This window comes from Pseudomonas sessilinigenes (assembly GCF_003850565.1).
Classification (GTDB): Bacteria; Pseudomonadota; Gammaproteobacteria; order Pseudomonadales; family Pseudomonadaceae; genus Aquipseudomonas; species Aquipseudomonas sessilinigenes.
Genome location: NZ_CP027706.1, coordinates 1699096 through 1754807, shown reverse-complemented (window position 1 = coordinate 1754807; position 55712 = coordinate 1699096). Strand labels below are relative to the sequence as shown.

The 55712-nt window shown below is 62.7% G+C and carries 58 protein-coding genes (2 of these 58 only partly in view); 29 read left to right on the top strand and 29 right to left on the bottom strand.

Going from position 1 to position 55712, the window contains the following annotated elements; all coding sequences use genetic code 11:
- The 9 genes from C4K39_RS08275 to C4K39_RS08235 form a co-directional block, all read right to left on the bottom strand.
- Positions 1-3155, bottom strand: partial view of a glycosyltransferase gene (locus C4K39_RS08275; protein ID WP_124346096.1) — the 5' portion only. 415 nt of this gene lie to the left of the window's left edge; 3155 of the gene's 3570 nt are visible here — the first part of the coding sequence; it begins with the start codon at positions 3153-3155; its stop codon lies beyond the left edge, outside the window.
- A 121-nt stretch (positions 3156-3276) separates the two neighbouring features.
- The gene (locus tag C4K39_RS08270) at positions 3277-4839 is read right to left on the bottom strand and encodes a flagellar hook-associated protein 3 (RefSeq protein ID WP_124346095.1); all 1563 of its coding nucleotides are present in this window, start codon (positions 4837-4839) and stop codon (positions 3277-3279) included.
- Between the two features lie 13 nt (positions 4840-4852).
- On the bottom strand, positions 4853-6910 hold the full coding sequence (gene flgK, locus C4K39_RS08265; RefSeq protein WP_124346094.1) for a flagellar hook-associated protein FlgK: 2058 nt from the start codon (positions 6908-6910) through the stop codon (positions 4853-4855).
- A 10-nt stretch (positions 6911-6920) separates the two neighbouring features.
- The gene (gene flgJ, locus C4K39_RS08260; protein ID WP_124346093.1) at positions 6921-8195 is read right to left on the bottom strand and encodes a flagellar assembly peptidoglycan hydrolase FlgJ; all 1275 of its coding nucleotides are present in this window, start codon (positions 8193-8195) and stop codon (positions 6921-6923) included.
- A gap of 10 nt (positions 8196-8205) precedes the next feature.
- Positions 8206-9315 (bottom strand): flagellar basal body P-ring protein FlgI, encoded by a 1110-nt coding sequence (locus C4K39_RS08255; protein ID WP_068586169.1) that lies wholly within the window; start codon positions 9313-9315, stop codon positions 8206-8208.
- A 7-nt stretch (positions 9316-9322) separates the two neighbouring features.
- Entirely contained in the window at positions 9323-10018 is a 696-nt protein-coding gene (gene flgH, locus C4K39_RS08250) for a flagellar basal body L-ring protein FlgH (RefSeq protein ID WP_124346092.1), read from the bottom strand.
- A gap of 56 nt (positions 10019-10074) precedes the next feature.
- On the bottom strand, positions 10075-10860 hold the full coding sequence (gene flgG, locus C4K39_RS08245; RefSeq protein WP_124346091.1) for a flagellar basal-body rod protein FlgG: 786 nt from the start codon (positions 10858-10860) through the stop codon (positions 10075-10077).
- Between the two features lie 45 nt (positions 10861-10905).
- The gene (gene flgF / locus C4K39_RS08240; protein ID WP_068586177.1) at positions 10906-11646 is read right to left on the bottom strand and encodes a flagellar basal-body rod protein FlgF; all 741 of its coding nucleotides are present in this window, start codon (positions 11644-11646) and stop codon (positions 10906-10908) included.
- Positions 11647-11871: 225 nt separating this feature from the next.
- Positions 11872-13440, bottom strand: a complete 1569-nt coding sequence (locus C4K39_RS08235; protein WP_068586180.1) for a sigma-54-dependent transcriptional regulator — start codon at positions 13438-13440, stop codon at positions 11872-11874.
- Positions 13441-13591: 151 nt separating this feature from the next.
- On the opposite strand from C4K39_RS08235, the gene phhA reads away from it, so the two are divergent.
- The 3 genes from phhA to C4K39_RS08220 all read left to right on the top strand — a co-directional run bounded on the left by phhA (position 13592) and on the right by C4K39_RS08220 (position 16298).
- On the top strand, positions 13592-14536 hold the full coding sequence (phhA, locus tag C4K39_RS08230; RefSeq protein WP_225926567.1) for a phenylalanine 4-monooxygenase: 945 nt from the start codon (positions 13592-13594) through the stop codon (positions 14534-14536).
- A 209-nt stretch (positions 14537-14745) separates the two neighbouring features.
- Positions 14746-15102 carry a 4a-hydroxytetrahydrobiopterin dehydratase gene (locus C4K39_RS08225; RefSeq protein WP_007930096.1) on the top strand — a complete coding sequence of 119 codons (357 nt, stop codon included), beginning with the start codon at positions 14746-14748 and terminating at the stop codon, positions 15100-15102.
- Entirely contained in the window at positions 15102-16298 is a 1197-nt protein-coding gene (locus tag C4K39_RS08220; RefSeq protein ID WP_124346090.1) for an amino acid aminotransferase, read from the top strand. The genes C4K39_RS08225 and C4K39_RS08220 overlap by 1 nt, the downstream gene beginning before the upstream one ends.
- 70 nt (positions 16299-16368) lie before the next feature.
- On the opposite strand, the gene C4K39_RS08215 is transcribed toward C4K39_RS08220, so the two are convergent.
- Together C4K39_RS08215 and C4K39_RS08210 are read right to left on the bottom strand one after the other, a co-directional pair.
- Positions 16369-17136, bottom strand: a complete 768-nt coding sequence (locus C4K39_RS08215) for an anti-sigma factor family protein (protein ID WP_124346089.1) — start codon at positions 17134-17136, stop codon at positions 16369-16371.
- Positions 17129-17638 carry a sigma-70 family RNA polymerase sigma factor gene (locus C4K39_RS08210; protein ID WP_068586192.1) on the bottom strand — a complete coding sequence of 170 codons (510 nt, stop codon included), beginning with the start codon at positions 17636-17638 and terminating at the stop codon, positions 17129-17131. The genes C4K39_RS08215 and C4K39_RS08210 overlap by 8 nt, the downstream gene beginning before the upstream one ends.
- Before the next feature lie 150 nt (positions 17639-17788).
- On the opposite strand from C4K39_RS08210, the gene C4K39_RS08205 reads away from it, so the two are divergent.
- The 5 genes from C4K39_RS08205 to C4K39_RS08190 all read left to right on the top strand — a co-directional run bounded on the left by C4K39_RS08205 (position 17789) and on the right by C4K39_RS08190 (position 20995).
- Complete coding sequence (locus tag C4K39_RS08205; RefSeq protein ID WP_124346088.1) at positions 17789-18760, top strand: metallophosphoesterase family protein; 972 nt, start codon at positions 17789-17791, stop codon at positions 18758-18760.
- Between the two features lie 11 nt (positions 18761-18771).
- The gene (locus tag C4K39_RS08200) at positions 18772-19089 is read left to right on the top strand and encodes a cupredoxin domain-containing protein (protein ID WP_068586198.1); all 318 of its coding nucleotides are present in this window, start codon (positions 18772-18774) and stop codon (positions 19087-19089) included.
- A 195-nt stretch (positions 19090-19284) separates the two neighbouring features.
- Positions 19285-19416, top strand: coding sequence for a hypothetical protein (locus C4K39_RS31960; protein ID WP_263986922.1), 132 nt, complete (start codon positions 19285-19287; stop codon positions 19414-19416).
- A gap of 74 nt (positions 19417-19490) precedes the next feature.
- The gene (locus C4K39_RS08195; RefSeq protein ID WP_124346087.1) at positions 19491-19673 is read left to right on the top strand and encodes a hypothetical protein; all 183 of its coding nucleotides are present in this window, start codon (positions 19491-19493) and stop codon (positions 19671-19673) included.
- A gap of 122 nt (positions 19674-19795) precedes the next feature.
- Complete coding sequence (locus C4K39_RS08190) at positions 19796-20995, top strand: MFS transporter (RefSeq protein WP_124346086.1); 1200 nt, start codon at positions 19796-19798, stop codon at positions 20993-20995.
- Here C4K39_RS08190 and arfB read toward each other — a convergent pair.
- Together arfB and C4K39_RS08180 are read right to left on the bottom strand one after the other, a co-directional pair.
- Positions 20992-21405, bottom strand: a complete 414-nt coding sequence (gene arfB / locus C4K39_RS08185) for an alternative ribosome rescue aminoacyl-tRNA hydrolase ArfB (protein WP_068586206.1) — start codon at positions 21403-21405, stop codon at positions 20992-20994. The genes C4K39_RS08190 and arfB overlap by 4 nt on opposite strands.
- Before the next feature lie 117 nt (positions 21406-21522).
- Positions 21523-22944 (bottom strand): amino acid permease, encoded by a 1422-nt coding sequence (locus tag C4K39_RS08180; protein ID WP_124346085.1) that lies wholly within the window; start codon positions 22942-22944, stop codon positions 21523-21525.
- A 1024-nt stretch (positions 22945-23968) separates the two neighbouring features.
- Here C4K39_RS08180 and C4K39_RS31490 point away from each other — a divergent pair.
- Positions 23969-24106 (top strand): hypothetical protein, encoded by a 138-nt coding sequence (locus C4K39_RS31490; RefSeq protein WP_164487269.1) that lies wholly within the window; start codon positions 23969-23971, stop codon positions 24104-24106.
- Positions 24107-24168: 62 nt separating this feature from the next.
- Positions 24169-25134, top strand: coding sequence for a CgnE/CgnB domain-containing protein (locus tag C4K39_RS08175; RefSeq protein ID WP_124346084.1), 966 nt, complete (start codon positions 24169-24171; stop codon positions 25132-25134).
- Positions 25135-25213: 79 nt separating this feature from the next.
- Here the strand turns inward: C4K39_RS08175 and rluB are convergent, their stop codons facing one another.
- The 5 genes from rluB to C4K39_RS08150 form a co-directional block, all read right to left on the bottom strand.
- The gene (gene rluB / locus C4K39_RS08170) at positions 25214-26371 is read right to left on the bottom strand and encodes a 23S rRNA pseudouridine(2605) synthase RluB (protein WP_124346083.1); all 1158 of its coding nucleotides are present in this window, start codon (positions 26369-26371) and stop codon (positions 25214-25216) included.
- A gap of 176 nt (positions 26372-26547) precedes the next feature.
- Entirely contained in the window at positions 26548-27552 is a 1005-nt protein-coding gene (gene scpB, locus C4K39_RS08165) for an SMC-Scp complex subunit ScpB (RefSeq protein ID WP_124348325.1), read from the bottom strand.
- Positions 27553-27564: 12 nt separating this feature from the next.
- A complete protein-coding gene (locus C4K39_RS08160; protein WP_068586223.1) occupies positions 27565-28383 on the bottom strand; it encodes a segregation and condensation protein A in 819 nt (272 codons plus the stop codon).
- Positions 28384-29013 carry an L-threonylcarbamoyladenylate synthase gene (locus C4K39_RS08155; RefSeq protein WP_068586229.1) on the bottom strand — a complete coding sequence of 210 codons (630 nt, stop codon included), beginning with the start codon at positions 29011-29013 and terminating at the stop codon, positions 28384-28386. It abuts the gene before it with no gap.
- Positions 29014-29026: 13 nt separating this feature from the next.
- Entirely contained in the window at positions 29027-29887 is an 861-nt protein-coding gene (locus tag C4K39_RS08150; RefSeq protein WP_124346082.1) for a PHP domain-containing protein, read from the bottom strand.
- Positions 29888-29974: 87 nt separating this feature from the next.
- On the opposite strand from C4K39_RS08150, the gene C4K39_RS08145 reads away from it, so the two are divergent.
- The 6 genes from C4K39_RS08145 to C4K39_RS08120 all read left to right on the top strand — a co-directional run bounded on the left by C4K39_RS08145 (position 29975) and on the right by C4K39_RS08120 (position 34116).
- Positions 29975-30571, top strand: coding sequence for a septation protein A (locus C4K39_RS08145; RefSeq protein ID WP_068585866.1), 597 nt, complete (start codon positions 29975-29977; stop codon positions 30569-30571).
- A 1-nt stretch (position 30572) separates the two neighbouring features.
- Complete coding sequence (locus C4K39_RS08140) at positions 30573-30872, top strand: YciI family protein (protein ID WP_124346081.1); 300 nt, start codon at positions 30573-30575, stop codon at positions 30870-30872.
- 111 nt (positions 30873-30983) lie between these two features.
- On the top strand, positions 30984-31400 hold the full coding sequence (locus tag C4K39_RS08135; protein ID WP_124346080.1) for an SH3 domain-containing protein: 417 nt from the start codon (positions 30984-30986) through the stop codon (positions 31398-31400).
- A 7-nt stretch (positions 31401-31407) separates the two neighbouring features.
- Positions 31408-32085 (top strand): response regulator transcription factor, encoded by a 678-nt coding sequence (locus C4K39_RS08130; protein ID WP_124346079.1) that lies wholly within the window; start codon positions 31408-31410, stop codon positions 32083-32085.
- Positions 32086-32272: 187 nt separating this feature from the next.
- Positions 32273-32710, top strand: a complete 438-nt coding sequence (locus tag C4K39_RS08125) for an LTXXQ domain protein (RefSeq protein ID WP_068585876.1) — start codon at positions 32273-32275, stop codon at positions 32708-32710.
- Positions 32711-32775: 65 nt separating this feature from the next.
- A complete protein-coding gene (locus C4K39_RS08120; protein WP_124346078.1) occupies positions 32776-34116 on the top strand; it encodes a sensor histidine kinase in 1341 nt (446 codons plus the stop codon).
- A 75-nt stretch (positions 34117-34191) separates the two neighbouring features.
- Here the strand turns inward: C4K39_RS08120 and C4K39_RS08115 are convergent, their stop codons facing one another.
- Positions 34192-34758 (bottom strand): NAD(P)H nitroreductase, encoded by a 567-nt coding sequence (locus tag C4K39_RS08115; RefSeq protein WP_124346077.1) that lies wholly within the window; start codon positions 34756-34758, stop codon positions 34192-34194.
- 120 nt (positions 34759-34878) lie between these two features.
- On the opposite strand from C4K39_RS08115, the gene C4K39_RS08110 reads away from it, so the two are divergent.
- The gene (locus C4K39_RS08110; protein WP_068585886.1) at positions 34879-36333 is read left to right on the top strand and encodes a TrkH family potassium uptake protein; all 1455 of its coding nucleotides are present in this window, start codon (positions 34879-34881) and stop codon (positions 36331-36333) included.
- Here C4K39_RS08110 and C4K39_RS08105 read toward each other — a convergent pair.
- Positions 36290-37351: an AraC family transcriptional regulator gene (locus C4K39_RS08105; protein ID WP_068585889.1), complete on the bottom strand. Its 1062-nt coding sequence runs from the start codon at positions 37349-37351 to the stop codon at positions 36290-36292. The two genes, C4K39_RS08110 and C4K39_RS08105, sit on opposite strands and share 44 nt — an antisense overlap.
- Positions 37352-37512: 161 nt before the next feature.
- Here C4K39_RS08105 and C4K39_RS08100 point away from each other — a divergent pair, with 161 nt between their 5' ends.
- The gene (locus C4K39_RS08100) at positions 37513-37824 is read left to right on the top strand and encodes an Mpo1-like protein (protein WP_068585892.1); all 312 of its coding nucleotides are present in this window, start codon (positions 37513-37515) and stop codon (positions 37822-37824) included.
- 57 nt (positions 37825-37881) lie between these two features.
- On the opposite strand, the gene C4K39_RS08095 is transcribed toward C4K39_RS08100, so the two are convergent.
- Positions 37882-38703 (bottom strand): UDP-2,3-diacylglucosamine diphosphatase, encoded by an 822-nt coding sequence (locus tag C4K39_RS08095; protein ID WP_068585895.1) that lies wholly within the window; start codon positions 38701-38703, stop codon positions 37882-37884.
- A 132-nt stretch (positions 38704-38835) separates the two neighbouring features.
- Between C4K39_RS08095 and C4K39_RS08090 the strand changes: the two genes are divergently transcribed.
- Positions 38836-39651 (top strand): AraC family transcriptional regulator, encoded by an 816-nt coding sequence (locus tag C4K39_RS08090; protein WP_124346076.1) that lies wholly within the window; start codon positions 38836-38838, stop codon positions 39649-39651.
- Between the two features lie 51 nt (positions 39652-39702).
- Positions 39703-40596, top strand: coding sequence for a DMT family transporter (locus C4K39_RS08085; protein WP_068585902.1), 894 nt, complete (start codon positions 39703-39705; stop codon positions 40594-40596).
- On the opposite strand, the gene C4K39_RS08080 is transcribed toward C4K39_RS08085, so the two are convergent.
- On the bottom strand, positions 40590-40877 hold the full coding sequence (locus C4K39_RS08080) for an Rdx family protein (RefSeq protein WP_068585905.1): 288 nt from the start codon (positions 40875-40877) through the stop codon (positions 40590-40592). The two genes, C4K39_RS08085 and C4K39_RS08080, sit on opposite strands and share 7 nt — an antisense overlap.
- Positions 40878-40960: 83 nt before the next feature.
- Between C4K39_RS08080 and C4K39_RS08075 the strand changes: the two genes are divergently transcribed.
- Positions 40961-43150 (top strand): patatin-like phospholipase family protein, encoded by a 2190-nt coding sequence (locus C4K39_RS08075; RefSeq protein ID WP_124348324.1) that lies wholly within the window; start codon positions 40961-40963, stop codon positions 43148-43150.
- A 96-nt stretch (positions 43151-43246) separates the two neighbouring features.
- Here the strand turns inward: C4K39_RS08075 and C4K39_RS08070 are convergent, their stop codons facing one another.
- The gene (locus C4K39_RS08070) at positions 43247-43681 is read right to left on the bottom strand and encodes a MarR family transcriptional regulator (RefSeq protein ID WP_068585911.1); all 435 of its coding nucleotides are present in this window, start codon (positions 43679-43681) and stop codon (positions 43247-43249) included.
- 121 nt (positions 43682-43802) lie between these two features.
- Positions 43803-45929, bottom strand: a complete 2127-nt coding sequence (gene recQ / locus C4K39_RS08065) for a DNA helicase RecQ (RefSeq protein ID WP_124346075.1) — start codon at positions 45927-45929, stop codon at positions 43803-43805.
- A gap of 355 nt (positions 45930-46284) precedes the next feature.
- On the opposite strand from recQ, the gene C4K39_RS08060 reads away from it, so the two are divergent.
- Together C4K39_RS08060 and C4K39_RS08055 are read left to right on the top strand one after the other, a co-directional pair.
- Complete coding sequence (locus tag C4K39_RS08060) at positions 46285-46872, top strand: UPF0149 family protein (RefSeq protein WP_068585918.1); 588 nt, start codon at positions 46285-46287, stop codon at positions 46870-46872.
- Between the two features lie 10 nt (positions 46873-46882).
- Positions 46883-47278: a YbaN family protein gene (locus C4K39_RS08055; protein WP_124346074.1), complete on the top strand. Its 396-nt coding sequence runs from the start codon at positions 46883-46885 to the stop codon at positions 47276-47278.
- Positions 47279-47307: 29 nt separating this feature from the next.
- Here the strand turns inward: C4K39_RS08055 and C4K39_RS08050 are convergent, their stop codons facing one another.
- Entirely contained in the window at positions 47308-47904 is a 597-nt protein-coding gene (locus C4K39_RS08050; RefSeq protein WP_124346073.1) for a tRNA-uridine aminocarboxypropyltransferase, read from the bottom strand.
- A gap of 9 nt (positions 47905-47913) precedes the next feature.
- Positions 47914-48807 carry a LysR family transcriptional regulator gene (locus C4K39_RS08045; RefSeq protein ID WP_068585926.1) on the bottom strand — a complete coding sequence of 298 codons (894 nt, stop codon included), beginning with the start codon at positions 48805-48807 and terminating at the stop codon, positions 47914-47916.
- Positions 48808-49162: 355 nt separating this feature from the next.
- Between C4K39_RS08045 and speB the strand changes: the two genes are divergently transcribed.
- The 5 genes from speB (at position 49163) to C4K39_RS08020 (ending at position 53137) form a co-directional block, all read left to right on the top strand.
- Complete coding sequence (speB, locus tag C4K39_RS08040; RefSeq protein WP_068585929.1) at positions 49163-50113, top strand: agmatinase; 951 nt, start codon at positions 49163-49165, stop codon at positions 50111-50113.
- 10 nt (positions 50114-50123) lie between these two features.
- Positions 50124-50492 (top strand): DUF4440 domain-containing protein, encoded by a 369-nt coding sequence (locus C4K39_RS08035; RefSeq protein WP_124346072.1) that lies wholly within the window; start codon positions 50124-50126, stop codon positions 50490-50492.
- A 419-nt stretch (positions 50493-50911) separates the two neighbouring features.
- Complete coding sequence (locus tag C4K39_RS08030) at positions 50912-52291, top strand: sodium:solute symporter family protein (RefSeq protein WP_124346071.1); 1380 nt, start codon at positions 50912-50914, stop codon at positions 52289-52291.
- A gap of 295 nt (positions 52292-52586) precedes the next feature.
- A complete protein-coding gene (locus C4K39_RS08025; protein ID WP_124346070.1) occupies positions 52587-52847 on the top strand; it encodes an acyl carrier protein in 261 nt (86 codons plus the stop codon).
- 29 nt (positions 52848-52876) lie between these two features.
- On the top strand, positions 52877-53137 hold the full coding sequence (locus C4K39_RS08020; protein ID WP_124346069.1) for a hypothetical protein: 261 nt from the start codon (positions 52877-52879) through the stop codon (positions 53135-53137).
- A 74-nt stretch (positions 53138-53211) separates the two neighbouring features.
- Here the strand turns inward: C4K39_RS08020 and C4K39_RS31955 are convergent, their stop codons facing one another.
- Both C4K39_RS31955 and ptrR read right to left on the bottom strand, forming a co-directional pair.
- On the bottom strand, positions 53212-53340 hold the full coding sequence (locus C4K39_RS31955; protein WP_011059908.1) for a PA1414 family protein: 129 nt from the start codon (positions 53338-53340) through the stop codon (positions 53212-53214).
- A gap of 134 nt (positions 53341-53474) precedes the next feature.
- Complete coding sequence (gene ptrR / locus C4K39_RS08015; RefSeq protein WP_068585947.1) at positions 53475-54368, bottom strand: putrescine utilization regulator PtrR; 894 nt, start codon at positions 54366-54368, stop codon at positions 53475-53477.
- A 104-nt stretch (positions 54369-54472) separates the two neighbouring features.
- On the opposite strand from ptrR, the gene C4K39_RS08010 reads away from it, so the two are divergent.
- A complete protein-coding gene (locus tag C4K39_RS08010) occupies positions 54473-55633 on the top strand; it encodes a YbfB/YjiJ family MFS transporter (RefSeq protein WP_124346068.1) in 1161 nt (386 codons plus the stop codon).
- Positions 55634-55641: 8 nt separating this feature from the next.
- Here C4K39_RS08010 and C4K39_RS08005 read toward each other — a convergent pair whose 3' ends face one another.
- A protein-coding gene (locus C4K39_RS08005) for an SDR family NAD(P)-dependent oxidoreductase (protein ID WP_124346067.1) crosses the window boundary here: on the bottom strand, positions 55642-55712 show its 3' end. It continues 775 nt past the right edge of the window; 71 of the gene's 846 nt are visible here — the last part of the coding sequence; its start codon lies off the right edge, out of view; the stop codon is at positions 55642-55644.

The window sequence follows — 55712 nt, the reverse complement described above, 5'->3', positions numbered from 1 at the left end:
CACTCCACCTCATTGGCCAATTCGCGCACCACATCGGCAATGATCTCCAGGTCACCGGTGTGGCTGGTGCCGCCACCCCAGCCCACTCGAGGTTTGCTGGAAGTGCCTCGGCGGGAGGTCAAGGTCGCCCAGGGATCTGGCGCGAGCATGTTGGGCACGACCCGGATATCGCTGTGCATGCTCGACAGCGCATCGGCCAGGGGCTGGGTGGTCACGACCACGCGATCGCACATGGCAATGCCTTCACGCAGCATCTGCTCGGTATTGGCCGGCTTGTTCCGGGTATGGCTGTTCTTCTTCGGCGCGCTGACCACGTAGTCGTCGAGCTCGAAGATCCGCAGCGCACTGGAATACTTCTTCATCCGCAGGATATCGCCGGCCGAGCCTTCGCTGTAGCGCCCCTGGAGCACGATGGTATCCGGGGAAAGCCGCTCGATCTCGACCATCGAAGGCGACTCGTAGGACACCCTGGAGATCACTCGTCCGGACTCCTCCAGCGCGCTCAGCGGCCCAGTGACCCGGTAATGCCCGGTCGCGGTGCCGTTGACCGGCAGCCCCAGGATCAAGGGCAGCGAGCGACTGTAGAAGGGATTCCAGTTATTGCGTAGGGTCGGCTCCAGGCTGAAGCTGGAAAAGCCCAGGCTCAGGGCCGGGTTGTAGGCAGGATCACGAGCGATCCTCGCCAGCCAGCGGCGATAGAACGCCTCCTGGTCGGATACCAGCACTTCCTGCGTCACTGCACCATCGACCCGGGAAGCGGCTCCCTGCATCAGGGTGGCATGGGGTGTCCAGACCACCAGGTAGCCGTCGCGATCCACTCGCAGGCAAAAATCCGCAACCCCCAGGCCAGTATTGAAGTCCTCCTGCGCCAGGCCGCCGAGGCTATCGAACACCTCCTTGCGCACCATCAGGCAATCGGCGCTCACCGCACTCCAGTTCTGCACCACCTGCAAGCGCTGCATATAGCCACGGGCACCGAGGGCCTCGCCGACGAAAGGCGAGCCCACCGGGCCTGCCAGGCCAAGCACCTGGCCGGCATGCAGGATGGAGCCATCGGCCGCCAGGATCCGCGCGCCCACGATCCCTACCTCTGGGCGCTGGGCCTGATTGAGCAGCTCATCCAGCCAGTCGCGGGTACAGATCTGCGCATCATGGCTGAGCAATAGCAGGTACTCGCCACGCGCCTGGGCCGCGACTTCATTGACCAACGCCGCCTGATTGCCCCCGCCATCACAAGCCAGCACCCGCAACAGCGACGCCCCCAGCTGGGCCATGGCCGCCAGCCAGTCGGCCATGGCCGGGTCGCGACTGCCGGCATCCACCAGCAGGATCTCGTAGTGGTTGTAGGCCGTCTGCTCGATCAGGCTTTCGACACAGCGCTGCAGTGCGGCCAGGGAGTCGCCGCAGGTGATGATGATCGATACCAGAGGCCGCTTGCCGTGCAGGTAGTCGATGCGATTGATCAGCGGCAGGTCATCGTGGCAAATCCGATGCTCCACACCGATCCGCTGCAGGTGGGCGCTCACCAACCCCTCACTGGCTTCGATCACCTGCGGCCGCGACAACCATTGGGCAAAGGAAAACTCCGATTCCACCTGGATCTCGGCAATGTGCTCGATCGCCTGCGGACCGGCAGCCTCCACCAGCCGCCAGAGCAGGTCATGGGGGGCCAGCTCGCCCCGGGCCGGATCGAAACCGCCCTCGGCCAGAACACGCTCGCGGGAAAAGGCCAGGGTCCGCCCGACATAGGGATAGGAGCGCATGAGGTCAAGGTTGAAATCCGGCTTGAACACCGGCTCGACGGACTCACTTTCCACCAGGGCGCCTTCATCGCTGTAGGCACCGAGCATGGTCGGGATGCTGGCGATACGCTCGGCCAGCACCAGCAGCGCCGAGGCAGACAGGCGATCGCCAGCCTGCAACAGGTAGAACCAGTCACAGCCTTCCAGTTGCGGCAGCAACTCATTGAGTTGCTGCAACCCATCGCCGCGCAGCGGCTGCTGCAAGACCCGCTCGCGCGTCGAGCAGTCGGCATCGGACAGCACCAGCACCGCCTGGGGCGCATACAGCTGGGCATCCAGGCTACTCAAGGTGCGCTCAAGCGCCACAGCGGAACCGTCGACATCGATCACCACCGGCACGATACGCGCCTGGCGCGACCAGCTATCGAGACGCTGGGGCAGATGGCGCTGCTCGGACGGCGACAGGCAGCGGCTGCCCAGCCACTCGCGATAGAACTCCTCATAACTCTGGCTTGCCCCGCCTACCCGGCCATTGACCACGGTATTGCGATTGCCCAGGACCCGGGTCACGCACAGTTCCTGCCACCGGCGCGGCTCTTCACCCGCCCGGACCAGATCCACATAGCGCACCCAACCAGCGGCCGGAGCCGACTCACCAGCTCGCGCGGCCAGCATCTGCTTCAACCAATCCCACTCGGAACCGGCCAGCTTGAGCACCTCTGGAGTCGCGCTGAAGCGCCCGGGATAGAGCCGCTCACAACTGAGCACCGTATTGAGCGTCGCAAGGTTGCCGCGCCTGAGCAGGCAGATGAACAACGCCGTATCCAGCAAGGCCACGAACCCTGCGCCCTCCTGGATCAGCGCTGGCAGCAATTCCAGCACATCGGCGCGGCGCATCAGCGTCGAGCTGAAGTTACCCAGGTAGTTGCTCTGCCAGCCCTCGAGGATCCCCAGCATGTCGTCCCCCTTGAACACTGAATCGCAGAGGGAGAAGCAACTGTTGTCCAGCCGCGAAGGCAGGATGGAGTTACCGGCATCGCTGAACACGCGCAGCCCGCACACCAGGCTGACCTCAGGATATTCGGCCAGGATCGGCGCCTGCAGGGCAACGCTGGGCGCGAACAGTCGGTCGTCATCACACAGGACCTTGATCAGCTCGCCGTCGGCTTCCTGGACACCGCGCAGGATATTTTTCTGCAGGCCCAGGCGCTGCGGATTGCGCAGGTAGCGCACCGGATGTGCGGGCTCGCAAACACCTTCGACAATGCGCTGGATCTCGTCACCGGCACTGTCGTCGCAGACCACGATTTCCAGTGGCTGATAGGTCTGGGCCAAGGCGCTGTCCAGGGCCTGGGCAAAGAAGCGGGGATTGAAGGCGGGGATGACGATGCTGACTAGAGGGGCTTGGTTCACGGCAGGGAACTCTCGAGCGGCGAGCCCCGATCGACACGACCGGGGCTGCAAAACCGCTTACATAAAGACGGTTGGCGGCTCGACGGCCGTGGCGCTCGGAACCGAGCGCCACGGGCCTGGCTCAGATCTTGTTGAACAACCCGAGCTGGCTGATCTTGCTGAAGGCCAGTTGCGAGGCTTGCAGCATGGTCTGCTGCAGGGTCAGGCGTGTCATGACTTCGGCCGGATCGGATTCGCTGATGGCCGAGCGGGTCGTGACATTGGCCGCCGACAGGCTTTCATTGATCTCGACCTGATTCGCCAGGGCCGCACCGCGACCACCGACGGAGCTGATACCGATCGACAACTGGTCGGTGCCACTGGCCAGGTTGGCCATGCCGGAGGCGAGATCGGCCAGTTGCTTCTGGGTGGCCACGGTATTGCCAGCGGTAGGAGTGTTCAATGCACTCTTGAGCTGGCTCACGGTGTCCAGGATGTTCTGGCTTTCGTGGGTATTGACCGAGACGCTGAACTGGTCGTTGGCGGTTGGCGTGCCATTGAGGGTGAAGGTCACTCCAGCAGCGGTGGCCTGGTTACCCGCCAGGGTTCCGGAAGAAACGGGCTTGCTATCGGCGGTCAGCGGGGCCGCATACAGATCGAACTGGGTAGCACTGGTGAACTTCAGGACTGCCGAACCACTAGGGAACGTAGAGTTGTAGGCCGCCTGGTCGGTCACGCTGGTGCCAGTCACCTGGGCAGTGCTCGGGTTACCCGGGCCACGTGCAACGTTGAAGCTGTCTGGCTTGGAACCCAGCTGGAAAGAGTATTGCGGCAGCAACGCGCCGGCGTTGTCACCGGACTTGAGGTTGACGTTCAGGCTCAGGTCCACCCCACGGAAGCTCACGGTCTGGTTCGGCGTATTGCCGATCACACCATTCTGGCTGGCCTCGGACGTCACATCGTTGCCATTGATATCGGTGATCTTCAGCTGGGTGGCGCTGACGAACGAAATCGAATAGGGCTCGCCCTTGCGGAAGTCGCTGTTGTACTTGCCGGCGTTGGACATCTGGCCATTGGACAGGAACACCGTGCCGTTGTCCGGAGACGGCGCACTCTGGGTGGTGACCTGGGTGCGGCTGGTATTCGCCGCCTGCTGGAACACATCCCAGCCGGTGCTGTTGGCAGCCATCAGCATGGTGTCGCCAATCGGTAGCTTCAGGCTGCTCTGGTCGCCGTTGTAGGTGTAGGTACCGTCGGAGTTGCGGCTGTATGGCGGCACGTCATCCTTGGAACCACCGAAAATGTACTTGCCGTTTTCGTCCTGGGTATTCATCAGGCTGAGCAACTGCTCTTCGATCTGTCCCAGCTCCGACGCATTGGCCTGGCGGTCGGCATCGGTGTAGCCGGAGTTGGTGGCACCAGCGGCCAGTTCCCGAGCCCGGGCCAGGACGTTGTTGATACTGGTCATCACCGACTCGGTCTGCCCCAGGGAAGCCTTGATCGAGTTGCTGTTGGTCTTGTACTGGTCGAGCAACGAAGCCTGCTGGCCAAGTTGCAGCAGGCGCGAGGCACCCACTGGATCGTCGGCTGCGGTCTTGACCCGCACCAGGCTGCTGGCCTCCTCGCTACTCTTGAGCGCGTTGGCGAAGTTCTTCTGGTAATTGGCAGCCGAAGACTCGTAGAACTGGGAAGTGGAAATGCGCATGGTCTACGACTCCTTAAAGGCTGCTGATCAGCGTACTGAAGATGGTTTGTGCAGCCTTGATGATCTGCGAGGACGCGGTGTAGTACTGCTGATACTTGACCAGGTTGCCGGTCTCGTCGTCCAGGTTGACCCCCGACAGCGAGTCGCGGGCGCCCTTGGCGCTGTCCAGGATGCTGCCATTGGCGGCGCTATCAAGCCGGGCCTGACTGGCCTTGGAGCCGACGTTCTCGATCAGCTTGCCGTAGGCGTCCACCAGGGTCATGCCCTTGCTGGCCGAACCGGTATCGACGGTCTGCTTGCTCTGCAGGCCGGCCAGGGCCAGGCCGTTGCGGTTGTCGGAAGAGCCGGCACCGTTGAGCGAGATCGTCATGTTGTCGCCGGAGTTCGGCGCTCCTGCCACATCCATCTTCACGGCGAAGGTCTTCTGCACCCCGCTGCCATCGAGCACCGGGTTCCCGCTGGCATCGACCATCTTGATGTTCAGGTTCAGGGTGTTGGTCTGCCCCGGCACCATGGTGCCGCTGCCGATCTTGTTGCCCTTGGAATCAAAGTAGTCATAACCCTGGCTGCCGTTGGCCGGTGCATTGAACACCACCTTGATCGGACCGGCGTTCTTGAGCGCGGTCTGCATTTCCAGCTTGGCAGCAGGATCATAGTTGTTGATCGGCACGACCAGCGACGGCTGGCTGGCGATGCTCAACGAACTCTTGATCCCGGCCCCGATCTCGGCCTTGAGCGGCGCGGCAATGGCCAGGCGCTTGACATCGGTCATCTCGGTCTGGATGGAGGCCGAAGCGTTGCGGGTTGGAGTGATCTTGAAGCTGTCACCCGAGACTGCCGTACCGTTGAGATTCAACGAGAAACCGTCGATGACCGGCGCCGGGGTGGTGGTGGTGCTGAAACTGCCCAGGTCGGTGCCATCGGAGCGCTTGACGCTGTAGTCGGTCGCGCTGGTGAAGGTCACCGTGTAGTCATTGGTGGTCAGCTTGCCAGTGTCCTTGATGGTGACATCGAAGTTGCCGGACGCCGAGTTGTTGCCGGTGCTGGCTATGCTGCGCTGGCCAATCAGCTTGAGGCTGTTGATGTCATTGAACAGGTTGCCGCCGAACTCGCCGTTCTTGTCGATGCCCTGGGCCATCTGGCTGTTCATCTGATCGGCAACGACCAGCGCCACGCGCCCCAGCTCGTTCAGCGCCGGGTCCAGCACTTCGCTGCGATAGCGCAACAGGCCACCGATCTCGCCTCCGGTATCCTGCCCCTTGGGTGGCGTGGTGATGTCGACGGAAGTGCTGCCAAGGTTGATCTGCAGCGTCGAACGGGTCGGGTCGCTCTTGCCCGGAACCACTTCCAGGGAGTTTGCGGAGTTGCCCAGGACCAGTGGCTGGCCAGTACCCAGGTAGAGGTCGAGGCTGGAGCCGCGCTCGGATACGTCTACCTTGATGAACTGCGACAACTGGCGCACGGTCTCGTTGCGCTGGTCCAGCAGTTCGTTGGGCATGCCGCCACCGCTGGTCGACATCTCGGAAATCTTTTGGTTGAGCTGGGCCACGGTAGCCGCCAGGTTGTTGACCTGGTTGGCCATGTTCGACAGGTTGCCGTTGATGCTGCTGTTCTGCGCATTGAGCTGGCTGGATACCGAGTTGAAGCGATTGCTCAGGGCCTGGGTATCGCTGAGCAGCAACTGCCGGGAAGCCTCGTCGGTGGGCTTGGCATTGAGGTTCTGCACCGATGCGAAGAACTTGGTCAAGGCGCTGGTCATGCCGGTATCGGCTTCAGAGAGCAGCTTGTCGATCGGCGTGATCTGATTCTGGTAGGCGGCCACGTCGCTGTTGCGCGAAGTTGCGCTGCGCAGCTGGGCATCGAGGTAGCTGTTGTACACCCGACGCACATCGGCCAGGGTGGCGCCGGTGCCGATGAAGACGTTGCCGAACTGGTTGGAGGCCTTGGTGCCCTGCACGGTCTGCTGACGCGAATACCCTGCGGTGTCGGCGTTGGCGATGTTGTTACCCGTGGTCATCAAAGACGATTGGCTGGTAGCCAGCCCCGACATCCCGATATTGAGCAAACTCATGATTCAGACCTTATAAATTCGTGGAAACGCCCGCCGCAGCGTAGTTCTGGTAACTCTTCATCTGCTTGGCTATCTGCGAAATCTTGCTTGCGTAGTCCGGGTCGGTTGCATACCCGGCTTTTTGCAACTCGCGAACAAACTGTTCTGGTTTATCGGCCACCTTCAGCACTTCTTGATAGCGATTATTGCTCTGCAACAAGGTCACCAGATCGTGGAAGCTGTCCTGGTAGGAATCGTAGGAACGGAACGCCGCCGTTTCCTTGACCATCTGCCCGTTGCGGAACTCGCTGGTGATCGCCCGGGCTTGTCCGCCCTGCCAGCTGCTACCGGCCTTGATGCCGAACAGGTTATGGCTGCTACGTCCATCCTGCTGGCGCATCACCGACTTGCCCCAGCCGGTTTCCAGGGCTGCCTGGGCGACCAGGTAGCGCGGATCGATGCCAATTCGCTTGGCCGCCTGCTCCGCCATGGGCAGCATGGTGGCGACGAATTCGTCGGAAGAGCCGAAGGCACGCTTGGCCGGGGCCAGCGGTGGCTGGGCCATGGCCCGACCATAGATGCGCATCTTGCCTTGGGCCGCGGCATAACCCTGGTTGACTCGCCACTCGCCGCGCAGCACCGCATCGGCAGCGGGTGTGACCCGGGTCGGCGCGGCATTTTGTGCCCCCGCCTCCACCGCACCGGTCGACGGCACGATCCCGGTCAGCAGGCGATCGGTGAGCTTGCTCGGCAGCGACAGGCGCCGCTGGTTGAGCAGGGCCATGTCGTTATGGGGAATACTGGTGCGCTCCGGATTCGGCACGCGGAAGGCCCACATCGGCCGCTGGCCGTTGACCCGGCTCAGCGGGCCATCCTGGGCAGTGGTGCCCGCGGCAATCGGTGTCGGCGTAGCAACCGGTGGCGTCGGCGTGGCGCCTGGCAAGGCCGAGGTCAGCCCGGTGGGAGCTCCCGCCGGCTTGTTCTGCATCATCTGGCGCACCAGCACATTGGCCAGGCCGATACCGCCACCCTCGCGGGACAGGGACACCGCCAACTGCTGGTCGTACATTTCCTGGTATTGCTTGGCCGTCGGCGTATTGAGCGGATTGTCCTGGGCCAGCACGTCGGTGGCCTTGCGCATGGACTTGAGCATTTCGTTGAGAAACAGCGACTCGAACTCTTGCGCCACCTTGCGCACGTTGGCTTCGCTGTTCTTGTCGCCGACCTTCAGTTGCTGCAGGCGATTGAGGTCGGAGTACGCCCCGGAGTCACCGGTGGCAGTCAGGCCGCTCTTACGAATATCCATGGCTGACACCTCAAATCACGATCAAGTCGGCTTGCAGGGCGCCGGCCTGCTTCAGGGCTTCGAGGATCGCCATCAGGTCGCCTGGCGCCGCCCCCACCTGGTTCACCGCCCGCACGATCTCGTCCAGGGTGGTACCCGGGCCAAACTTGAACATCGGCTTGGCCTCCTGCTGGGCATTGACTCGCGAGCGAGGAACCACGGCCGTCTGGCCATTGGACAGAGGACCGGGCTGGCTGACGATCGGGTCTTCGGTAATAGTCACGGTCAAGCTGCCATGGGTCACGGCAGCCGGCGAAACCTTGACGTTCTGGCCGATGACGATGGTACCGGTACGCGAATTGATGATGACCTTGGCCACCGCCTGGCCCGGATCGATCTCCAGGTTCTCCAGGATCGACAGGTAGTCCACGCGCTGGCTTGGGTCCAGGGGCGCAGTAACGCGGATCGAGCCGCCGTCGATGGCCTGGGCCACGCCCGGACCGAGCATGTCGTTGATCTTGTCGACGATGCGCTTGGCCGTAGTGAAGTCCGAACGGTTGAGGTTCAGGGTCAGGCTATTGCCCTGGTTGAAACCACTGGGCACGGCACGCTCCACCGAGGCACCGCCAGGAATCCGACCGGCCGACGGCACGTTGACGGTGATCTTCGAACCGTCACGCCCCTCGGCGTCGAAACCACCCACCACCAGGTTGCCCTGGGCAATGGCATAGACGTTGCCGTCGATACCCTTCAACGGAGTCAGCAGCAGGGTCCCGCCGCGCAGGCTCTTGGAGTTACCGATGGACGAAACCGTGACGTCCACCTGCTGCCCCGGCTTGGCGAACGCCGGCAAGTCGGCACTGATCGATACCGCGGCGACGTTCTTCAACTGCACGTTGCCCGATCCTGGCGGCACCTTGATCCCGAACTGCGACAGCATGTTGTTGAAGGTCTGCAGGGTGAACGGCGTCTGGGTGGTCTGGTCACCCGTGCCATTGAGCCCCACCACCAGGCCGTAGCCAATCAACTGGTTGGAACGCACGCCGGAAATACTGGCGATGTCCTTCAGCCGCTCGGCCTGGACGCCAAGGGAGGTGGACAGCAACAAGACGGCCGCCATCAGGTGCTTGAAATTCAACATAGTGCGCCTAGAAAGGGAACAGCGGGCTGAGGAAGAAACGGTCGAACCAGCCAGGCTGGTTGGCGTCGGCGAACGACCCGGTGCCCGAATAGGTGATGCGTGCATCCGCCACCCGGGTCGAGGACACGGTGTTGTCGGTGGCGATATCGTCCGCCCGGACCAGGCCGGCGATACGCACCAGCTCATCACCGGTATTGAGGGTCATCCACTTCTCGCCACGCACGGCGATGATGCCGTTGGGCAGCACGTCGGCCACGGTAACCGTGATCGAGCCGGTCAGGCTGTTGCTCTGCGCGGCCTTGCTATCGCCCTTGGTGGAACGGTCACCCTTGTAGCCAGCATTGAGGCTCAGGTCACCATCGCCGAACGGGTTGTTGGTGTTGGGCGTGGCGCCGAACAACGACGTCAGGCCGATGCTGTTGCTGCTGGTCTTGCTCAGCGCCGAGTTCGCCCCTTTGCTGGCCGCGGTGCGCTCGTTCAGGGTGATGGTGATGATGTCACCGACCCGGAATGCCTTGCGATCGGTGTACAGGTTCTGTTCGAAGCCTGCCTGGTAGATCGAGCCGTTGTTGGAGGCCGCAGGCAGCGGCGTGCGCGGCAACACTGGCGCGTAGTAAGGGTCATTGGGTTTGGGCGGAGGGGCGACACAGCCCGCGAGCACGGCTCCCCCAGTCAGCGCTAACACACAAATAAACCGATTCATGACCCTTCCTCACGATGTTGCTGGCGGCTCACTGGCGTGGCGGCCTCAAGACTTGATTACAGCTTCTGCGTTACGAACGACAGCATCTGGTCAGCGGTGGAGATCACCTTGGAGTTCATCTCGTAGGCCCGCTGGGTGGTGATCATGTTGACCATCTCTTCCACGGTGCTGACGTTGGAGGCTTCCAGAGTGTTCTGCAGGGTGATGCCGAAACCGTTCAGGCCCGGGGTACCGACCTGTGGCGCACCACTGGATGCGGTTTCCAGGAACAAGTTGCCGCCCTGGGCCTGCAGGCCGGCCGGGTTGATGAAGTCGGCGGTCTGCAGGTTGCCGATCACCTGGGACGCCGGGTTGCCAGCGACAGTGATGGACACCGTGCCGTCCTCGCCCACGGTGAAGGTCTGCGCGTCGTTAGGCACGACGATCGCTGGCTCCAGGGCAAAACCATTGGCGGTCACGACCTGGCCATTGGAGTCGAGGTGGAACGTACCGTCACGGGTATAGGCCGTGGTGCCATCGGGCTGCAGGATCTGGAAGAAACCACGGCCGTTGATCGCAATATCCAGCGGCTGCTGAGTGGTCTGCAGGCTGCCCGCGGTGAAGCTCTTCTGGGTGCCGACGATGCGCACACCGGTACCGACCTGCAGGCCGGAAGGCAGTTCGCTGTCCTGGGTCGACTGAGCACCCGGCTGGCGCTTGATCTGGTACAGCAGGTCCTGGAATTCGGCACGATCACGCTTGAAGCCCGTGGTCGAAACGTTCGCCAGGTTGTTGGAAATAACACTCAGGTTGGTGTCCTGGGCGGACAGGCCGGTTTTGGCAACCCATAGAGCCGGAAGCATTCGATTCTCCTCACGCGCCTGTTTTACGGCGCTAGGTACTGGTAATTAGCTGATCTGCAAGACCCGAGCCATGGCCTGGTCGTCTTCTTTGGCGCTGTTCATCATCTTGACGTGCAATTCGAACTGGCGGGACAAGGCCAGGACCGCGGTCATTTCCTGCACCGCGTTGACGTTGCTCGACTCAAGGAAACCTGAAACCAGTTGCACGTTGGCATCGGCCGGTGCCGGCTGGCCGTCCTTGGTCTTGATCGACCCATCCAGGCCCTTGGTCAGGTTCTTGATGTCCGGATTGACCAACTTGATGCGGTCGACCTCGGCCATGACCCGCGGGCCCTCGCCCATGGCACGGATACTGATGGTGCCGTCCTGGCCGACTTCGATCTGCTGTTGCGGCGGCACGGCGATCGGACCGCCATTGCCCATCACCGGCATGCCATTGCCGGCACGCAGCACACCCAGGGCATCGACATTCAAGCTGCCGGTGCGCACATAACTTTCGCTACCGTCGGGACTCTGCACGGCGATCCAGCCATTGCCGCTGACCGCCACATCCAGGTCGCGACCGGTTTGCACCATCGAGCCCGGGGAGAAATCCGTGGCCGGACGCTCACTCATGGCAAAGGCCCGCGCCGGAAAGCTGTCGCCAAACACCGGCATCGAGCGAGCCTGCTCCAGGTCACGCTGAAAACCGTTGGTGGAGATGTTCGCCAGATTGTTGGCATGAGCCTTTTGCGCCAGAGCATTCTGGCTGGCGCCGGTCATTGCCACATAAAGGTACTTGTCCACAGTGCTTCCTCTGTCTGCCGGACGTTTGCCGCCCACCGCTGTACTGCGAAGCCATAAGCAATAAGCGCACCAACTTTTCCAGGAGCGGTTGATCCCCAGGCTGGACAGGGCTTTGCCTGGCTAAAGGGCGGTAGCGACGGCTTTTCGGGAGACGGAAAAACGGCGCTCTTATGCCGCTAACGGCAAGTAACCGCCCCGTTACCCGGACCACAAGGGCCCAGGTGACTACGAATTGTCGCTGGTGGGCTTGCCCACCTCATAGTCGCGCAGCTTGTTGGCAATGGTGGTGTGGGAGACCCCCAGGCGCTTGCCCAATTGGCGACTGCTGGGAAACTCGGCATACAGGCTTTCGAGCACGGCCTTTTCGAAGCGCCCGACGATCTGCTCCAACCCACCCTCCAGGGAGAACTCGCCAAGGGGCTGGCGCGCACCGTAGTCCGGCAGGCGAATATGCTCGACCTTGACCGTGCCGCCATCGCACAGCGATACCGCCTGGAACAGTACATTCTCCAACTGCCGGACATTGCCCGGCCAGTGATAGTGACTGAGCCGCTCCATGGCCGCGGGAGCCAGCTGGGGCAAGGGGCAGCCGATCTGCCGGCTGGCCTGGTCGAGAAAGTGCTCCACCAGCGGCGCCAGGCCATCGAGGCACTCGCGCAGCGGCGGGATATGCAACGACAGCACGTTCAGGCGGTGGTACAGGTCCTGGCGGAACTCGCCACGGGCACAGAGTTCGGAAAGATCGAGCTGGGTGGCACAGATCACCCGCACATCCAGATACACCTCTTCGTCGCTGCCCACCCGACGGAAGCAACCGTCCTGCAGGAAGCGCAACAACTTGACCTGCAAGCGCGGGCTCATCTCCCCCACGCCATCGAGGAACAGGGTGCCGCCAGCGGTCAGCTCCAGCAGCCCGAGCTTGCCCTCGGCCCTCGCCCCCTCGAATGCCCCCGGGCCATAACCGAACAACTCGGTCTCGGCCATGGACTCGGGCAACCCGGCGCAGTTGAGCGCCATCAGTGGCGATTGCCCACGGGGACTGGCCAGGTGACAGGCACGGGCCAGCAGCTCCTTGCCAGTGCCGGTCTCGCCCTCAATCAGCAACGGCGCATCGAGGGGCGCCATGCGCCGCGCCTCTCGCACCACCGCCGCCATCACCTTGGAACTCTGGAAGATGCTGTCGAAGCCACGCAGCTCCTGCTTGCGCACGTTATAGATGCGCTCGCCAACCCGGTCCGCCCGATGCAGGGTCAGCACCGCGCCGGCCATGGCCTCGCTGTCGTCGTGCTCTGATTGCAGCGGTGCGATATCGGCCAGGAACACATCCCCCTTGACCTTGACCCGCAGGCCATTGATACGCGACTTGTTGGCCCGCACCAGCTCCGGCAGGTCGAAATCCTCGGCATAGCGCGACAGTGGAATTCCCGGCACCTCATCGACCCGCACCCCCAGCAACTGGGCCGCAGCGCGGTTGGCGGCAACGATCGAACCGCCCATGTCGATGGACAGCACGGGGAACTCCAGGGCCCCGAGCAACGCATTGAGCTCCATGTGCCGACGCTCGCTGGGCATCAAGCCGACTCGCTTGACGCCAAATACCCCGGCAATGGATTCGAACTTCGGGCGCAGGGCCTGGAACTGCAGGTTGATCAGGTTCGGGCAATGCAGGTAGATGGCATTGCCGTGCTCGCCCCCGACTTCGCCCCGGGCCACGTTGATGCCGTACTCCACCAGCAGATTGAGAATGTCCCGCAGGATGCCGATGCGGTTCTGGCAGTGAACTTTGATGCGCATAGATAGAAGCCCGAAGCGAGTGATGAAAGGCATAAGCGCCGTCACTCGACGCTTTTGACCTTGAAACTGGAAAACTTTCTGCCGGGTGACGCAGATAGTCGTCAAGATTATGTGACACAAAGCGGCTTTTTCAACTCAAGCATCAGCCGCAGTGCCGGGACTTCACAGCAACCGTAACGAAAAATTTACGATTTACACACCAAACCCTCGATGCAATCGCACCGCTGCCCGCTGCAAAACGCCGCACCCTGGCGTATCACTGGGGTCATTCATAACAAGAACGCATTCCTGGCAGGAGAGCAGCATGAAGCAGACGCAGTACGTGGCCCGCGAGCCCGACGCGCAAGGTTTTATCGACTATCCACCCGAAGAACACGCGGTGTGGAACACCCTGATCACCCGTCAACTGAAAGTGATCGAGGGGCGTGCGTGCCAGGAGTACGTGGAGGGTATCGAGAAGCTCGGTCTGCCCCACGACCGTATCCCGCAGCTGGGCGAAATCAACAAGGTCCTGGGCGAAACCACCGGCTGGCAAGTGGCCCGGGTTCCGGCGCTGATCCCCTTCCAGACCTTTTTCGAACTGTTGGCCAGCAAGCGCTTCCCAGTGGCCACGTTCATCCGTACCCGCGAAGAACTGGACTACCTGCAAGAGCCGGACATTTTCCACGAGATCTTCGGCCACTGCCCACTGCTGACCAACCCCTGGTTCGCCGAATTCACCCACACCTACGGCAAGCTGGGCCTCAAGGCCACCAAAGAAGAACGGGTATACCTGGCCCGCCTGTACTGGATGACCATCGAGTTCGGCCTAGTGGAAACCCCAGCCGGCCGGCGCATCTATGGCGGCGGCATCCTGTCTTCGCCCAAGGAAACCGTCTACAGCCTCTCCGAAGAACCGGAGCACCAGGCCTTCGACCCGCTGGAAGCCATGCGCACGCCGTACCGCATCGACATCCTGCAGCCGATCTATTTCGTCCTGCCCGAGCTCAAGCGCCTGTTCGACCTGGCCCATGAAGACATCATGGCCCTGGTCCACCAAGGCATGCAGCTGGGCCTGCATGCGCCCAAGTTTCCGCCAAAACCCAAGGCGGCCTGAGCGGCCCGCACTCGCGAGCCGCTGCAAAAAATAGTAACGTCCACGGGTTGCGTGAAAACCTCACGAGCACGGGCAACATCGCCACAAGCAAGGGGAAAAGCAGCAGGCCAGCCTGGAATTGCTTTTTCTGCTTGCCCTTAGGCAGGACAGCCCAACGCAGCTGTTTTCCCACAGCCCGCCCCAACAAGAATCGATTTCGGGAATACACCATGACCGCTCTGAACCAAGCCCATTGCGAAGCCTGCCGCGCCGATGCCCCTCAGGTCAGCGACGAAGAACTGCCGGTACTGATCAAGCAGATCCCTGACTGGAACATCGAAGTTCGCGACGGCGTGATGCAGCTGGAAAAAGTCTTCCTGTTCAAGAACTTCAAGTTCGCCCTGGCCTTCACCAATGCCATGGGCGAGATCTCCGAGGCCGAAGGCCACCACCCAGGCCTGCTGACCGAGTGGGGCAAGGTGACCGTGACCTGGTGGAGCCACTCCATCAAGGGCCTGCACCGCAACGACTTCATCATGGCCGCCCGTACTGACGAAGTGGCCAAGACCGCAGAAGGACGCAAGTAATGCACTTCGACGCCATCGGTCGTGTGCCTGGCGACCCGATCCTCGGCCTGATGGGGGCCTACGCCAGCGACCCCAACCCGCGCAAGTTCGACCTGGGCGTGGGGGTCTACAAGGACTCCCAGGGCCTGACGCCGATCCCGCAGGCGGTCAAGCAGGCTGAACAGCGCCTGGTAGATAGCCAGGACACCAAGATCTACATCGGCGGCCACGGCGACGCGGCCTTCGGCAAGGTGATCAACGAGCTGGTGCTGGGCAGCGGCTCGCCGCTGATCGACCAACAGCGCGCCGGCGCCACCCAGACCCCTGGCGGTACTGGTGCCCTGCGCCTGAGCGCCGACTTCATCGCCCACTGCCTGCCAGGCCGTGGCGTCTGGTTGAGCAATCCGACCTGGCCGATCCACGAGACCATCTTCGCCGCCGCCGGCGTCAAGGTCAGCCACTACCCTTATGTGGGCAGTGACAATCGCCTGGATGTCGAGGCCATGCTGGCCACCCTGAATCAGGTTCCTCAGGGCGATGTGGTGCTGCTGCATGCCTGCTGCCACAACCCGACCGGTTTCGACCTCAGCCATGCCGACTGGCAGCGAGTGCTGGAAGTGGTGCGCAGTCGCAAGCTGCTGCCACTGATCGACTTCGCCTACCAGGGCTTTGGCGATGGCCTGGAACAGGACGCCTGGGCCGTGCGGCTGTTCGCTGCCGAACTGCCGGAGGTGCTGATCACCAGCTCCTGCTCGAAGAACTTCGGCCTGTACCGCGACCGCACCGGCGCCCTCATCGTTTGCACCCAGGATGCCGAGAAGCTGCTGGACGTGCGCAGCCAACTGGCGCATATCGCCCGCAACCTGTGGTCCACGCCACCGGACCACGGCGCTGCCGTGGTGGCGACCATCCTCGGGACGCCAGAGTTGAAAACACTCTGGATCGACGAAGTGGAAGCCATGCGCCTGCGCATCGCACAGCTGCGCGCTGGCCTAGTGGAAGCCCTGCAGCCCCATGGCCTGGCCGAGCGCTTCGCCCATATCGGCGTACAACGCGGGATGTTCTCCTATACCGGCCTGAGCCCTGCCCAGGTCCAGGACCTGCGCGAGCATCACAGCGTGTACATGGTCAGCTCGGGCCGGGCCAACGTGGCCGGTATCGATGCCAGCCGCCTCGATCAGCTGGCAGCGGCCATCGCCAGCGTCTGCAAGGCCTGACCCTCGGTCAACGCCCTGCCTGCCCGGCATCCTCCTCTCGGAGCCGATGCCGGGTTCTCCCCTCCTCTCTTCAAGGCCCCTTGCGGACCAACTGCCCCAGCGCCTGCAATTCGCCCGGTTCCAGGTCGGAAACCAGGATGAAACGCAGATGGTCATGGTGCCAGTCGACCAGGTTGTAGCCACGCAAGGTCTGCTGCTGCGGCTCGCTATCGCCCTGTGTCGTGGGCATGACGAACAGGTTGATCAAGTGCCGTGCGCGACCATAGGTCAGGGCCGCCACATTCTGCTGCTGCAGGTAATCCAGGCGTCCGCCCAGCAACGGATAGCCCTGGGCGCTGAAGTCGAAGACCGGTGGCGCGAAATCGAGCTTGCCAGTGAACCAGGGCTTGACCGTATGCCGGTCCGAGGACGCGACATCGTTCAGGTGATCGACCATCAGCGAACGCACATGGCTGGACACCGCTTCATCCAGCCACGGCTGCTCGCTGGAAGGCGTCGCCAGGTAGAGCGCCAGGGACAGGGCCAGCGCCAGGGTGGAAAAACCAGGGGCCAGCCAGCGCCACCCCCTGCTCCCCAGCAACTTCTGCAACAGGCCACCTGAAGCCGCGGGCACCTCGATACTGGCCAGCAGACTGCGCCGCAAGGCAGCCGGTGCCACGTGATACGGCGCATGGGCCCTGGTTTCGGTGATCAGCCTCTGTACCTCGGCACACTCGGCGGCACACTCGGCACAATGGCGCAGGTGCTCGGCCACCTCGGCCATGGCGTTGGCCTCCAGCTCGGTATCCAGGTAGCCGTGCAGCCAGTCACGGCAGGTCTTGCAGTCGATTTCATGCATGGCCGGACTTCTGCAATTGCAACCGGAGCATGGCCCGGGCGCGGGCCAGCCGCGACATGACCGTCCCCAGGGGAATATCGACGATCCTGGCGATCTCCTTGTAGTGCATGTCTTCCAACTCCTTGAGCACGATCACCTCACGAAAGGCCGGCGCCAGGGCCTGGAGCGCGCGAGCCAGCTGATCGGCCTCCTGCCCGCGGATCACCTGCCACTCGGGCGTTTGCCCATCGAACAGCGCCGGATCGTCCCCCAGGCCGGACTCCTCGAACGTTACCGACGCGTGGCGGGTCGAGGCCCTGAGCCAGTTGTAGCTCTCGTTGCGGACAATGGTCAGGAACCACGCCTTGGCATTGCCGCCGTCGAAACGATGCAGGAACTTCACGGCCCGCAAGGCGCTTTCCTGCACCACATCCTGGGCCGCACTGTCATTGCCGGTCAGCCAGCGCGCGAGGTTATAGGCCGCGTCCAGGTGCGGCAGGAACAATTCCTCGAATCGCGTCATGGTGGCTCCATTTCCTTTGCACCCTATAACGGTACGAACCCGGGTTTTATTCCCGGGACAAAAAAATTCTCCAGGGGGGAATAAAGCACTGCGCCGCCGGGTTTTACCGATGTGAGACCAATCACTGTAGACCGCTACCGAGGGCGCTCCATGGACACTCATGACACATCCCACCGTCAATTTGCCGATACGCTGCAAAATCCCCAGCGACGCACCTTGCTCAAGTGCTCGGCCTGGGCCGGCGCCGGGGTTCTCTGGGCCCTGAGCGGGGGTATTCCAAAAGCCTTCGCCCTGGACCAGGCAGGCCAGCCGACAGACCCGGCGGCGCTGAACAGCAGCTTCCACTTCGTGCAGATCAGCGACTCGCACATCGGCTTCAACAAGGAGGCCAACCCCGACCCGGCCCAGACCTTGCAGGTGGCCATCGACAAGGTGCTGGCCCTGCCCAAGCCGCCGTCGCTGATCCTGCACACCGGGGATATCACCCACCTGTCCCGCCCCGAAGAATTCGATACCGCCGCACAACTGCTCAAGGGGCTGCCTTCCACCGTGCATTACGTTCCCGGGGAACACGATACCCTCGACGAAGGCGGCGGGCAGCTTTACCTGCAACGCTACGGCAAGGGCACCAAGGGCAATGGCTGGTACAGCTTCGACCAGCAGGGCGTGCACTTCATTGCCTTGGTCAACGTGTTCAACCTGTTGCCTGGCCACGAAGCCACCCTGGGAGCCGAGCAACTTGCCTGGCTGGCGGACGACCTGCGCGCTGTGAGCAGCAGCACGCCCATCGTGGTCTTCACCCACATCCCGCTGTGGACCATCTATCAGCCCTGGGGCTGGGGCACCGAGGACGGCGACCAGGCCATCGCCCTGCTACGCCGCTATGGCTGTGTGACCGTCCTCAACGGGCATATCCACCAGGTCATCCAGAAGGTCGAGGGCAACATCACCTTCCATACCGCTCGCGGCACCGCCTACCCACAGCCCGCCCCGGGAGCGGCAGCCAATCCCGGGCCGATGACCGTGGCCGCCGACCAGCTGCGCAACTACCTGGGCATCACCGATGTCCGGGCCACACAGGGCGAGCATCCGCTGGCCCTGCTCGATTCGACCCTGGTCTGAGGAGCCCGGCCATGAGCAGACTCCTCTGCGTGTTGCTCCTGGGATGCCTCGCGGCACCGGCCTGGGCCCAGGAAACCAGGATCGATATCCGCGAGTTCATGTACAACCCCCATGACGTGCAGGTCACGGTCGGCACCCGGGTCACTTGGGTCAACGATGACCAGATCCCCCACACGGTGACCGAGACCCACAAGCTGTTCCGCTCCGCGGCGCTGGACACCAACGATAGTTTTTCCTACCAGTTCGACACGCCAGGCACCTACGAATACTTCTGCGTCCTGCACCCGCAGATGATCGGCAAGATCATCGTCGCCCCTACGCCACCCTGAGCCCAAGGCCTGGCCTGGCGCTGCTTGTGGCGCCTGTCGGAACGTCTTCACTTGGTCGGTTTCCTGACCCAGTGAGGACAACTTGAGGGAAATAAAAATCTTTCTGTCATTTGTACTGCTGTATCCTGCCTAGGCTTTTTAAAAGCGCGGACCTACCCAGCGATTTAAAAAACAGACTTTGCGAGGAGCAACGACATGCACGAGATCCCGAATCTCCCCTTCCCAAGCCTGCACGAAACTGAGCAGACAACCCCGCCACAAGCCAGTGCCGAAAAGCCTGCCGCCAAAGAAGCCGCTGACAGTCGCAAGACCGACAGCGAAGACTGAGAAGCTGTAGCCAGACAGTGTGGAAAGCGCTAATCAAGCGCTTTCCACACCGCCTGAACCCACCCGAGCCCTTCATGACCGACACCTTCAGCGAAACCCAGGCCACTGTGCTGATCGACACCGCACAGCACATGATCGAAGTCTGGAATCGCCTTAGCCCGCAAAAACAAGCCGTCCTGCTGAGCCGTTTCGGCACTCAGGAAAATGCCCTCGCCGCCCTGGTCACGACCCAGCTGCTGGGCAACAAGGACGCCTGACACCTTCCTGCAAGCGACAGGCATCGGCACTGCACGTCGATTTCTCCCCCTTTTGCCACGCCTACACCGGTATCATGAGCAGCCTATCTATTCTATCTAGCTGCAGTAGCGGACCCCTTCCCATGCCAGATACCCAGCGCCCCTTGGCGGTCACGCTGCAAGTCGTTTCCATCGTCCTGTTCACCTTCATCGGCTACCTGAATATCGGCATCCCCCTGGCGGTGCTGCCAGGTTATGTCCACAGCGACCTGGGCTTCGGCGCGGTGGTCGCCGGCCTGGTGATCAGCGTGCAATACCTGGCCACCCTGCTCAGTCGCCCCTACGCCGGGCGCATCATCGACAATCAGGGCAGCAAGCGCGCGGTGATGTACGGCCTGGTGGGCTGCGGCCTGAGTGGTGTGTTCATGCTGGCGTCGGCCTGGCTGCAGCCGTTTCCGGTGCTGAGCCTGGCCAGCCTGCTGATCGGCCGCCTGGTATTGGGTAGCGCGGAAAGCCTGGTGGGCTCGGGCTCCATCGGCTGGGGCATCGGCCGGGTCGGCGCCCAGAACACCGCCAAGGTCATCTCCTGGAACGGCATCGCCAGCTATGGCGCCCTGGCCATCGGCGCTCCGCTGGGGGTGCTGCTGGTCAAGCAGCTGGGGCTGTGGAGCATGGGGGTGAGCATCATCCTGCTGGCTGTGCTCGGCCTGTTGCTGGCCTGGCCAAAACTGGCCGCGCCCATCGTCGCCGGCGAACGCCTGCCATTCATCCATGTACTGGGCAAGGTCTTCCCCCATGGCTGCGGCCTGGCCCTGGGTTCCATCGGCTTTGGCACCATCGCCACCTTCATCACCCTGTACTACGCCACCCGGGACTGGTCCAACGCGGTGTTGGCCCTGAGCCTGTTCGGCGCCAGCTTCATCGGTGCCCGGCTGTTGTTCGGCAACCTGATCAATCGCCTAGGGGGCTTTCGGGTGGCGATCGCCTGCCTGACCGTGGAAACCCTCGGCCTGTTGCTGCTGTGGCTGGCCAGCGACGCGTACTGGGCCCTGGCCGGAGCAGCCCTGAGCGGCTTCGGTTTCTCCCTGGTGTTCCCGGCCCTGGGGGTGGAAGCGGTGAACCTGGTACCCGCCTCCAGCCGGGGCGCGGCAGTGGGTGCCTACTCGCTGTTCGTCGACCTGTCACTGGGGATCACCGGCCCGCTGGCCGGGGCCATTGCCGCCGGTTTCGGCTTTGCCTCGATCTTTTTGTTCGCCGCCTTGGCCTCCTGCAGCGGGTTGGCGCTGAGCCTGTACCTGTACCACCAGGCCCCCAAGCAGCGCAAAGAACGCGAGAGCGCCTAGAAGTCCACCTTGCCACGACCGGCCTTGATACTGCCCCGCTTGGCCTTGCCCTCCAGGCGACGCTTTTGCGAGCCCAGGGTAGGCTTGGTGGGTCGACGCTTCTTCTCTACCTTGATTGCGCCCTGGATCAATTCCACCAGGCGCTCCAGGGCATCGGCACGATTCTGCTCCTGGGTACGGTACTGCTGGGCCTTGAGGATGATCACCCCCTCAGCGGTGATACGGCTGTCGCGCAGCGCCAGCAGGCGCTCCTTGTAGAAAGGCGGCAGCGATGAGGCAGGAATATCGAAGCGCAGATGCACGGCGCTGGACACTTTATTGACGTTCTGCCCACCAGCCCCCTGGGCGCGGATGGCAGTCAACTCGATCTCGGCATCCGGCAGATGCACGTTGTTGGAAATCACCAGCATGGAACAGCAATCCTTCTTGCAAGGCCTACAGGATACGCCCATTCCAGCCACGCCGTGGCACTCCCCCCGGAAACGAAAGACCCGGCCGAAGCCGGGTCTGTGGTTGCCAGATGACGCTTACTTCAGCGAGGAGCTGGCGGCCTGCAGCGGTTGTTGAGCGCTGCGCTTGACCTTGATGCTGTAGCAGACCCACATGAACACCACCCACACAGGGATCGCGTACACCGAGATCTGGATACCCGGGATCATCAGCATGATACCGAGGATGAACACCACGAATGCCAGGCAGACGTAGTTGCCGTAGGGGTACCACAGGGCCTTGAACGTCGAGGTCTGGCCAGTACGGTTCATGTGCTGGCGGAACTTGAAGTGCGAGTAGCTGATCATTGCCCAGTTGATCACCAGGGTGGCCACCACCAGGGACATCAACAGCTCCAGGGCGTGTTGCGGGATCAGGTAGTTGAGTACCACCGCGACGAAGGTCACCACCGCCGAGGCCAGGATCGACAACACCGGTACGCCACGCTTGTCGATCTTGGCCAGGGCACGCGGGGCATCGCCCTGCTCGGCCATGCCCAGGAGCATGCGGCTGTTGCAATAGGTGCCGCTGTTGTACACCGACAAGGCGGCCGTCAGGACCACGAAGTTGAGGATATGCGCCGCGGTGTTGCTACCGAGCATCGAGAACACCTGGACAAACGGGCTGCCGCTGTAGGCATCGCCGGAGGCGTTGAGGGTGCCCAGCAAAGTGTCCCACGGGGTCAGCGACAGCAGCACCACCAGGGCACCGATGTAGAAAATCAGGATACGGTAGATCACCTGGTTGATCGCCTTGGGGATCACGGTCTTCGGCTTGTCGGCCTCGGCGGCGGTGAAGCCGAGCATTTCCAGGCCGCCAAAGGAGAACATGATGATCGCCATGGCCATCACCAGGCCGCTAACCCCATTAGGGAAGAAGCCACCGTGGGACCACAGGTTGCTCACCGATGCCTGCGGGCCACCGTGCCCACTGACCAGCAGGTAGCTGCCCAGGGCGATCATGCCAACGATTGCCACCACCTTGATGATGGCGAACCAGAACTCGGCCTCGCCGAAAACCTTGACGTTGGCCAGGTTGATGGCGTTGATCATGACGAAGAACACGGCTGCCGAAGCCCAGGTCGGGACGTCCGGCCACCAGTAGTGGATGTACTTGCCGACTGCCGTCAGCTCCGACATGCCCACCAGGATATAGAGGATCCAGCAGTTCCAGCCGGAGAGAAAGCCGGCAAAGCCGCCCCAGTACTTGTGCGCGAAGTGGCTGAAGGAACCGGCCACAGGCTCCTCGACGATCATTTCGCCCAACTGGCGCATGATCATGAAGGCGATGAAGCCACAAATGGCATAGCCGAGGATCATCGACGGGCCAGCGGACTTGAGTACACCTGCCGAACCCAGGAACAGGCCAGTACCGATTGCGCCACCCAGGGCGATCAATTGGATATGGCGATTTTTCAGGCCGCGTTTCAGCTCGCCTGACTGCGAGTTTTGTCCACTCATGAAAACTTTCTCACGCAAGGTTTGATGATATTTGCAGACGTTGCCGCCCGGTGAAGGCTTAAGCGGCGCGGATCAAACCCCAGCGCAGGCACCAGAAGTTCAGCGTTTTTTTAACGGTCATGCGTCACCTGTTTGTTTTTATCTGTGACGAAATCGAACCCATCACGCTCGTGACGCGACGGAATGAACAAGGTGGATAACCTTGAGTTATTGGTTCTGTGCAGGTGTTTCCAAGGCTATACAAGCAGGCTGGAAACCGCTGTCCAGACGCAAAATGCGCGGATACGCAGTGGGGTCACAGTTAAAACGCCGGGCATTGTACACCCCTGCCCCCCTGCCGCCAGACATCGCTTATCAGCGTGCCGGTAACCGGGATCTTGCGTGGCCTGCTCGATGCTCGGCATCGGCGGCAAAAAATGGGACAGACCGAGTGGGGTCGTCGGTAAAGAAGCGATGGTCATCGCCCTTCGAAGGGTGTCGGTTAAAGTCGGTTGCGGCGTTCATTGCGCCTCCTTCTTGTTATGCACCTGTACGCAGGCATGTGCACATCTCACCGTCCTTGGCGCCCTGGAACAAGCGGGCCAGAGCCCTCTGAGCCCAGGCACGAGGTTGCCTTCGGAAGATTTTCCTTACAGCAAACCAGAAGCCGTGGCTCCACCGGTAAAAGCCTCCTTTTTCGTAAGCATTTCTTTACGATGCGTAACGTATTTTTGCCACCACAGATCCATCCAGCGGCCGACTGCAAATTGACGCCGCCGGCCATTTTCCCCGGGACAATCCCTAGCTTTTTGTTTTCCCGAGCTAAAATCAGCAGATGAAAATAGAAAATAAAGTCCATCAAAAAATAATCTAATTATTTTTTTGCACTTCAAAACACCCTGGTCTAGGTTTCCAGCCACTTGCCGGATCAGTCACCCGGCAAGCCCCGGGAACGAATGGGCAGCCTCGGTAACCATCCCGCTCATCGCTGTCGATCCGTTCCGTCAATGGACTGTCATGCGCAATGTCATTCAGGAGAAGCACCATGCAAGTACTGGAACAAGATCTGGAAACCGAACTGCAACTGGACGATTGGTTCGAAGCAGCAACCCATGATGCCGCCGTGGAAATGATGCAAGCCGATGCCGTGGTGCCATTCGGCACTGCCATGTGGCCGATGTAAGACGCTTGCACCGGGGCGGGCCCTGGCCTGCCCCGGTCACTTCTGTCCTACAGGGAGGTTTTATGGACCCAATTCGCGCCATCCGTCATTTCCTGTACTACCTCGAACGGCACCCGGCCCTGAACGGCCTGGGCCCGGCCAGGGTAGTGATCGGCCATACCGCCGAGTACCAGGCGATGATCGCAACCATCATCGAACAAGCCCGCCAGGCCACGCAGCTGAACATCAGCGCCTTGCGCCTGGACCTGGAACCGGCCGAGAACCTCGTCCGGGCCATCACCGAATGTGACCTCTACATCTTTTTCTACGATTCCTCGACCCTGCCCCAGCCACGTCCCGACGGGCCTGAATTCCTGCGCCCGCTACATGGACTGATGGCCGAGCACTGGAAGAAATCCCTGTTGTTCAAGGATTACGGCGAGTACTTCTACGACACCTTCAGCGTCGAGCCACAGCGTATCGCCGACCTCAATGCCACCCTGATCCGACGCCTGTCCCAGGCCAGCACCTTGAGCTTCAGCGACCCACAGGGCTCGTACTTCGAAGCCCCCTTGGACACGGTGAAAAAATGGACCGACATCAACGGTGTCGGCAACTACGACCTGGCGCCAGGGGAAATCGCCACCCACAGTGACCAGATCAATGGCCATGTGAAGTTTCTCGGCACCTTCCTCAGTACCATCCCGTTCGCCCGCAAGTACGGGGTGCTGGAAACGCCCCTGGAACTGTGGATCGAGAATTCGAGCATTCGCCAGGTCGCTACCCAGGTTCCCGGGCTGGCCAACGACTTCAACAAATACCTGGACGCCAACCCCTCGAACCGGCGGATCGAGGAACTGGGGATCGGCACCAACGAGGGCATAAAGTCGCTGTACGGACGCAACTCCGGCTTCGAGGAGCGCCATTGCGGCCTGCACCTGGGCCTGGGGGGCGGCGCCAAGGGCAGCCATCACCTGGATCTGATCTTCAGCAGCGGAGTGCTGGCAGCGGATAACAAGCCAGTGTTCGACGGGCAGTTCGCCTTCTAGGCACCGCTACGGCGATGCCAGGATCGCAGGTAAAAAAAACGCCAACCCGAGGGTTGGCGTTGTTGTTTGCAGGCCAGAATCACTCAGGCTTGCGACGACCGGCAGGTGCACCACGGCGCTTGCCCGATGGGGCGTCCTTGTCCAGACCCGGGCTTGGGCGCTTGGACTTGGGGGCCGGACGCTTGGTGTCCGCCGGACGCTCGGCTACCGGGGTGCCACGGCCGGCCGCTGGACGTGGAGCCCGTGGGGCACGTTCACCATCCGGACGGGCCGCTGGCTTGCGGCCAGGGCGTTCACCTTCCAGTTGCGGCTCGCGCGGAGCACGCGGGGCAACCGGGGCGCCGTTGGCCGGACGCAGGGTCCGCACGCGCTCGCCCTTGGCCATGGGGCGCGAGGATTTGCGCTGCAGGCGCTCCAGCTTTTCCTTGGACTTGGCATTGAGCTGTGGCATTGCCACCGGCGTCAGGCCAACTTCGGCGCTGAGCACATCCACTTCGTACTGGCTCATTTCGCGCCAGCGGCCCATGGGCAGGTCGGAGTTGAGGAACACCGGCCCGAAACGCACGCGCTTCAGGCGGCTGACCACCAGCCCCTGGGACTCCCACAGGCGGCGCACTTCACGGTTGCGCCCTTCCATCACCACACAGTGATACCAGTGGTTGAAGCCTTCTCCACCCGGTGCCTGCTGGATGTCGGTGAACTTGGCAGGACCGTCTTCGAGCATGACGCCCGCCTTGAGGCGATCGATCATCTCGTCATCGACTTCACCGCGCACACGTACTGCGTACTCACGGTCCATCTCGTAGGAAGGGTGCATCAGGCGGTTGGCCAGCTCACCGTCGGTGGTGAACATCAGCAGTCCGGTGGTGTTGATGTCCAGGCGCCCGATATTGATCCAGCGGCCTTCGCGAGGACGCGGCAGCTTGTCGAACACGGTCGGACGGCCTTCCGGGTCGTCGCGAGTGCAGATCTCGCCGTCAGGCTTGTTGTACATGATGACGCGGCGTACCGATTCGGCAGCCTCTTCACGCTTGATGACCTTGCCATCGATGGAAATGGCATCGTGCAGGTCGACACGCAGGCCCAGGGTGGCCTCGGTGCCATTGACCTTGATCCGGCCCTGGCTGATCCAGGTCTCGACGTCGCGGCGCGAGCCCACGCCAATACGGGCGAGGACTTTCTGCAGTTTCTCGCCGGACGGACGAATGTCCTGGTCGTTCTGGTCTTTATCGCTCATCTGGGCACCTCCCGGTGTATCGCTTCAGGCTGAGCGGCCTGAAGACATGGAAAAACAGGTTTGTGGCGAAGGGATCGCCAAAAGGTCGCGAATCATACGCTCATGACGGCGGTTGCGCATCACAGACTAGTCGATAAGCCAGCATCGAGGCATTTTTTTGCTGGCCGGCCGCGGGGTCAGTCGTCCAGCAGGCGCCGCTCCTGCTCGATGGCCTCGGCCAGCGCCAGGGCCTCGGCCTCCTCCTCGCTCAATTGAGGCTCCAACGCCGCCACTGCCGCCAGCAGCTTGGCCCGCGCCTCGGCAACGCCCAGCACATCGTCATCGACAGACGGGGGCTGTGCAGGGGCCTGCGCAAGCAACGGCTCCTCTGCCTCTTCAAGCACAGGCTCGGCCTGCAACGACAACTCGCTATCGGCCACGTCTGGCAGGCTCTCCAATAGCTCCGGGCTACCGGATACCTCGACACCGTCGCGATGCAAGTCGTCGAAGTCGGTCTTGAGCCCCTCCTCCATGGAGTCCAGCTCCAGCAGCAGGGTGTGGAAGCTGGTCTCTTCCTTGGGTTCTTCCGGCTCGGCGCTGGCGTCTGCCAGTTGCTGCAGGTGTTCGGGCACGGGGGCGTCATCGAACTCCAGCACCGGCTCGGCCTCCATTTCCCGCAGCTCGGCCAACGGTGGCAGCTCGTCGAGACTCTTGAGGTTGAAGTGATCGAGAAAGGCCTTGGTGGTGGCAAACATCGCCGGTTTTCCCGGCACGTCGCGATAACCCACCACGCGAATCCACTCGCGCTCGATCAGGGTCTTGACGATATTGCTGTTGACCGCCACGCCACGCACATCCTCGATCTCGCCCCGGGTGATCGGCTGGCGATAGGCAATCAGGGCCATGGTTTCCAACAAGGCGCGGGAGTAACGCTGGGGCCGCTCTTCCCACAGGCGACCGACCCAGGGAGAGAACTTCTCACGGATCTGCAAGCGATAGCCTGAAGCCACTTCCTTGAGTTCGAAGGCTCGTCCCTCGCAGGACTTGCCCAGCAGCACCAGGGCCTTCTTGAACACCGCCGGCTCCGGCCGTTCGGCATCCTCGAACAGCTCGAAAAGGCGCTCCAGGGACTGGGGCTTACCCGAGGCCAACAGGAAGGCTTCGAGCAGGGAGGCCAGCTCGCGGGGTTCGTTCAGATTCATCATTTAAGCTCGTTATTCGGCTCGCGCCCGTACATGGATAGGCGCGAAAGGCTCATTCTGCACCAGCTCGACCAGGGATTCCTTCACCAGCTCGAGGATTGCCATGAAGGTCACCACCACCCCAAGGCGGCCTTCCTCGGCGGTGAACAGTTCGACAAAGGGCACGAAGCCGCCGCCCTTGAGGCGCTCCAGCACATCGCTCATGCGCTCGCGGGTAGACAAGGCCTCGCGGCTGACCTGGTGGCTTTCGAACATATCCCCCCGACGCAGCACCTCGCCCATCGACATCAAGAGCTCTTCCAGGGCCACGTCCGGCACCAGCTTGCGCGCCCGGGCCTCGGGGGCGTCGAGCTTGGGCACCAGCACATCGCGGCCCACCCGGCTCAACTCGTCGATACCCTCGGCAGCCGCCTTGAAACGCTCGTACTCCTGCAGGCGGCGAATCAGCTCGGCCCGGGGATCATCCTCCTGCGCCTCGATCTCCTCGGAGCGAGGCAGGAGCATGCGCGACTTGATCTCGGCCAGCATCGCGGCCATCACCAGGTACTCGGCTGCCAGTTCCAGGCGTACCGACTGCATCAGCTCCACATACCCCATGTACTGGCGGGTGATCTCCGCGACCGGGATGTCGAGGATGTCGATGTTCTGTTTGCGAATCAGATACAGCAACAAGTCCAGAGGCCCCTCGAAGGCTTCGAGGAAGACCTCCAGGGCATCGGGCGGAATGTACAGGTCCAGGGGCATTTCCATGACCGCCTGGCCGTAGACCATGGCAAATGGCAGCTCCTGCTGGGCGCCGGCCTGTTCGTCGACGGTTTCCACTGCGGACATCTAGGCCTCGGCCATGAAGGGTGCAGGATCGCCGCAACCAACGCGGATCACTTGCGGTTCGCCGTCGGCGAGGCTGATCACCGTGGAGGATTCGGTGCTGCCAAAACCGCCGTCGATGATCAGGTCGACCTGGTGCTCCAGCAACTGACGCATCTCATATGGGTCGCTCAGCGCCTCGGTGTCGCCAGGCATGATCAGGCTGACGCTCATCAGCGGCTCTCCCAGCTCGGCCAGGAGCGCCAGGGCGATGGGATTGCTGGGCACCCGCAGGCCGATGGTGCGGCGCTTGGGGTGCAGCAACAGGCGCGGTACTTCACGGGTGGCATTGAGAATGAAGGTATAGGGCCCTGGCACATGGGCCTTGAGCAAGCGAAAAGTGCCGGTATCGATCTTGGCGAACAGCCCCAGTTGCGAGAGGTCGCTGCAGATCAGGGCGAAATTGTGCTTGTCGTCCAGCTGGCGCAGGCGTCGCACCCGCTCGATCGCCCCCTTGTCGCCCATCTGGCAGGCAACGGCATAGGACGAGTCCGTGGGGTAAATCACCACGCCACCGCCGCGAATGATCTCCACGGCCTGCTTGATCAGGCGCGGCTGTGGGTTTTCCGGATGGATCTGGAAGAATTGACTCACTGTCTCTACCTGCTCAGGCGGCAATAATTGGCTCATGCTTGAACCGACACCAAAGTGGCGGCAGGTCTTCTGGGACCGGGCGGTACTCACCGATCTCGGACCAGCCCCCCGGGCCATGGAAGTCACTGCCAGCACTGACCAGCAGTCCGAATTCACGGGCAAGGATGGACAGGCTGCCCACTTGCTCCGCGGGTTGGTGACCATTGACGACCTCGATGGCATGGCCACCGGCTTGAATATAGTCGGCAATCAACCGGCGACGCTTGCTGCGGGTGAAATCGTAGTGCCAGGGATGCGCCAGGCTGACCCAGGCCCCGGCCTCGCGCAGGGTGCCAACGGTTTCCTCCAGGGTCGGCCAGTGCTGCTTGACGTCCCCCAGCTTGCCGGCCCCTAGCCATTTGCGAAACGCTTCGGCACGATCCTTGACGAATCCTGCGCGCACCAGATAGTCGGCAAAATGTGGCCGCGCCGGCGCATTGCCGCTGTCGCCCAGCTCCTGCTGGATCGCCCTGGCGCCTTCCAGAGCCCCGGGCATGCCCTTGAGGGCCAGCTTGCGGCTGATTTCCTCGGCCCGCAGCCAGCGCCCCTCATGCAACTTGCCAATGGCCGCCACCAATGCCGGAGCCTCGGTATCGAAGCCATAACCCAGCACATGGATGGTGGCGCCGCCCCAGGTACAGGACAGTTCCACGCCATTGACCAACTGCATGCCCAACGCCCGGGCGGCCTCACGCGCCTCGGCCAGGCCCTCGACGGTGTCGTGGTCGGTCAGGGAGAGGATTCGCACGCCTTTCTCATACGCCCGGGCAACCACCGCCGCCGGCGCCAGGGCGCCGTCGGAAGCCGTACTGTGGCAGTGCAAATCAACGTTCACGGGACAATAAAACCTCAAGTCAGCTGGCGCTTTCGCTACCAAGGATGTTTGTTATTATGCCGACACATCCTGCTCCTGGCTGCCACTGTGAAACAATTCATCGACTTCATCCCGCTGTTCCTGTTCTTCATCGTCTACAAAATCGACCCTCGCGTCGTCGACCTCGCCGGTCAACAAGTCACCCTGGGCGGTATCTACAGCGCCACGGCGGTGCTGATCATCAGTTCCCTGGTGGTCTACGGCGCACTGTTCATTTCCCAGCGCAAGCTGGAAAAAAGCCAGTGGCTGACCCTGATCGCCTGCCTGGTCTTCGGCAGCCTGACCCTGGCCTTCCACAGCGAAACCTTCCTCAAGTGGAAGGCCCCCGTGGTCAACTGGCTGTTCGCCCTGGCGTTCATCGGCAGTCACTTCATCGGCGACAAACTGCTGATCAAGCGCATCATGGGCCACGCCCTGACCCTGCCGGATGCGGTATGGACTCGCCTGAACATCGCCTGGATCGCGTTCTTCCTGTTCTGCGGCGCGGCCAACCTGTTCGTCGCCTTCACCTTCCAGAGCATCTGGGTCGACTTCAAGGTCTTCGGTAGCCTGGGCATGACCGTGCTGTTCCTGGTGGGCCAGGGGATCTACCTGTCGCGCCACCTGCATGACGCTGATCCCACTACCCCGAAAACCGAGGACTGACATGCTTTACGCAATCATTGCCACCGACGTTGCCAACTCCCTGGAAAAACGCCTGGCCACCCGTCCGGCACACCTTGAGCGCCTGCAACAGCTCAAGGCCGAAGGCCGTGTGGTACTGGCCGGCCCGCATCCCGCCGTGGACAGCGAGGACCCAGGCGCAGCGGGCTTCAGCGGCAGCCTGATCGTTGCCCAGTTCGACTCCCTCGCAGCAGCCCAGGCCTGGGCCGCGGCCGACCCGTTCGTGACCGCTGGCGTCTACGACAACGTCGTGGTCAAGCCTTTCAAGCAATCGATGCCGTAACGTCCCTGAAAGTGCGATGAACCTTCAGGGTTCATCGCGTTCTCAATCGCTCATTATTCTCGTTCGATGGCCGACAACCTGCCCAACACTCGTTTGGAATCAGGAGTTTCGATGCGCCAAGGTCCGCTGTGCCTGTTGTTGGTCATGTTGTCGATCGGGGCTCCGGCCCTTGCCGAGGAACCCCAGGACGGCGGATATTCCACGCCATTGTCCCTGAGCGCCGGTAGCCAGATCACCGAGTTGCAGCAACGCTTGAAAGAAAGCGAGCGCCTGCGCGAAGAACTGAGCAAGCAGCTGCAAAATGCCGATGCCGATGCCGAAAGAGAAAGCCCGCAACTGACGCGCTTGCGCCAGGAGAACCAGCGCCTCAAGCTGCAACTCAAGGAGAGCCTGGCCAGCCCGGCACCGAACCTTCTGACCGACCAGCAGCAATGGTTCATCACCGGTGGCGGCGTCGCCCTCATCGCCCTGCTCTGCGGTATCTTTGCCAGTGGTGGACATCGCAAGCGTCGACAATGGCTAAATTGAGTGATTCATGAGCGACCTGTTACTGATTGATGACGACCAGGAACTATGTGAGCTCCTGGGCAGTTGGCTGGCCCAGGAAGGCTTTGTGGTCCGCGCCTGCCATGACGGCCTGAGCGCCCGCAAGGCGCTGGCCGAGGCAGCTCCTGCGGCAGTGGTACTGGATGTGATGCTGCCCGACGGCAGCGGCCTGGAACTGCTCAAGCAACTGCGCAACGACCATCCGGACCTGCCGGTGCTGATGCTCTCGGCCCGTGGCGAACCGCTGGACCGCATCCTCGGCCTGGAGCTGGGCGCCGACGATTACCTGGCCAAGCCCTGCGACCCTCGGGAACTGACCGCACGCCTGCGTGCCGTGCTGCGCCGCAGCCATCCCGTGGCGGCATCCAGCCAGATGGAACTGGGCGACCTGTGCTTCAGCCCCGTGCGCGGCGTGGTCACCCTCGACGACCAGGACATCAGCCTCACGGTCTCCGAAAGCCGCCTGCTCGAGGCATTGCTCAAGCAACCGGGTGAGCCCCTGGACAAGCAGGAACTGGCGCAGATCGCCCTGGGCCGCAAGCTGACCCTGTATGACCGCAGCCTGGACATGCACGTCAGCAACCTGCGCAAGAAGATCGGCCCCTACCCGGATGGCCGTCCGAGGATCGTGGCCCTGCGCAGCCGCGGCTACTACTACAGCCTGTAGCACTTGCCCCCGGTGGAGCGCGCGCCGGCGTGAACAACCAGCCTTGCACATCCTGCGTGCAGGTTTTGTCAGGCTGTTGGTTCTGCGTCTTTACCCAAGCTTTACTCTCCACTGACTGCCGCTGACCTTGAGGTGCGTAACCTGAACTCATCCGGAACTGACCGGGAATGAGACAAGGAGACACACCATGCGCAAGACCCTGATCGCCCTGATGTTCGCCGCCGCCCTGCCGACCCTGGCCATGGCCGCGCCTGAAGGCAGCGCTGCGATGGGCCCGATGAACGGCCCCTGGCACAGCGAGCACATGCGCGGCAAAGGCCCCTGGAGCCAATTGGACCTGAGCCGCGAGCAGCGCCAGCAGATCGGCAAGCTGATGGGCGAGCAAATGCACGAACGCAAGGCGCTCGTGGAGAAGTACCTGGAGAAACTCTCCCCGGCCGACCAGAAGGCCATGAAGGACGAGTTGGCTGCCAAGCACCAGAAGACCCAGGCCGATATCCGTGCCCTGCTCAAGCCTGAACAGCAGAAACAGTTCGACGCCATCGTCAAGAAGCAGGAAGAACGGCGCGCCGAATGGGCCCAGTTCAAGGCCTGGCAAGCGCAACAACCGCAAAAGGCGCAATAATGCGCTAGCGTCCTACCCAGCCCAGTGGCCCCTGCCACTGGGCTTCTTGCATTCAAGGAGTTTGCGTGCGCTCATTGTTCTGGCGTGTCCTGGCCAGCTTCTGGCTGGCTATCGCCCTGGTGGCCGGGTTGTCGATCCTGCTGGGCCATATGCTTAACCAGGATGCCTGGATTCTCAGTCGTCATCCGGGCCTCAACACCCTCGCCGAGCAATGGACGCAAACCTATGAGGAGCAAGGCGAGGACGCCGCCCAGGAAATCCTCCAGCAACGCAAGCGCCAGTATCACATCGATGTCCAGGTACTCAACGAAAGTGGCGACCCGGTGGTGCGCGGCACCTTCCCGCGTCGCGCGGCCGCCTTCGAGGCACGCCAGAACAACGATGACCGGCGCCTGCCCTGGCGCCGCCTGACCGCGGAATACACCAGCCCGCGAACCGACGACACCTACCTGTTCATCTACCGCATTCCTCACCCGGAGCTGAACGCCTGGCACCGCGACAGCCTGACCTGGCCCCTTAGCGCCCTGGCCATCGCCCTGGTGGTACTGACCCTGTTCAGCCTGCTGGTGACGCTATCCATCACCCGTCCCTTGAGCCGCTTGCGCGGCGCGGTGCACGACCTGGGCCAGACCACCTACCAGCAGAACAGCCTGGCGCGCCTGGCCAACCGCCGCGACGAGTTTGGCGTGCTGGCCCGGGACTTCAACCGCATGGGTTCGCGCCTGCAAGGGCTGATCGGCAGCCAGCGCCAACTGCTGCACGACGTGTCCCATGAACTGCGCTCGCCCCTGGCACGCCTGCGTATCGCCCTGGCGCTGGCGGAACGGGCCGCCCCCCAGGAGCGGGAACAGCTCTGGCCGCGGCTGACCCGCGAGTGCGACCGCCTGGAGGCCCTGATCAGTGAGATCCTGGTCCTGGCCCGAGTCGATGCCGACAACGCCAGTGCCGAGGAGGTGGACCTCAATGCCCTGCTCCTGGCCTTGCAGAAAGACGCCCAGCTGGCCTGCTCCGAGCAGGAGGTACAGATCGATGCCCAGCCCCAGTTGCAGATACGTGGCTGGCCCACCCTGCTCGAACGAGCCCTGGACAACCTGCTGCGCAATGCCCAGCGCTTCAATCCCGCCGGGCAACCGATCGAGGTCCAGGCCCAGCGCCTGGGCGAACGAATCCTGATCAGCGTGCGCGACCATGGTCCTGGTGCACCCGTGGAATACCTGGGCCAGTTGGGCGAGCCGTTCTTCCGCGCCCCGGGACAAAGCGCCGCCGGGCATGGCCTGGGGCTGGCCATCGCGCGCCGGGCGGTAGAACGCCATGGTGGCAGTCTGAGCCTGGACAATCACCCCACGGGGGGCTTCATCGCTACCCTGGAACTCCCCCTCGTGCCTGGCGCACTGGCGCAGCCCTGAACCTGATGCGGGCAAGCCGTTGTCGCCGCTTCCGGCAACAACGGGCTTGCCCGCAAGGCCATCGAGAGGTGCTGGTCAGGCCTTGGCGGTCCAGGCGCTGACGAACTCGCTGGTATCGACTTTCGGAGCGATCCGGGGCTCGTTCAACGGGGTGCCCAGATACAGGAAAGCGATGATCTCTTCATTCTTGGCCAGGCCCAGGCCCTTGGCCACATGGGGCGAGTAGGACAGCTCGCCGGTGCGCCACACTGCACCGACCCCCTGGGCATAGGCCGCCAGGAGAATGCCATGGGCGGCGCAGCCAGCCGCCAGCAACTGCTCGGACCGAGGCACCTTGAAGTGCTCCTGCAGACGGGCAACCACCACGACCACCAGCGGCGCACGCAACGGCATGGCCCGGGCCTTGTCCAGCGCCGCCTGGGTCACTTCGCCCCCCTGCAACTGCACCGCCTCGACCAACAGCTCGCCCAAGCGATCGCGAGCTTCACCCTCGACGGTCAGAAAACGCCAGGGCCGCAGTTGGCCATGATCGGGCGCACGCAGGGCAGCGGCGAACAAGGCTTCGCGCTGCTGCGCCGAAGGCGCGGGCTCCACCAGGCGCGGCACGGAAACACGGTTGAGCAAAGCGTCGAGAGCCTCCATCGGCCACCTCCTAGAAAAATGTCTGGCTATTCTAGCGGGATCTGCCGGCAGGGTGCCGGTTTACATGCCCTGCCCCGCAGGTAGAATGAGCGCCTTTCCCCTCCAGCCCGAGCCGAACACATGGCGTTGCCGACCCTCAGGATCATTGGTTTCATTATCGGCATCTTCCTCATCACCCTGGCCATCGCCATGGTCGTGCCGATGGCAACGCTGGTGATCTTCGAACGAACCGGCGACCTGCCGTCGTTCCTCTGGGCCAGCATGATCACCTTCATCGCCGGCCTGGCCCTGGTGATTCCCGGGCGCCCCGAGCATGTTCACCTGCGCCCCCGGGACATGTACCTGCTGACCGTGTCCAGTTGGGTGGTGGTGTGTATCTTCGCCGCCCTGCCGTTCCTGCTGACCCAGCACATCAGCTACACCGACTCGTTCTTCGAGAGCATGTCGGGCATCACTGCCACCGGCTCCACCGTGCTCAGCGGGCTGGACGACATGTCCCCGGGCATCCTGATCTGGCGCTCGCTGCTGCACTGGCTCGGTGGCATCGGCTTCATCGGCATGGCGGTGGCGATCCTGCCGCTGCTGCGCATCGGTGGCATGCGACTGTTCCAGACTGAGTCCTCGGATCGCTCGGAAAAGGTCATGCCGCGCTCGCACATGGTGGCCCGGTTGATCGTCGCCACCTATGTCGGCATCACCATCGTTGGCAGCCTGGCTTTCTGGTGGGCCGGGATGAGCGTATTCGACGCCATCAATCACGCCATGTCGGCCATTTCCACAGGTGGTTTCTCGACCTCCGACGAGTCCCTGGCGCACTGGAAGCAACCGGCGGTGCACTGGGTGGCCGTGCTGGTGATGATCCTCGGCAGCCTGCCCTTCACCCTGTACGTGGCCACTTTGCGTGGCAATCGCCGGGCGCTGATCAAGGACCAGCAAGTCCAGGGTTTGCTGGGCATGCTCCTGGTGACCTGGCTGGTCCTCGGCACCTGGTACTGGTGGACCACCAACCTGCATTGGCTCGATGCCCTGCGCCACGTGGCACTGAACGTGACCTCGGTGGTCACCACCACCGGCTTTGCCCTGGGTGACTACAGCCTGTGGGGCAACTTCTCGCTGATGCTGTTCTTCTACCTGGGCTTCGTCGGTGGCTGCTCGGGCTCCACCGCCGGCGGGATCAAGATTTTCCGCTTCCAGGTGGCCTACATCCTGCTCAAGGCCAACCTCAACCAGTTGATCCACCCACGGGCGGTGATCAAGCAGAAGTACAACGGTCATCGCCTGGACGAGGAAATCGTCCGTTCGATCCTGACCTTCTCGTTCTTCTTCGCCATTACCATCTGCATGATCGCCCTGGCCCTGTCGCTGCTGGGCCTGGACTGGATGACCGCCCTGACCGGTGCCGCCAGCACCGTATCCGGCGTGGGCCCGGGCCTTGGCGAAACCATCGGCCCGGCGGGCAATTTCTCCACCCTGCCGGATGCCGCCAAGTGGATCCTGTCCCTGGGCATGCTCCTGGGCCGGCTGGAGATCATCACGGTGTTCGTGTTGTGTATTCCGGCGTTCTGGCGTCATTGATCGAGACCGGCAGCTGCGCCAATCGCGCCCGGTACTCGCCGGGCGTGACATCGAACCAGCGGCGGAAAGCCCGGAAGAAATTGCTCGGATCGGCGAACCCCAGCAGGTAGGCGATCTCCAGCAGGGTCATGTTCGGCTGCGCCAGGTACTGCTCGGCCAGCTCCCGGCGAGTGTCGTCAAGCAGCGCCTGGAAACTGGTGCCCTCCTCCTGCAAGCGACGTTGCAGGGTGCGCTGGGACAAGTGCAGCGTCTGCGCCACTCGCTCACGCTTGGGTTCCCCCTGGGGCAGCAGTCGGCATAGCACCTGCCGCGCCTTGTGGGTCACGCGGCTTTCAGAGAAGCGGGCCAGGTATTCACCGGCGAACCGATCGTGCAACAGGGCCATGGCCTCGTTGGCAGTGGGCAACGGTGCTTCCATGTCGGCCCGCTCGAAAATCAGCGCATCGAAGGGCGCGGCAAATACCAGCGGGGCATGGAACATGTCCTTGTAGGGCTGGACGTTCTCCGGCTGCTCGCCTTGCAACAGCACCTGGCGAGGTTGCAAGGCGCGCCCTGTCAGCCAGCCACACAGGGCCAGGGCACAGGCCAGGGAAGCCTCGCAGCTTTGCCGGGTCGGTGGCAGGTGGTCGCCATGGACGGTAAGGATCAGCGCATAGCCCTCAGGCAGGAGCCGGAAACTCAGATCGGCGCTTTCGGCGATTATCCGCTGATAACGCACCAGCCGCTCGAACCCCTCGGCCAGGGTCCGGCTCGACATCAAGGCATAACCAGCCACATGAAAAGACGCCGGGCGCACCACCTTGCCCATGTTCAGGCCGATCGCGGGGTTGCCGGACAGCTCTACCGCCCGCTGCCATAGCCGAGTCATCGAGTCCTGGGTAAAGCGTGCATCCGGGTCTTCCAGGGCCTCATAGTCGAGCCCCAACTGCTTGAACAAGACACGACAATCCAGGCCGTCCATTTCCAGGGCTTTGACTATTCCCAAGGCCCAGCTCGCAGAAGTCGTTCGTTCGCTCATGGCGGAGCTCTTATATGATGAGTAGCAGGTAAAAAAACGATTTCCCAAGGATACTAAAGTGGCGCCTATTGTCACTGGCCCGCGCCACCAGGAACTCTAGACTCCAATAGACTCCTCATGGAACGCCCGCCGGCATAACAACAAGCACAGAGACCGCAGCCATGGAAAACGTCCGCCAGTTCCACAGCTTCGCCGAGTTCTATCCCTATTATCTAAGCGAGCATAGCAACAGTACCTGCCGTCGCTTGCACTTCATTGGCACCAGCCTGGTGATCTTCCTGCTCGCCTTCAGCATTGGCAAAGGCGCCTGGCCGATGCTGCTGGCCCTGCCGATAGCCGGCTATGGCTTTGCCTGGGTCGGGCACTTTTTCTTCGAGAAAAACCGTCCCGCGACCTTCCAGCACCCGCTGTACAGCCTGCTGGGCGACTTCGTCATGTACCGCGACATGATCCTCGGCAAGGTGCCGTTCTAACCGAACCGGGCAACCGCCGAAGGGGGACTGCGGCGGTTCGCTGCGCTGAACTGGCGTTCAGGCCGGCTCTGCGAGCTTCGTCCGCTCGGCCTTGAGCTGGGCCTCGCGGGCCTGGGCTTCGGCCAGGCGATAGAGTTCGATGGTACCGTCCCAGTGCTCGATCAAGGCGGTACAGGACTCTACCCAATCCCCGCAGTTGAGGTACTCCACCTCACCGACCTTGCGGATCTCGGCATGATGGATATGCCCGCAGACCACGCCATGCAACTCACGCTTGATGCACTCGTGGGCGATGGCTTCCTCGAAGTCGCTGATGAAGCTCACCGCGGTCTTCACCTTGTGCTTGAGGTAGGCCGACAGCGACCAGTAGCCGTAGCCATAGCGTGCCCGCCAATGATTGAGCCAGCGGTTCAGGGTCAGGGTGAATTCATAGGCCGAATCCCCCAGAAAGGCCAGCCAACGGTGATAACGAGTGATGACGTCGAACTGGTCGCCGTGTATCACCAGCAGGTGACGCCCGTCTGCGGTGACATGCACCGCCTCGTCCACCAGCTGGATGTTGCCCAGGATCAGTTTGGAGTAACGCCGCAGGAATTCATCGTGGTTGCCGGTGACGTAGATCACCTCGGTACCGCGCTTGCTCATGGTCAGCAAACGCCGGATCACATTGGTATGGGCCTGGGGCCAATACATGCCGCCGCGCATTTTCCAACCATCGATGATGTCGCCCACCAGGTAGATACGATCCGCGTGATAGCTCTTGAGAAACCGTGCCAGATGCTCGGCCTGGCAATCCCGGGTGCCCAGGTGCACATCTGAAATCCATAGGGTCCGCACCCGCTGCTTGCGGCTGGGCTTGGCGAGTTCGGCATGGGACATGGACGCTCTCCGGGATTTTTTGCGAGCTTGCTCCCCAGCGATTAATAGCCCATGACAGATATACGGCAGTGCGATGACAAGGCGAAACAGCCGATGGCCGGTGTAGACTGCCGATCTGCCAAGGAGACCGCGATGGGATCTATCCTCACCCTGCGCCACTACAGCCACGATCTGATCGCCCACAGCCACGAGCATGCGCAGCTGGTGTTCGGCCTCTCGGGCCAGCTTGATTTCGAAGTCGAAGGCCACGGCAGCCTGGTGCAGCAACAGAGCTTCGTGGTGGTACCGGCTGGAGCCCGACACGTCTGTGGCAGCCCGGGAGGCAGCCGTTGCCTGGTGCTGGACATCCCCGGAGAACAATGGGTTGGGCAACACCTGGGGGAACATGCGCAAGCTAGCCGCCGCTTGCTGGATAACGCCCAACGCCGAGTCCTGGCGCCGAACCAGAGCCGCCTGGTCAACTGGCTGGCGGACTGCCCGGTGGACGATCCGCTGATCGCCCAGCAAGGCGCAGTGCTGCTGTTGGCCAGCCTCAACCAGGCTGGCGACGGCCTGCCAGGCCAGCGCCGCCTGCCCTACTCTGCCTTGAACGCGCATATCGACCGCCACGCCGCCTACCCGCTGCAGGTGGCGGACCTGGCTCGGATCGCCGGCCTGTCAGGTGCCCGTCTGCATGCACGCTTCATCGCCGAATGCGGACGCAGCCCCATGGACTATGTGCGTCAACGACGCCTGCAGATGGCCCTGGAACTCTTGCGCGGCTCAACGCTGCCCATTGGCGAAATCGCCAGCCGCGTGGGCTACAGCTCCCAGAGCGCCTTTGGTGCAGCGATACTGCGCGAGTTCGGCCACTCGCCACGCCAGCTCAGGCAGGGGGCCCACGCGAGTTCCACGACAAAACACGCCAGGATCACGACAGACGACGCCATCGGGTCCACCGTAGACTGATCTCGTTGTCGTCCAGGGCCAATCCGGCCCGACCAGTGTTCAAGGAAAAAAATGACTCCTCGCACCGCCCTTGGCGCCCTGCATATCGGCGCACTGATGTTCGGCCTGACCGGAGTGCTCGGCAAACTCGCCGTGGCTTCGCCGGCAGTCATTGTCTTCGGTCGCGCGGCCTTTGCCGTACTCGCCCTGGCCTTCTTCGCCCGCCTGGCCAGCCAGACTCCCTGGCAAAAACTCAGCACTGGCGACTACCAGCGCCTGCTGCTCAGCGGCCTGCTGCTGGCCGGCCATTGGGTGAGCTTCTTCATTGCGGTCAAGGTCGCCGGGGTGGCCATCGCCACGCTGGGATTTGCCAGCTTCCCGGCCTTCACCGTGATTCTCGAAGGCCTGATCTTCCGCGAGCGGATCCGTTTCAACGAAGTGCTGCTGGTGGCCCTGGTCAGCATCGGGCTGGTGCTGGTCACCCCGGACTTCGACCTGGCCAGCCAAGCGACCTCGGGCCTGCTCTGGGCAATGGGTTCGGGGCTGCTGTTCGCCCTGTTGTCACTGAACAATCGCGCCAGCTCCGGGCGGGTTCCTGCCGTGCAGGCGGCGTTGTGCCAGAACCTGGTGGTCGGCCTGTGCCTGCTGCCGGTGGCGGCGCCGGAGCTTGGCCAGGTCCGAGCCATGGACTGGCTGTGGATCAGCCTGCTGGGGATCTTCTGCACCGGCCTGGCCCATAGCCTGTTCGTGGCCAGCCTGGCAGTGATCAAGGCCCGCACGGCGGCCGTGGTATTCGCCCTGGAGCCGGTCTACGGGATTACCGTGGCCTGGTTGCTATTCAGCGAGACCCCGACCCTGCGCATGCTGCTCGGTGGCGCGCTGATCATTGTCGCCATCGTTGTTTCGAGTCGCTTGTCCGCCGGCTCAGGTGGCCAGGCGGCGCCGGCAGCATCGGGCTCTCACTGAGTACGATCGTTATGGCCCAGGTCGCGCTCGGGGTCGATGCAATCGCGCACCCGCTGCTTGAGCACCTTGGCTTCAGGAAAACCGCCGTCGGCCTTGCGCTCCCAGATCTGCACCCCATCGCAGAGAATGCGGAAGGTCCCGCCGGTGGCGGGCTCCAGGGAAACCCTGCCCAGGTCGTCACTGAAGGTGCTCAACAATTCCTGGGCCAGCCAGGCTGCTCGAAGCAGCCACTGGCATTGGGTGCAATAGGTGATGACCACTTCGGGTTTACGTTCAGTCATGGTACGACGGGGTCCTGAGTTCGAGGGCGTCGCTATAATAGCCGGCTTTATCACCCGCCCCGAGATCCGTGATGCTGCGCCTGCTGTCCTGCCTGCTGTCCTGCCTGCTGCTCTGCCTGCTGCCGTTGTTCGCCCAGTCCGCGTCAATGCAACGCCCGAAAGTGGGCCTGGTGCTGTCTGGCGGGGCCGCCCGCGGCCTGGCCCATATCGGGGTGCTCAAGGCTCTGGAGGAGCAAGGCATCCGTGTCGATGCGATTGCCGGCACCAGCATGGGCGCGGTGATCGGCGGGCTCTACGCTTCCGGCTACAGGATCGACGAGCTGGAGAAACTGGCCCTGGAAATCGACTGGAAACAGGCCCTGTCCGACGCCCCGCCCCGGGAGGACGTGCCCTTCCGGCGCAAGCAGGATGACCGGGATTTCCTGGTCAAGCAAAAGCTCAGCTTCCGCGACGACGGCAGCCTGGGGCTGCCCCTGGGGGTGATCCAGGGCCAGAACCTGGCCCTGCTGCTGGAAAGCAAGCTCGCCCACGCCAGCGACACCCGCGACTTCGACAAGCTGCCGATTCCATTCAGGGCGGTGGCTACCGATATCTCCAGCGGAGAGAAGGTGGTGTTCCGCAAGGGCCACTTGCCCCAGGTGATCCGTGCCAGCATGTCGATTCCGGCCGTGTTCGCTCCAGTGGAGATCGATGGCCGGCTCCTGGTGGACGGTGGCATGACCGACAACATTCCCCTGGATGTCGCGCGGGACATGGGCGTGGACATCGCCATCGTGGTGGATATCGGCACACCGTTGCGCTCACGCAAGCAGTTGAACACCGTTATCGATGTGCTCAACCAGTCCATCACGCTGATGACCCGGCGCAACTCGGAAGAACAGCTGGCGGCGTTGCATGACGACGATGTACTGGTCCAGCCAGCGTTGTCGGGGTTCGGCGTCACCGACTTCGGCCGCGCCCAGGAAATGATCGACGCCGGCTACCGGGCCGCCCGGATCCTCGATACGCGCCTGGCCAGGCTGCGCCCGGCCAATCCCCAGGATGCGCAACTCAACGCGGCGCGCCAGCCCAGCCAGCGCACGCCGATCATCAGCCAGATCAAGGTGGAGAACGACTCCAAGGTCGCTGATGACGTGATCCTCTACTACATCCGCCAGCACATCGGCGAGCCCCTGGACCTGGGACGCCTGGAAACCGACATGGGCACCTTGTATGGCCTGGATTTCTTCGAGCAGGTGCAATACCGGGTGATCCACAAAGGCCAGGACAACACCCTGGTGATCAGCGCCCGAGGCAAACGCAGCGGCACCGACTACCTGCAGTTGGGGTTGAGCCTGTCCGATGACATGCGCGGCGACAGCGCCTTCAATATCGGCGCCAGTTATCGCATGAACGGCATCAACAGCCTGGGTGCTGAATGGCTGACACGGGCACAGATCGGTGACAAACAAGAGCTGTACAGCGAGTTCTACCAGCCACTGGACGCAGGATCGCGCTACTTCATCGCCCCCTTCGTCGGTGTCGAGTCGCAGAATGTCGAGGCGACCCTGGACAACGACCCGATCGCCGAATACCGGGTGGAACGCTACGGCCTGGGCCTCAACCTGGGTCGTCAGATCGGCAACAGTGGCGAGGTGCGCTTGGGTGTCGGCGAAGCCTGGGGCAATGCCGATGTACGCATCGGCGACCAGAACCTGCCCAAGAGGAGCTTCAACGAAGGCTACTACCAGTTGCAGTACTCCTTCGACTCCCTGGATAACGTCTATTTCCCGCATTCGGGTGAAGACATCCACCTGACCCTGCGCCAGTTCGAGCCTGGCCTGGGTTCGGACAAACACTACCGGCAATGGGAATTCAAGCTGGACAAGGCCCTGAGCAGCGGCCCCAACACCTTTATCCTCGGCGGTCGCTATGGCCGGACCCTGGACAATGCCGACGTGGTGACATCCAGCTTCCTGCTTGGCGGGGCACGGCAATTGTCGGGCTTTCGCCAGGACGCCCTGTCCGGGCAAAACATCAGCCTGGCCCGTGCCGTGTACTTCCGCCGCCTGACCCCGCGCTCCTACCTGCCACTGGACTTCCCGCTGTACCTGGGCGGCTCCCTGGAACGAGGCCGGGCCTGGAACAATGACAATGCCTTCGACAGCGGCTACATCAATGCAGCGAGTATTTTCCTCGGCTTCGACACCCCACTGGGCCCTTTGAATTTCAGCTATGGCATCAACGACGAAAACCAGAAGGCCCTGTCGCTGAACCTTGGCCAGTCTTTTTGACGGATAGGCACGAAGGCCCCAGAGGCACGGCGGGCCTTGGGCGGGATCGGGTAAGGGAGACGAGGTGCACCGGGGCCAGGAGACCCCGGGCAAGCCTCAGGATTTTTCCAGATTGGCCAGGATACGTCCGTGGACGCGCATGCAAACCCGCATGTCTTCTTCATCGACGCCAATGAACAGTTCGTGGCGCAAGGCTGTGGCGATGGTTTCGATCTGCTCGATCAAGGGCCGAGCCGAGGGACAAAGGACGATCTTCTTCGCCCGGCGATCCTCCACCACCGACTGGCGCTGGACCAGGCCCTGGGTTTCCAGGCTATCGAGCAGGCGAGCCAGGGTCGGCCCTTCCACACCGACGCTTTGTGCCAGCTCACGCTGGGTCGGCGCCTCTTCGAAACGGGCCAGGTGCAGCAACACCAACCAGCGAGCCTGGGACAAGCCCAGGCCAGCCAGGCGGCGGTCCAGTTCAGCACGCCAGCCGCGGGACATCTGCGCCAGCTGCATGCCAAAACGGTGTTCATCGGTCAACGGCATAAAACACTCATGATCAGGCTGAAAATAAAGGGAAAACTAATTATTAGTCAGCTAAGCATGACCCTTGCCAAGAGGCAAGGCCCGTAAGGCACTGAATCGTTACAACATTGACGCACCCCACCTAGATCTCGAACTCCGACTGCAGGGCGGCACGTACGCAATACAACACACCTTCAGGTACCCGGCCGGCGAACAACTCGCTCACTTCGCTCACGGGCGGCAATTCGCCCTCGCCATCGAGGAACGCATCCTGGATTTCCCCCAGCAGATCTTCGGGCAGGTCCAGTGCCTGCTCCAGAGACAGTTGCTGCTTGCCGATCGCCTCGGCCAGCAGGGTGTAGACGTTCTTCTCCGTGCACTGCAACTGGCCGGCAATCTGCATTGGAGTCATTCCGGCGCGGGCCAGGGTGATCAGCTCGTGGCGCAGATCGGCGACCACTTTCGGCGCCTGCACAGCGCCGCCCAGCACTTCGAGGAACGCGGCGCCATAACGCTCCAGCTTGCGCGCACCGACGCCACTGACCCGAGCCATCTCGGCCATGGAGCCCGGCTGGCTGCGAAGCATCTCCAGCAAGGTCGAGTCGGGGAAGATGACATAAGGCGGGACGCCATGCTCTTCCGCCAGCTTGCGGCGCAACGCCCGCAACGACTCCCATTGCTCGCGCTCCTCTCCCCGTACCAGCTGGCTGGCCTGGCTGGTGCTGCTCTTGGCCGCACTTTGAGGCTTGAGATCCCGACGTAGCTCCAGCGTGACCTCCCCCTTGAGCAAGGGACGACAGCTGTCGCTCAAGCGCAGGCCGCCATACCCCTCAAGGTCGATATCCGCCAACCCGCGGGCGACCAGTTGACGGAACAGCGAGCGCCATTCGCCTTCGCTGCGAGCCTTGCCAACGCCGAACACCGACAAGTGCTGATGGCCGAAACTGCGGACCTTTTCCGTATCCTTGCCCAGCAACACATCCACCAGGTGACCGACACCATAGCGCTGGCCGGTACGGTAGATCGTCGATAGCGCCTGGCGCGCCGGCTCGGTGGCATCCCAGGTCTGCACTCCATCGACGCAGTTGTCGCAATGACCGCAAGGCTGCGGCATCTCCTCATCGAAATAGGCCAGCAGCGTCTGGCGCCGACAACGGGTCTCCTCGCAGAGCGCCAGCATCGCATCGAGCTTGTGCTGTTCGAGGCGCTTGTGACGCTCATCCCCTTCGGAGTTCTGCAACATCTGCTTGAGCATCAGCACGTCCTGCAGCCCATACGCCATCCAGGCATCTGCTGGCAGGCCGTCACGGCCGGCACGACCGGTTTCCTGGTAGTACGCCTCCAGGGACTTGGGCAGATCCATATGGGCGACAAAACGTACGTTGGGCTTGTCGATACCCATGCCGAAAGCGATGGTCGCCACCATGATCAGCCCCTCTTCATTGAGGAAGCGCTTCTGGTGATAGGCACGCAGCTCGCTGGGCAGCCCCGCGTGATAGGGCAAGGCGGTAAAACCCTGCTCACAGAGGAACGCCGCCACCTCATCGACCTTCTTGCGTGACAGGCAGTAGACGATCCCGGCATCGCTGCGGCGCTCGTTGAGGAACGCCTGCAATTGCTTGCGCGGCTGCTCCTTGGGGACGATGCGATAGAAAATGTTCGGGCGGTCGAAGCTGGAGAGGAAGCGCTCGGCATTCTCCAGGTGCAGGCGGTTGACGATCTCTTCCCGGGTGCGCTTGTCGGCGGTGGCCGTCAGGGCAATACGCGGAACATTCGGGAACATCTGCGCCAACTGCCCCAGTTGCAGGTACTCCGGGCGAAAGTCATGCCCCCACTGAGAAACGCAATGGGCCTCATCGATGGCGAACAGGGCAATCTCCAGGCTTTGCAGGAAAGCCAGCATCCGTGGCTGGACCAGGCGCTCTGGAGCCAGGTAGAGCATCTTCACTTCGCCACGGCGGATACGCACGGCCAGATCACGCTGTTGCTCGGGACTCAAGGTGGAGTTCAAGGCCGCCGCCGCGACTCCCAGCTCCTCCAGCGTGGCCACCTGGTCATCCATCAGCGCGATCAGCGGCGATACCACCACCGCCAGGCCATCACGCAACAGCGCCGGCACCTGGAAGCACAGGGACTTGCCGCCCCCGGTGGGCATCAGCACCAAGGCATCGCCACCACTGGCCACGCGCTCAATGATCGCACCCTGGCGACCACGGAAACTGTCGTAGCCAAAGATGTCCTTGAGGACGCGCTGAGCCTGTTCGAGCATGAAGAACTCCAAAAATTGCTGAAATCACCAGGGTCGCTGCCAGCGGTCGATCGCCCGGCCAGTCCACCTGGGCCCGACGACGCTGTTCGTCATCGGACCGGTACACCCCTGCCCTGCAGGTTGACCGAAATGCCGACGGGGCTCATCGGCATTTGCGTTAGCGGACGTGTCTGGTCCCGTCGCCAGCCTGCCAGGCATCACAAAACGCGCGAGTATACCCGAGCCCTCCGCCACAGAGGGCGACTGCAATGGACCGCTGGTAACCTTTAGAACCGCTCGAATCTGCCACGTAGCTGGCCTGAGCGCTCAAGAAAGCCTAGAATTCAGCATCGTTTATTCCCCAAGGTAGCCGTCAATGTCCTTCGCTGAGCAACTAACCCGCCTGCAAGTCTTCCTCGACGCAGATGATCTGCACGACGAGGCGCTGGACTACGTGGCCGCTCATGGCTACCTGACCGCGCTGTCGATCTGTTCGGAAAGCGTTCCCGAGCGCGAGTGGATCGACACCCTGTTCGCCGAGGAACCGCACTATCGCGATGACGCCGAACGCGAGGCGATCGAGTCGACCCTATTGGCCCTCAAGGCACATATCGCACGCCAGCTGGCCTCCGATGAGGAGTTCGAGCTGCCCTGCGATCTCGACCTGGGCGACGACCCGGACGACTCCGACCTGCGCGGCTGGTGCATCGGCTTCATGGAAGGCGTATTCCTGCGTGAAGCGGCCTGGTTCGAAACCGCCGAGGAAGAAGTCAGCGAGATGCTCCTGCCGATCATGGTGGGCTCCGGCTTGTTCGACGAACAGCCCGAGTTCTCCGATATCGCCAGCGATGCCAACCTGATGGACGACATGATCGTGCAGATCCCCGAGGCCCTGACAGCGTTGTACCTGCTGTGCAACGCCCCTGATGAAAAGCCGGCACTGCTCAAGCCCCGTCACCATTGAGTCTTCGCCTATGGCCAAGCCCATAGGCCAACGCCCCCTGCTGCTGCGCTACGTTCTACTGACCATCGGTTGGTTGAGCGTGGCGCTGGGGGTACTCGGCATCTTCCTTCCGGTTTTACCCACCACCCCCTTCCTGTTGCTCGCGGCGGCCTGCTTTGCCCGTAGCTCCCCACGTTTCTATCGCTGGCTGGTTCAGCATCCACGCCTGGGCCCGTGGATCAGAGACTACCTGGACGGCAATGGCATCCCACTCAAGGGCAAGGCCTATGCGATCGGCCTGATGTGGTTGAGCATTGGCCTGTCCTGCTACCTGGTACCGTTGCCCTGGGCGCGAGGCTTCATGCTTGCCAGCGCAATCCTGGTGAGCATCTATATCCTGCGCCAGAAAACCCTGCATCGCCCCTGAAATCCGGGCCTGGCATACCTCGCCTTAACTCAGGGCTTGAGGTGGTTGCGCTGATAGGTTTCGGCACCCATGGCCGCAATCTGCCCTTCGATCAGGGACTCGAATGGACGCAGCAGTGGCTCGAACGACGCGGGGGCCTCAAGGACCTCGAGGGCCTGGACTATGGCCTCCAGGGTCGACAAGGCACCGGGCCCCGGAGCCTTGCGCAAGCGATAACGCGAAGGTGATGCGGCCTCCAGCGTGACCCTGGGCAAGGCTGCCAGCAGCGGATTGAGGTGCAACAGCTTGCGCGCCTTGCGCCAGGTCCCATCGGGCACCACCAGCAACAAAGGCTCATCCGTCATCCCATAGGGCTGCAGTGGCTGGGCATCGTCCGCCGGGAACAGCAAGTGCGCCCGATAACCGGGACGAGCGAGCAGTTCTGGCAGATCCTCGAACACCTCCCCCACTCTCAATTCGGCATTGTTCAGCCCCAGCGCCGCCAACCGCGCCGTATTCAAGGCATGGCCGACCTCGCTGGGGTGCTGCAGTACCAGAACCCGGGTACGACTGGGCAACTCGGGGATCAGCGGGCACAGGCAGTGACCACTGGGGCGCAGGCAACGCTCGCAGCGTGCTCGGGACATGGGAATTCCTTATGACTGGTTGAGCTGGGCTTTGAGCAGATCACGAAAGGTCTGGATCAACGGCTCACGGCCTCGACCACGGCGCATGATCATGGAAAACGGTGCCTGGTAGCCGAAGGTCGCCGGCAACAACACCCGCAGGTCGCCTTTGTCGGCCCAGGCCTGGGCGTAATGCTCCGGCAAGTAGCCGATATAGGCGCCGGAAAGCACCAGGATCAACTGCGCTTCCATACTTTCCACCGTCGCGGCGCTGTGCTTGAAACCATGCCGGGCCAGTTCGGCCTGGCTCCAGTAGCCACGCCCCACCATGCGCTGCTGGGTGATGACTTGCTCGGGAATGCGCCGTTCGCTGTACAACGGATGGCGGTTGCTGCAATACAGCCAATGCTGCTCGCGATACAGCGGCATGTACACCAGGGCGCTCATGCGCGTGGAAAAAGCACCGATGGCCAGGTCCAGGCGATTGTCCTGGACCCCTAATTGCAGTTCATGGGGGCTCATCACCGACAGGTGCAAATGCACCGCCGGATGTTCCTGGCTATAGGCACCAATAGCCTCGGCGAACGGCAGGGCCTTGTCGCTCACCGTGGAGTCGATCACCCCCAGGTTCAGGGTCCCGCGCAACTCGCCCTTGAGGGCCGCGGCGTACTGTTCGAAACCTTCCAGCTCGGCCAGCAGGCGCAGGGTCTCCTGATGAAACAATTCGCCCTTGCTGGTCAGGCTGAAGCCACCACGACCACGGTGGCACAGCACCAGCCCCAGAGACGCCTCCAACTGGCTCATATAGGTACTGATGGCCGATGTCGAGAGGTTGAGTTCATGCTGGGCATTGGCGAACCCCTGGTGCCGCACCACGCTAACGAAGATGCGCAATAGTTTCAGATCAGGTAAAGCGTTAGCCATGACAAGCTCCAGCAACAGGTGACAAGCCACCGGTTCCGTGGCCGAGAAAAAGACTTCGACAAGCTGAAGGACAGCCCCGAGCCTCCTCATGCATATTTTCCAGCGAGCCGGGCACCCCGGATTGCGCCAGCCCTGGCAAGCCAGGGGAGGTGAGAACCCTGTGTACAGATGCCTCGTAGAGGCGGCACGAGTCTAGCGTGCCGCCTGGCATTAGTTTAGAAAATTCTGAACTAAGTATTTGCTCGTAGCGATTCTTTCCGCGCACTACATTTCGCAGAATCGGCCCACTTGGTCAGACAAGCAGGCGCCGCTGCGCCGTCGACCCCATAAATAAAACAACGATGAGGCCTATCCCGTGGACAAGAATCTCCACCAACCACTGGGCGGCAACGAAATGCCGCGTTTCGGCGGCATCGCCACCATGATGCGTCTTCCCCATGTTCCCAGCCCTGCCGGCCTGGACGCCGCATTCGTCGGCGTCCCTCTGGACATCGGCACCTCGCTACGCTCCGGCACCCGTTTCGGCCCGCGGGAAATCCGCGCTGAATCGGTGATGATCCGTCCCTACAACATGGCCACCGGCGCCGCACCTTTCGACTCGCTGAACGTGGCCGATATCGGCGATGTGGCCATCAACACCTTCAACCTGCTGGACGCCGTACGCATCATCGAAGAAGCCTACGACGACATTCTCGAGCACAACGTCATTCCCATGACCCTGGGCGGTGACCACACCATCACCCTGCCGATCCTGCGGGCCATCCACAAGAAACACGGCAAGGTCGGCCTGGTGCACATCGATGCCCACGCAGACGTCAACGACCACATGTTCGGCGAGAAGATCGCCCACGGCACGACCTTCCGCCGCGCGGTGGAAGAAGGCCTGCTGGACTGCGACCGCGTGGTGCAAATCGGCCTGAGGGCCCAGGGATACACCGCCGAGGACTTCAACTGGAGCCGCAAGCAGGGCTTTCGCGTGGTCCAGGCCGAAGAGTGCTGGCACAAATCCCTGGCGCCACTGATGGCCGAAGTCCGCGAGAAAGTCGGTGGCGGCCCGGTGTACCTGAGCTTCGACATCGACGGTATCGATCCGGCCTGGGCCCCTGGCACCGGTACCCCGGAAATCGGCGGCCTGACCACCATCCAGGCCATGGAGATCGTCCGTGGTTGCCAGGGCCTGGACCTGGTGGGCTGCGACCTGGTGGAGGTTTCGCCACCCTACGACACCACCGGCAACACCTCGCTGCTGGGCGCCAACCTGCTCTACGAAATGCTCTGCGTACTGCCGGGCGTAGCCCATCGCTGAGAACCAGCGGATGAACGAGCGGCAATACGCTCTCGACGCCGCAGCCGGATGGGCTGCGGCGCCAACGGTCGATGCCAGCTTGCGCCACTGCCGTACCCAGCCGTTGCTGCCCCGTGATGCCGAGCCGGCATCGCAGGATCGGCGGCGTGCCAAGGATGGTTTCGCGGTGCGCAAACGCACCGCGAGCAACGTCGTCGCCGGCCTAAAAGCCGGTGCCGTCGTGTTTATTCATGACGTGGCCACGATGCCGCGCATGCAAGGGGAGCAACACTTTAGCCAGGAGCGCGGAACCTGCCGGTTTCGCCAACAACAAGAAGGCCTATGGCTGGCCTGCCACGAACTTTTGTCCGCGATGCCGGAAGGGCTGCCACCCCCTTAGCCAATGTGATCGGAGCAGATCATGAATAACAACAACAAAGAAACACGCCTTAGCAGCACTGAAACCAACCGGGCCGAACGGACTCTCGGCCACGCACGCAACGCGGGATCCGGCGATCGCCTGCGCGCCATTTCTGGCGGCGCCCGTCGCGCGGTTCCCGAACGCATCGGCGGTTCATCCCGCCGCCTTTCGCCTCCCCTCGCCCCCTCCTCGCTCGGTGGCCCCGGAAGCACTCTGCCGGGATCCTTCCCGGAGCCAGAGCCCCACGGCCCCGAGGCTCCGCGTGCCCACAAGCGCGCCCGACGTTCCCGGCAAAGCACCCTGCGCCAAGCCGCCTGACCACGCCCGGTGGCAGGCCAGCCACTGCGGCACATGACCTGTTTGTTTCACATAAAAAAGATAATCGGAGACACGCCATCATGGCTCTAGATCTATTCGTCGTACTCATCTATGCCGTCGGCATGCTCGTGCTCGGCTACTACGGCATGCGCAAGGCCAAGACCCACGAGGACTACCTGGTGGCTGGGCGCAACCTGGGCCCGACCCTGTACATGGGTACCATGGCCGCCACTGTGCTGGGCGGCGCTTCCACCGTCGGCACCGTACGCCTGGGCTACGTCCATGGCATCTCCGGCTTCTGGCTGTGCGCCGCCCTCGGCGCCGGGATCATCGCCCTGAACCTGCTGTTGGCCAAGCCGCTGCTCAAGCTGCGGATCTTCACCGTGACCCAGGTCCTGGAAAAGCGCTACAACCCCATGGCCCGCCAGGCCAGCGCGGTGATCATGCTGGCCTACGCGCTGATGATCGGCGTGACCTCGATCCTCGCCATCGGCACCGTACTGCAAGTGCTGTTCAACCTGCCGTTCTGGCTCTCGGTCCTGTTGGGCGGCGGAGTGGTGGTGATCTACTCGGCGATTGGCGGCATGTGGTCGCTGACCCTGACCGACATCGTCCAGTTCGTGATCAAGACCGTTGGCCTGATGTTCCTGCTGCTGCCGATCTGCCTGTACCGCGTCGGCGGCTGGGATGAACTGGTGGCCAAGCTGCCGGCCTCGAGCTTCAGCTTCACCACCATCGGCTGGGACACCATCATCACCTACTTCATGATCTACTTCTTCGGCATCCTGATCGGCCAGGACATCTGGCAGCGGGTGTTCACCGCCAAGACCGAGAAAGTCGCCCAGTACGCCGGCACCCTGGCGGGTTTCTACTGCGTGCTCTACGGCCTGGCCTGCGCCCTGATCGGCATGGCCGCCCACGTGCTGCTGCCGGACCTGGACAACGCGAACAACGCCTTCGCCGCCATCGTCAAGGCCTCGTTGCCGGACGGCATCCGCGGCCTGGTGATCGCTGCCGCCCTGGCCGCCATGATGTCCACCGCCAGCGCCGGCCTGCTGGCCGCTTCCACCACCCTGACCGAGGACCTGCTGCCACGGCTGCGTGGCGGCAAGCAATCGAGCCTGGGGATCAACCGTCTGTTCACCCTGCTCACCGGTATCGTGGTGCTGGGTATCGCGCTGGTGGTCAACGACGTGATCAGCGCCCTGACCCTGGCCTACAACCTGCTGGTAGGCGGCATGCTGATCCCGCTGATCGGGGCGATCTTCTGGAAGCGCGCCACCACCGCCGGCGCCATCGCCAGCATGAGCCTGGGGTTCATCACCGCCCTGGTGTTCATGTTCAAGGACGGCCTGGATGCCAACACCCCGATCTACTACAGCCTGATGGCCGGCCTGGTGAGCTTCGTGGGGGTCAGCCTGGCTTCCCGGCGCCCGGCGTCCCTGGCCAGCGCGATCTGATCCTGAAAGCGACTGCCTGAAGTTTTCTTCGACGGATGTGGCGTCGGTGGCCACATCCGTTTTTTTTCACCAGCACAAAAGAGCCTAACGACAAGGCCTGTACGCCGCTCGCCAGGCCCCTGACAGGACGAGTGGTCATCTCACCGGGAAAAAACCTGTGCTGTACTCTGAATCAGCGACGACTGTTCCCGCAGGAGGGCAGTACATGGATCGCTGGCAGCATCTGTGCGCGCTATCGCATCACCCTTGGACGGGGTCATAACAATAAAAACCTCTTCCCTGCCCTGAGGTGTTTATGGACCGTTTCGATATCCAGCGAAGCATTAGCCACGCCATAGAAGTCCAGATGGCGCAAAAGTGGCCAATCCCTCCCAGCCAGGCCCAGATCGATACCTACTCCCTGGACCTGAAAGCCTTGTTGCACAGCCTGGAGTGCGAGTTCGACGTCCGGCTCGACCCCGAACACGACCTGTACTGGATCCACTCCATCAGCGAGCTGAGCCAGTTCATCCTGGAAAAAACCCGGCGCCGGCATCTGCAGCCCGTGCATCAGTGACGACCGCTCACCACACCGGAACCAGGCAGATGAACCGGGGCGAAGCCCGTCGGGCGGTCTTTGCATTGATCCGCAGTTGGCTGGGCGAACGCCTGTGCCTGGACGGCGGCAGCAACTTGCAGGCCCTGGGGCTGGAACGTGGCGATATTGAAGAACTGCTCTGGCGCCTGGAGGACAGGTTCGAGTTATGCATCTCGACGGAGGAAGAGCAGCGGATACTGGCCAGCCTGTCAAACGTCCACGAACTGGTGGAGTGGCTGCTGGAAAAGTCAGGACAACAGGAGGAATGACCCGAAGCGCCGGGCCTTGGTCGACACGCGGGAAACGCAGTCCAGGATCCCTGCCCTGCGCTCCCGCATCGAGGTCAACGACGGCGTTGCTGGCGGCGCCGTAGCTCTTCATCGGTAGGAATCGGCACCGGTTGCAGCGGTGGCTCGATCAGGCCCAGTGCGACACCAAGGTCGTGCAGCCAGCTTTGCAATTTGTCTTTCATAGTGCCCCCTCAAGGGTCGTGCCGAGCGGCGAAGTCTGTGCCGCCTTAATGCAGATAATAGCCCTAAGTTTTCCTGTGCGCCGCTCCGTGATGGCAATGAACTGTTACCGGATTATGGCCAATCGCCCACGGACTCACGCCATGGCCCTCGCCGGCTGCTCCATCGCCTCGAAAGAACCTTGTTGCAACTCGATCCAGGCATTGAGATTGGCCCCAACCATGCCTCTGCGCCACATCAGCCACGTGGTGGAATGAGTGAACGGCTCAGCCAGGGGATGGACCGCTACGCGATCGCGTCCCGGCAGGCTGTCGAGCATGGAGCGAGCCATCAGGGCCACGCCGGAACCGGCAATCACGCAGGCCAGCATGCTCTGGTAGGACTCGATCTCCATCGCCCGCCCCATGGCCGCATGGTAGTGGGAGAACCAGGACTCCAGGCGCATGCGATAGGAACACCCCTGGCGAAAGGTGAACACCGCTCGCCCCTCCACATCCAGGGCCGTGCGCACCGGCGGATGCTCGATCTCGGTGATCAGCACCAGGGTCTCATCGCACAAGACAACGCCGTCCAGCCCCGCCAGTTCCAGCGGTCCGTCCACCAACGCCGCATCCAGGCGCCCAGTCAACAGGCCCTCGAGCAATTCCCCGGTGGGTCCGGACTGCACCTGCAGGTTCACTGCCGGATAGGCCCGGTGATAACGCGCCAGCAACCCAGGCAAGTGGATCGCCGCGGTGCTGTACATGGTGCCCAGGACGAAGTCTCCGGCTGGCTGGCCGCCCTGTACCGCGGCCTGGGCCTCGTCACGCAAGGCGAACAGACGCGCTGTGTAGTCCAGCAGCACCTTGCCCGCTGGCGATAATTGCAGGCGTTGGCGTTCACGCAGAAACAATTCGACGCCCAACTGCTCCTCCAGTTGTTTGAGGCGGGTCGAGAGATTCGATGGCACCCGGTGCAAACGTTCCGCCGCACGGGTGATGGAGCCTTCCTCGGCCACTGCCTGGAAAATACGCAACTGGCTGAACTCCATGACCTTCTCCAAAACTGAACAAGTTGCTTAATATTATTCATTTTTAACGAAAGTCAATTCGCTCTAGCCTGGCGGTCACTGTTCCTGCCGCCGGAAAAACCGTCATGTCCCCCCTGATCCGCCTACTCGCCAGCTTCATTGCCTTGATGATCGCCATGGGCATTGGTCGCTTCGCCCTGACCCCACAGTTGCCGCACCTGATCAGCGAGGGCCAGGTCGACCTGACCGCTGGAGGGCTGGTCGCTGCCGCCAACTACCTGGGCTATCTCCTCGGCGCACTGGATGCGATGTTCGCCCGGCGCCCGCCCCAGGTACGCCTGCGCTTGCTGGGGGGACTCTGGTTGTGCGTGCTGCTGACACTGGCTTCGTTCTGGGCCTGGGGGTTCTGGCCGCATCTGTTGCTGCGTTTCGGGACCGGCGTGGCCAGTGCCTGGGTGCTGGTGATGATCACCGCCCTGAGCCAACCCCTGGCCCAGGCTGCCGGTCGACCCCGGCTGGGCGCCCTGGTGTTCGCCGGGCCGGGCCTGGGCATCATGCTCACCGGCCTGTTGGCCCTGGGGTCCAATCTACTGGGGCACGACTCAGCCGACCTGTGGCTGCTGTATGCCGCCGCTGGGCTGTTGATGCTACTGGCGATCCTGACGATCCTGCCGCCTCCCACCACGACGCCAGGCAGTACCCGACAGGATGCCGTGTCCAATGGCCAGGGCATTGGGCGCCTGGGGTTGGTCTATGGCCTGTATGGGGTGGGCTACATCATCCCGGCGACCTTCCTCTCGCAAATGGCCAGCGCACGGTTCCAGGGCCAGTGGCAGGCCGACCTGTTCTGGCCCGGCTTCGGCCTCGCCGCAGCACTGGGCGTGGCCCTGGTCAGCCTGCGCCGGCACACACCGGACGGCACTCGCCAATGGCTGATCGCAACCTTGTGGCTACAGGCGGCCGGTGTCTTCGCCTGCCTGTTGGGCAACGGCTGGGGATTGTTGCTGGGGGTAGTGCTGTGTGGCACGCCGTTCCTGTCCTGCATGCAACTGGTGATGCAGCGCTCCCGGGAACTGGCGCCCCAGGCAGCCCAACGCAATACCGGACTGCTCACCGCCTGCTTTGCCACAGGCCAGCTGAGCGGCCCCTTGCTGGCCGCCCTGAGCAGCCACTTCAGCGGCAGCTTGCAGCTGGCGTTGATGGTGGCCGGTGTTGGCCTGCTGCTCAGTGGTGGCCTGCTATTGGCCCGGCAACCCCAGGCCCGCTCGTGTACGGCACTGACCTGAGCGCACGCTCAGGACTCCCTGATGCTCTCCCAGAGCCGGGCGATCTCCTCGGCGCTGGCGGCCTCGACCCGGGCCAGGT

Bases quoted from the DNA above. Each gene is read 5' to 3' on its own strand.
- C4K39_RS08270 (WP_124346095.1), bottom strand. From the start codon at position 4,839: ATGCGCATTTCCACTTCCCAGTTCTACGAGTCTTCGGCTGCCAATTAC.
- flgK (WP_124346094.1), bottom strand. From the start codon at position 6,910: ATGAGTTTGCTCAATATCGGGATGTCGGGGCTGGCTACCAGCCAATCG.
- flgJ (WP_124346093.1), bottom strand. From the start codon at position 8,195: ATGGATATTCGTAAGAGCGGCCTGACTGCCACCGGTGACTCCGGGGCG.
- C4K39_RS08255 (WP_068586169.1), bottom strand. From the start codon at position 9,315: ATGTTGAATTTCAAGCACCTGATGGCGGCCGTCTTGTTGCTGTCCACC.
- flgH (WP_124346092.1), bottom strand. From the start codon at position 10,018: ATGAATCGGTTTATTTGTGTGTTAGCGCTGACTGGGGGAGCCGTGCTC.
- flgG (WP_124346091.1), bottom strand. From the start codon at position 10,860: ATGCTTCCGGCTCTATGGGTTGCCAAAACCGGCCTGTCCGCCCAGGAC.
- C4K39_RS08235 (WP_068586180.1), bottom strand. From the start codon at position 13,440: ATGCGCATCAAAGTTCACTGCCAGAACCGCATCGGCATCCTGCGGGAC.
- C4K39_RS08225 (WP_007930096.1), top strand. From the start codon at position 14,746: ATGACCGCTCTGAACCAAGCCCATTGCGAAGCCTGCCGCGCCGATGCC.
- C4K39_RS08220 (WP_124346090.1), top strand. From the start codon at position 15,102: ATGCACTTCGACGCCATCGGTCGTGTGCCTGGCGACCCGATCCTCGGC.
- C4K39_RS08215 (WP_124346089.1), bottom strand. From the start codon at position 17,136: ATGCATGAAATCGACTGCAAGACCTGCCGTGACTGGCTGCACGGCTAC.
- C4K39_RS08210 (WP_068586192.1), bottom strand. From the start codon at position 17,638: ATGACGCGATTCGAGGAATTGTTCCTGCCGCACCTGGACGCGGCCTAT.
- C4K39_RS08205 (WP_124346088.1), top strand. From the start codon at position 17,789: ATGGACACTCATGACACATCCCACCGTCAATTTGCCGATACGCTGCAA.
- C4K39_RS08200 (WP_068586198.1), top strand. From the start codon at position 18,772: ATGAGCAGACTCCTCTGCGTGTTGCTCCTGGGATGCCTCGCGGCACCG.
- C4K39_RS31960 (WP_263986922.1), top strand. From the start codon at position 19,285: ATGCACGAGATCCCGAATCTCCCCTTCCCAAGCCTGCACGAAACTGAG.
- C4K39_RS08195 (WP_124346087.1), top strand. From the start codon at position 19,491: ATGACCGACACCTTCAGCGAAACCCAGGCCACTGTGCTGATCGACACC.
- C4K39_RS08190 (WP_124346086.1), top strand. From the start codon at position 19,796: ATGCCAGATACCCAGCGCCCCTTGGCGGTCACGCTGCAAGTCGTTTCC.
- arfB (WP_068586206.1), bottom strand. From the start codon at position 21,405: ATGCTGGTGATTTCCAACAACGTGCATCTGCCGGATGCCGAGATCGAG.
- C4K39_RS08180 (WP_124346085.1), bottom strand. From the start codon at position 22,944: ATGAGTGGACAAAACTCGCAGTCAGGCGAGCTGAAACGCGGCCTGAAA.
- C4K39_RS31490 (WP_164487269.1), top strand. From the start codon at position 23,969: ATGCAAGTACTGGAACAAGATCTGGAAACCGAACTGCAACTGGACGAT.
- C4K39_RS08175 (WP_124346084.1), top strand. From the start codon at position 24,169: ATGGACCCAATTCGCGCCATCCGTCATTTCCTGTACTACCTCGAACGG.
- rluB (WP_124346083.1), bottom strand. From the start codon at position 26,371: ATGAGCGATAAAGACCAGAACGACCAGGACATTCGTCCGTCCGGCGAG.
- scpB (WP_124348325.1), bottom strand. From the start codon at position 27,552: ATGAATCTGAACGAACCCCGCGAGCTGGCCTCCCTGCTCGAAGCCTTC.
- C4K39_RS08160 (WP_068586223.1), bottom strand. From the start codon at position 28,383: ATGTCCGCAGTGGAAACCGTCGACGAACAGGCCGGCGCCCAGCAGGAG.
- C4K39_RS08140 (WP_124346081.1), top strand. From the start codon at position 30,573: ATGCTTTACGCAATCATTGCCACCGACGTTGCCAACTCCCTGGAAAAA.
- C4K39_RS08135 (WP_124346080.1), top strand. From the start codon at position 30,984: ATGCGCCAAGGTCCGCTGTGCCTGTTGTTGGTCATGTTGTCGATCGGG.
- C4K39_RS08130 (WP_124346079.1), top strand. From the start codon at position 31,408: ATGAGCGACCTGTTACTGATTGATGACGACCAGGAACTATGTGAGCTC.
- C4K39_RS08125 (WP_068585876.1), top strand. From the start codon at position 32,273: ATGCGCAAGACCCTGATCGCCCTGATGTTCGCCGCCGCCCTGCCGACC.
- C4K39_RS08115 (WP_124346077.1), bottom strand. From the start codon at position 34,758: ATGGAGGCTCTCGACGCTTTGCTCAACCGTGTTTCCGTGCCGCGCCTG.
- C4K39_RS08110 (WP_068585886.1), top strand. From the start codon at position 34,879: ATGGCGTTGCCGACCCTCAGGATCATTGGTTTCATTATCGGCATCTTC.
- C4K39_RS08105 (WP_068585889.1), bottom strand. From the start codon at position 37,351: ATGAGCGAACGAACGACTTCTGCGAGCTGGGCCTTGGGAATAGTCAAA.
- C4K39_RS08100 (WP_068585892.1), top strand. From the start codon at position 37,513: ATGGAAAACGTCCGCCAGTTCCACAGCTTCGCCGAGTTCTATCCCTAT.
- C4K39_RS08095 (WP_068585895.1), bottom strand. From the start codon at position 38,703: ATGTCCCATGCCGAACTCGCCAAGCCCAGCCGCAAGCAGCGGGTGCGG.
- C4K39_RS08090 (WP_124346076.1), top strand. From the start codon at position 38,836: ATGGGATCTATCCTCACCCTGCGCCACTACAGCCACGATCTGATCGCC.
- C4K39_RS08085 (WP_068585902.1), top strand. From the start codon at position 39,703: ATGACTCCTCGCACCGCCCTTGGCGCCCTGCATATCGGCGCACTGATG.
- C4K39_RS08080 (WP_068585905.1), bottom strand. From the start codon at position 40,877: ATGACTGAACGTAAACCCGAAGTGGTCATCACCTATTGCACCCAATGC.
- C4K39_RS08070 (WP_068585911.1), bottom strand. From the start codon at position 43,681: ATGCCGTTGACCGATGAACACCGTTTTGGCATGCAGCTGGCGCAGATG.
- recQ (WP_124346075.1), bottom strand. From the start codon at position 45,929: ATGCTCGAACAGGCTCAGCGCGTCCTCAAGGACATCTTTGGCTACGAC.
- C4K39_RS08060 (WP_068585918.1), top strand. From the start codon at position 46,285: ATGTCCTTCGCTGAGCAACTAACCCGCCTGCAAGTCTTCCTCGACGCA.
- C4K39_RS08055 (WP_124346074.1), top strand. From the start codon at position 46,883: ATGGCCAAGCCCATAGGCCAACGCCCCCTGCTGCTGCGCTACGTTCTA.
- C4K39_RS08050 (WP_124346073.1), bottom strand. From the start codon at position 47,904: ATGTCCCGAGCACGCTGCGAGCGTTGCCTGCGCCCCAGTGGTCACTGC.
- C4K39_RS08045 (WP_068585926.1), bottom strand. From the start codon at position 48,807: ATGGCTAACGCTTTACCTGATCTGAAACTATTGCGCATCTTCGTTAGC.
- C4K39_RS08035 (WP_124346072.1), top strand. From the start codon at position 50,124: ATGAACGAGCGGCAATACGCTCTCGACGCCGCAGCCGGATGGGCTGCG.
- C4K39_RS08030 (WP_124346071.1), top strand. From the start codon at position 50,912: ATGGCTCTAGATCTATTCGTCGTACTCATCTATGCCGTCGGCATGCTC.
- C4K39_RS08025 (WP_124346070.1), top strand. From the start codon at position 52,587: ATGGACCGTTTCGATATCCAGCGAAGCATTAGCCACGCCATAGAAGTC.
- C4K39_RS08020 (WP_124346069.1), top strand. From the start codon at position 52,877: ATGAACCGGGGCGAAGCCCGTCGGGCGGTCTTTGCATTGATCCGCAGT.
- C4K39_RS31955 (WP_011059908.1), bottom strand. From the start codon at position 53,340: ATGAAAGACAAATTGCAAAGCTGGCTGCACGACCTTGGTGTCGCACTG.
- ptrR (WP_068585947.1), bottom strand. From the start codon at position 54,368: ATGGAGTTCAGCCAGTTGCGTATTTTCCAGGCAGTGGCCGAGGAAGGC.
- C4K39_RS08010 (WP_124346068.1), top strand. From the start codon at position 54,473: ATGTCCCCCCTGATCCGCCTACTCGCCAGCTTCATTGCCTTGATGATC.